We start from the raw sequence: 56,592 nt of genomic DNA on the forward strand, positions 1-56,592 counted from the left end.
GATTGGCTTTGACACCTCCTCTCCTACTCGCGTCCGCGCCTGCACCCCTTCAGCAACACGCACCCCAAACGCAACATCCGCACCTATCCGTGCAACCTCTTACTCAGGCCTTGCCCTACGGCGCCCTATCGGGGCATACCGTCCCGCTGTGACCGACGTCGGAGTTCACTCCCAGGACCCCGGCACCGATCCGAAGGAGGGGTGAACAGTGACGGATTTGATGACGGCACCCGCGCCGATCGCATCCGATTGGGATTGGCAGTTCGCCGGTCTGTGCCGTGGACTCAATCCCGAGGTTTTCTTCCACCCGGAAGGTGAGCGGGGCTCCGCGCGACGGCTGCGCGATCTGGCCGCCAAGGAAGTCTGCGCCCAATGTCCCGTGCTCCAGTTGTGTCGTGACCATGCGCTCGCGGCCCGAGAGCCGTATGGCGTGTGGGGCGGCATGAGTGAGGACGAGCGTCTCGCCTTCTATGAGGAGCATGGCCTGTCGGTCCGCCGGGCCAGCTGATCCCGGGCGGGGTCAGCGCCGCGCGGCCGACGCTCGTTGGCGGGCGGCCCACTCACGCCGGAGCGCTTCGCGCCAGCGCGGCACCGGTTGGCCGGCCTCCGCGAGTAGCCGACGGGCCCGGACCCGGGATCGGAAGATCCCGAGGATGCCCAGGGCATAGCACGGCAGCTGGATCGCCATCGCGACCCGGAACTGATCGAGCGTGTATGCCGAACCTGTCGACTGCACGTCGAGCAGCACCCCGATCAGCAGCGTCGCGATGATGCACGCGCTGAAGCCACCGATATTGACCGCGCTGTTGGCTACCCCGAGCCGGTGGCGCGGGTTGAAGGTCCGCGCGAAGTCGAAGCCGATCGCCGAGCCAGGCCCGCCAAGGGCAAGACCTGCGCAGAGGACGGTCAACAGCCATAGCGGCGCCGGGCCGGGCCAGCACAGGACGGCGATCCACGGCACCACGCCGGCGGCGACCATGGCGAGCACGAGATTGCTGCGGCGTAAGGGATGGCGCTGGACGAGCAGGCCCAGCACCGGGCCGGCGATCGCCCCGACGATGGCCAGCAAAGTGATGAGTGCGCTGGCCTGGGCCGGGCTGCGGCCTTCGCCCTGCGTCAGATAGGGAAAGCCCCACATCAGGCCGAAGACCATCGGGGCGAAGCTGGTCGTCCAGTGCGTCCACAGGCCGAGCCGGGTGCCGGGGTGGCGAAAGGCGGCGCCGAGATTGCTGCGCAGCGTGCGCAGGCCCGGCCTAGCCTGGGCCTTCTCGAAGCCCGGGGGCACATCGCGCAGGAGCAAGGCGGCAGCGAGCGAGGCGGCGAGGGTCAGGACGGCGACGGCGAGGAAGGCCGGCGCCCACCCGCGGGCACCGAGCAGCCAGACGAAGGGGATCGCGCTGGCGATCTGACCGGCCTGGCCACTGAGCCCGACGAGCTGAGTGACGATCGGGACCCGACCGGGCGGGAACCAGTTGGGCAGCAGCCGGATGACGCTGGCGAAGATGAACGCGTCGCCGGCGCCGAGCACGGCTCGGGCGGGGATGGCGACGGAGACCGACTCCGTCAGGGCCATGACCACCTGCGCCACGCCCATGACGGCCAAACCGGTGGTGATCATCCGGCGCGGCCCGAAGCGATCCAGCATCAACCCGCCCGGGATCTGCATCGCGGTGTAGACAATCAACTGGACGACGACGAAGGTCGCAATGATGCTCGCCCGAGCACCGAAGTGATCGACGGCCTGGATGCCCGCGACACCGAGGGTGGTGCGGCCCAGGACGGCAACGGCATACGCCCCCACGCCGAGAGCGAAGATGAACCAGGCGAGGCGCCCGCCCGGCGGCACGCGTGTGGTGGGGACGGACATCGCCCGTCATCCTCCCACGCCCGCGCCGCCGGGCGCGACGGATCAGAAGTCGATCCGCCAGGTGCCGCGACCGTGGGTGCCGATGACGACAGCCTGCGCACCCGGGACGGGCCGGACACTGTTGGCCGAGGAGTTCGGCAGGCCGGGTGCCCGGCGCCACATGGTCGGCGCGGACGTGGTGGCGAGGAAGACGCCGACGTCGGTGCCGAGCACCAGGTTGCCGCCGACGATGGCCAGGGCATCACCGCGCGCGTCCGGCAGGTTGCCGGAGATATTGCGCCAGGTGCGGCCACCACTGGTCGACTCGAAGACCACGCCCTCGCCGCCACCGGGGATCCACCGACGCGAGTAGCCGTTGTAGACGGCATAGACATGGGCCGGGTTCGCCGGGTCGACAGTCAAACCAGCGACGAAACGGTTGGGCAGGACCGGCGAGGTGATCCGATGCCAGCTACCGCCGTAGTTCGTGTCGATGCCGGTGGCGAAGGTCGGGCTGGGGCTGGCGATCCCGTCGATCCAGCCGGCATAGATGGTCGCGCCATTGGCGGCGAGGGCCGTGCCCATCCGTGACAGGCCGGCGCCATCGGTGCCGAAGGTGTGCACCGGCTTCCAGTCGCAGGTCGTGCCAGAGCAGGTGGTCGCCCATCCCTTCGTGGTGCGCCAGACCTTCGTGCCCGCGGCCACCCACGTGTTGGTGTTCTTCACATCGGCCTGGAAGGGCGCGATGAAACGTGCACCCGGGTCGCAGTTGGCCCCCCTGTAGCCGCCGCAGACCGGGGAGATCGTCGTGAAGCTGTGGCCGCCGTCGGTCGTGGAATACATCAGCAGGCCGACGTACTCACCGACCGCACGATTGGCATTGGCCGGGTCGACGAGGACATAGCCACCGTCGCCACCGGCCGGCTCGATGGGGGTGCCTCCTGGCTTGATCAGCGAGGTGCCGTTGTCCTGCAGCCCGCCCCAGTAGGCCGTCCCCGGCCCCATCTTGCCCGCGGCGGCGTCGTAGTACTGCAGGGTGCGCAAGGTGGCGTTGAGGCTGGTCCAGGAACCGGATCCGACCTTGGACGTCGGGCGGGAGAAGACGCCGCCATCGTTACCGATGACGACCTTCCCGCCCGCGATGGCGACGGCGTGTTGGTCGGGGTGGGTGGTCTTCGGGCAGGCGTCACCGCAGGCCAAACCGTAGTTCCAGTAGGGGCTGATCGTGGTGAACGTGGCTCCGCCGTCCCGGCTCTCGTAGACCTCCTCGAGCCCGACGTAGATGTGCTTGGCATCGGCGGGATCGACGGTGAGGAACTGGTTGTACCAAGCCTGGATGCCCGGGTGGTAGCCCTCGAAGGTCAGCGCCGAGCCGGTTTTCATCAGCGAGTCGGCATCGGCGATCTTGCGCCAGGGACCGGCGGGGTTTCCGGTCGCGGAGACATAGACCCCCTGCAGCACCGAGTCCTCGCCGGCGAGCAAAGCCTCGGGCGACTGGACAACGGCATACAGGCGATCGCCCTTCGTCGAATAGGCGAAGGTCGTGCGCCCGATGTCCTCCGCGTCGATGGCGCCCCCGGGGGTGATTCTGGCGAAGCTACCCCTGGCACCGCCCGTGCGGGAGAGATAGAAGCCGTTGTAGGACGACCCATTGCGCCAGCCGAGAACGGCCAGCACCTGCTTGCCCCCGCTCCCTGGCCGCACGACCACATCGGTGATGAAGGAGGTCGCGTAGGGCGAACCGGTGGGGTTCGGGTCGGGCTTGAGGATCAGTTGCCAGGCGCCCGCGGCACTCGTGCTCGAATGCCGGTAGAGGCCCTGACTGGTGGCCGCGTAGACGGTCCCCATGCCGTCGTCCACGATCCGGAAAACTTGGTGGTTCATCAACTCCGAGCCCCCGACCCGGCTGAGACTCGAGCCCCCACTGGTCGAGCGGTAGATCCCCACGCCGAGGTAGGAGTCGGAGTTCGTGTTGGCCTCACCGGTGCCGACCCACAGGGCCTTGTCCGTGGTGATCGTCAGCGTGCCGATCGAGAGCGTCGGCTTGTGATCCCAGATCGAGACCCAGTGGCGGCCGCCGTCGGTGGAGCGCCAGACGCCGCCGTCGGCCGCGCCGGCATACATGGTCGATCCGGAGACGGCCAGCGAGGTCGTCCGGCCGGCGACGCTCTGGAAGCCCGAGCCGAGGTTGGACCAAACCGGGTCGGTATAGCCGGCCGGCTCGGGGTTCATGCCGGTCGTGGTGAGCTCGGTCGACCGGGCACGAGCCTGCGGCATCCATTGTGCCGCAGCGCGAGCCGCGATGAGTGCAGCCGCGGACACCGTGTCGGCGGGCAGGCTGCGCTGCTGCGCATACTGCTCGGCCATGTCTGCGACCTCGAGGGCGTCCTCGCCGTCGCCTTCTTCCCGCTGCGCGGGGTTGGGCAGTTGATGGGTCTGCAATTGTGCCCAATGGGGCGTGGGTGCCGGGGTGCTCGCGGTGGCGGCAGTGACGCCCGCCAGAGTGAGGGCCAAGGCAACAGCGGAAATGCGGTGCACTGCGGTCATGCGCGTTCGCCTCCGTCAAGGTCGGCCGGACCATCCGCTCGACCGCCATCCGCCAACCTCCCACCGCTCGGATCGCGCGTAAAGACCCCTGTGCCCCGGCGTGCGCCGAACGGTCAGCGTGCGTCCGGCAAGTCCGCCTGGTGCTCCTGCGCCCGTGCCCGTGCCTGCGCCGCGAGGACAGCGTCGCGGCGTTCGTCGCGGTCGAGCCAGGTGCAGATGCAGATCTCATTGCCCTCGGGGTCGGCGAGCACCCAGAAGGAGGGCGCATATTCGGTGCTCAGCAGGCGGCCACCCGTGGCCAGGCCGGCGTCGATGCGCGTCTGCGCCTGCTCGTGCGGCACGGTGATGTCGAAATGAATCCGATTGCGTTGCGGCCGTGGATGATCCATCGCTTGGAACCACACCGACGGCCCGTGGTCTCGCGGGTCGACCAAGTCGCCGTCAGGGCCGTCGACATAGTCCAGGACGGCGCGCCAGAAGGGCTTGATGCGGTCTTCGTCGAGAGTGTCGAGGGCCAGTTCGAGCCGCTGGACGTGCGGCCCGGGTCCCTGGCCGCCGGGGTGGTAGCCGTGCTCGCGTAGTCGGGCGGTAATCGCCTGAGCCGCGTCGACCTCCGGCTGCTCCACCCAGCCGGTCGCCGGGTCCTGGATCCGCAGCCGTATGCCGTCCGGCCGGATATCGATGCCGAGCCCAGCATCGCCGGGAGCGGCCGGGCCCGCGATCGTCGCGATGCCGATCGCCTCGCTGATCCCCTGTGCCGGCACCCAGGTCTCGAAGCCGCCGAGGATGAACTGCCAGCCGGCCTCGACCACCGCCTCGCTGGCCGCGCGTCGTGCCATCTTGCGTCGCTCAGTCATTACTCGAACTTAACCCGTGGCGATGGCCGCATCCGTGCGAGCGAGCGAACAGAACGCGAACAGCCCGGCCGACGCCGACGGCCCCCGACGCAGGGTGCGTCGGGGGCCGTCGAGATTCGCCGCGCGGCACGTGCCGGCGGCGAAGATGGTCGGATCAGTGGCCGTGGCCGTGCCCGTGACCGGCCGCGGGAGCGGGCTCCTCTTCCTTCTTCTCGACCACCAGGGTGTCGGTGGTCAGGACCATCGAGGCGATCGACGCGGCATTGCGCAGCGCCGAGCGGGTGACCTTGACCGGGTCGAGCACGCCGGCGGCGACCAGGTCGACATACGCGCCGGTCGCGGCGTTGAGGCCCTGACCGATCGGCAGGTCGGCAACCTTGGAGACGGCGACATAGCCCTCCAGGCCGGCGTTCTCGGCGATCCAGCGCAGCGGCTCGGCCGCGGCCTTGCGCACGATGTTGGCGCCGGTGAGCTCGTCACCGGTCAGGCCGAGGTCGTCGAGCGCCGGAAGCGCGTGGACGAGGGCGGTGCCGCCACCGGCGACGATGCCCTCCTCGATCGCCGCACGGGTGGCAGAGATCGCGTCCTCGATGCGGTGCTTCTTCTCCTTCAGCTCCACCTCGGTGTGCGCGCCGACCTTGATCACACAGACGCCACCGGCGAGCTTGGCGAGGCGCTCCTGGAGCTTCTCGCGGTCCCAGTCGGAGTCGGTCTTCTCGATTTCGGCCTTGATCGTGTTTATCCGGCCGGTGACCTCGTCGGGCGAACCGGCGCCGTCGACGACCGTGGTGTTGTCCTTGGTCACCACGATGCGACGGGCCTGACCGAGCAGGTCGAGACCGGTCTGGTCGAGCTTGAGGCCGACCTCCTCGGAGATGACCTGACCGCCGGTGAGAATCGCGAGGTCCTGCAGCATCGCCTTGCGACGGTCACCGAAGCCGGGGGCCTTGACGGCGACCGCGTTGAAGGTGCCGCGCAGCTTGTTGACGACCAGGGTGGAGAGCGCTTCGCCGTCGACGTCCTCGGCGATGATGGCCAGCGGCTTGCCGGTCTTCATGACCTTCTCCAGCACGGGGAGCAGGTCGGCGATGGTGGAGATCTTGCCCTGGTTGATCAGGATGTAGGCGTCTTCGAGGACGGCCTCCATGCGCTCGGGGTCGCTGATCATGTAGGGGCTGATGTAGCCCTTGTCGAATTGCATACCCTCGGTGAACTCCAGGACGGTCTCGGCGGTCGAGGACTCCTCGACGGTGATGACACCGTCCTTGCCGACCTTGTCGAAGGCGTCGGCGATGATCCCGCCGATGGTGGCGTCCTGCGCCGAGAGCGCGGCGACGGACGCGATTTCGTCCTTGCCGCCGACCTCGCGGGCGTTGTCGAGCAGGCGGGTGTTCAGCGCCTCGACGGCGGCGTCGATGCCCCGCTTGAGGCTGCTCGGCGCGGCACCGGCCGCGACATTGCGCAGGCCTTCCTTGACCATCGCCTGGGCGAGAACGGTCGCGGTTGTGGTGCCATCACCGGCGACGTCATTGGTCTTGGTGGCCACCTCCTTGGCGAGCTGGGCGCCGAGGTTCTCAAAGGGGTCTTCGAGCTCGACCTCGCGCGCGATGGTCACGCCATCATTGGTGATGGTCGGCGCGCCCCACTTCTTGTCGATGACGACATTGCGGCCCTTGGGGCCGAGGGTGACCTTGACGGCATTGGCGAGCGCGTCGACGCCGCGCTCGAGGGAGTGCCGGGCGGAGTCGTTGAACTCCAGTTGCTTGGCCATGACTGTCCTTCGTCGGTATGCCGATGACTCACCCGGGCGGGCGGCTCGGCGGTGTTGGTTGCTAGGGGATGCGCGACGCGCCCCGGCCGGGCCTCACCTAGGCGAGGGCGGCGCGGGGCGCGGTCACGGCATACGGGAATGCTGTGGGCTGGGGTCAGCCGACGACGGCGAGGACGTCGCGCGCGGAGAGGATGAGGTACTCCTCGCCGCCGTGCTTGATCTCGGTGCCGCCGTACTTGCTGTAGATGACCCGGTCGCCGACCTTGACATCCAGCGGGATGCGCTCGTCGCCGTCCTCGTTCCAGCGGCCCGGACCGACGGCCAGGACCTCGCCCTCCTGGGGCTTCTCCTTGGCCGTGTCCGGGATGACCAGGCCGGACGCCGTCGTCTGCTCAGCCTCAAGGGACTTGATGACGATGCGGTCTTCGAGCGGCTTGATGGAAACCGACACGATGACTCCTTCACTATTCGACTACGAATGAATCGGAAACAAGAGGTCGTGCGCCTGATGCAACTCGCCGTCGCGGGGGTCGAGCTGCGGTGCACGATTGGCACTCACACGGGGAGAGTGCCAACAGCCAATCTATGCCGCGATTAGCACTCGGTCAACTCGAGTGCCAGTTGACTTTTTGGGTTCATCTCCTCAGCGCTCGGCGGGTCAGCTCCTTCGTCGCCTGCTTCTCTCGGCGTTCATCTCCTCAGCGCTCGGCGGGTCGGCTCCTTCGTCGCCGCCCCGTCTCGCTCGATCGTCGACAAACGCGGTCGTAGGTGGTCACCCCTGCGCTCTCACCTCAGCTCGCGTTCGTCTCCCCAGCGCTCGGCGACAGACGGGGTCGTAGGTGGCCGCCTGGCCGCGCCCGCGCAGGCTGCGCGAGTCAGCGCAGGCGCATGGTCTGCGTGGTTTCGGTGGAGCCGGGGCGCAAGGGGCTGGTAACGCCGGTGCGCTCGAAGCCGAAGCGCTCGTAGACGGCGATCACCTCCGGATTGGCCACATTGACGTCGAGCACGACGATGCGGCCGGCTGCCGACGCATCGTCGAGGAGGACGTGCAGGATCGCCGTCGCGTGGCCCCGCCCGCGCGCGGCCGGGTCGGTCCAGACCGCAACGACGTGCAGGTGATCCCCCTCGTCATAGGTCCCGCCGACCGCGACGGTGTCGCCATCGGGCGCCGTCGCGACTGCGGCACCGCGGCTACGGACTCGCCAGTCCTCCTCGGCGAAAGCGACCTCCCGCTCGTAGGTCGATCCGAACGCGGTGGGCGCCTCGCGCAGGGCACGCAGGCGGATGTCGCGAAAGAGCGCCCAGTCATCCGCGGTCAACCGTCGCACGCTCATGACCGCGAGGCTGTCAGGTGGGAGGGTCGCGGAGCAACCGGATTCGCCGGTGCCTCCACCTCCCGGCGGGGGCAGTGTTGGATGGGCGGGTGGATGTCGCCTCCGTGCGCTGGCTCGGCTCCCCCGCCGGGCGGGCCGTGCTTCGCGACCTCGGCCCGTATGACGAGTCGGCGGCTGTGGGTGTATCGGCGCGTTTGCGTGCCGGCGGATTGGCTCCCGATCTGGTAGCGGCGGCCCTGACCCAGCAGCGATTGCGGACGCGGGCCCGGGAGAAGTTCGGGGAATTGGCCGACGGGATGCTGTTCACGGCGGACGGCCTGGAGCAGGCCACGCGCTTCGAAATCGCCGCCGGGCACGCCGAACGCTTCGCTCAGGCGTCGATTGCCACTGCACATGACTTAGGTTGCGGCATCGGCTCGGACGCGATGGCGCTGGCCGCCCTCGATGTGACCGTCGCGGCGATCGACGCGGATCCGGTGACAGCCGCCGTGGCGGATGCCAATCTGCGCCCGTGGCCGGATTCGCGGGCCCGGGTCGGGTTGGCCGAAGACTGGGTCGCCCCGCCAGGTGCAGGGCGCGACCGCGTTGGCGCCTGGCTGGACCCGGCGCGCCGAGTGGGCGGAGTCGCCGATGCGGCCGGCCGGACGCGGCGGGTCTTCCGGCTCGATGACATCGCGCCGAGTTGGACGACGGTCTTGTCGATCGCGCAGGCCGTGCCGGCAACCGGGGTCAAACTCTCGCCCTCCTTCCCCCACGACCAACTGCCGCGCGGCGCCGAGGCGCAATGGGTCTCGCGGGCCGGTGAGTTGCTGGAGTGCACGGTGTGGTTCGGCCCGCTGGCGCGCACCCGCGGTCGGACCGCGCGCGTGCTGCGGCCCGGGCAGGCGCCGATCGAGGTCACTGAAGACACCGCGACGGCGGACGTCCCGTGCGTGGGTGGGGTAAACGAGGTGCACCCCTGGCTCTACGAGACCGACCGGGCTCTGGTCCAGGCGGACTTGGTCGGCGCGGTGACCGCGGCAACGGACGGGCGCGAACTGGAACCGGGGCTCGGCTATGTGACGGCGGACACGGCATACGGGCTGGGGTATGCGCGCCGGTATGCGGTGCGGGATGTGCTGCCGCTCAACGTCAAGGCGCTCCGCGCCTGGCTACGGGCGCGCCAGATCAGCGGGGTGACGATCAAGAAGCGCGGCGTGCGCCTGGATGAGGCGGGCCTGATGCGGCAGTTGAAGGTCCGCCCGGGCGCCGATGCGACCCTCCTGCTGACTCGCGTGGCCGGACACAACGCGGTGCTGGTGCTGGACCAGGACTGATGCGAGTCATCGATGAGTGATATTGCGGTCAGGGCCGCGATATCACTCCTCAATAGCCGGTGACACGAAGCACCGGGCACCCGGGCGTGCGACAGGCCCGCGACGGCCAGCGAGCGTCCTGGGCTTGGGCCGTGGCCACCACCTCCGCGGCGATCGAGCAGGGCGAACGCGTGACTTCGAGCCAGCCGTAGCGCAGGTGGCTTCGGCGCCGCCCGGCCAGGGCGTTGATCTTCTGGCGATCGGTCAATGCCGTTGCGGCAGTGTGGAAGAGGAGTCCGTCGAGTTCGACGCAGAGGTTGGCGTCATCCCAATCGAGGTCGAAACGGCGTCCCTGACCGCGCACGACTAGCGGGGTCTGACGGGTCGGCGCAGGGATGCCGTGCGGGCGCTCGACATCGCGAAACCACCGCAACTCCAGTGCGCTCTCGCAACCGTCGGCCTCGTCCGCGAGCACGGCCTCGAGCAGATCCCGCTTGCCGTGCCTCGGCCACGTGGCGAGCTCGGCTCGAAGCCGACGCATCGTCGTGCGGCGCTGCTGTAGGGCACGGCCGATGAGCGCGAGGGTGACGTCATCCGGCTCCTCGTCAGCCAGCCCGATCACGGTTGACTCGATGGTGGTGCGGGGCGGCCAAATCTCGCTCCGCACCGTGAGCCGGCGCGAGGTGACGACGTGGAGACCCGCCGGGACGGCAATACGGCGCCCAAGGGGCACCACGATGCCGATGACGTCGGGCTCGACATCGCTCAGTCCGTCCACCAAGGCCGCGGACCATCCCATCAGGCCGGCGGACATCGAGTGGCCGCCGTCCCCCAGCCGGGTCGACGGACGACTGGTGGCCAGAACTGCGGCGCCGGCCCGCGTCGCCCAGTCGATCGGACCGGAATGGGTGACAAAGATGCCGTGGTGGATCCGCTGCCAGCGACCGCTGTCCACCTTCCACCGCACCGCCTGCTCGCCATAGGCCGCCCGCGCCTGGACGAGGGTGAGCAGCGGCAGGGCGCCGAGCGGCGGGAAGGTGAACCCGCGCGCTCGGGGATGGTGCGGCATACGGCCAGGCTGCCCGCAGACGCCGGATCCGTCGACCGGGACTCGGGCGGGCTGTGGACAACTCGCGGCGCTGTTCGGTTATCGATGAGTGATATCGCGGCCCTGACCGCGATATCACTCATCAATAGCGTCAGCTCACGGCGTTGAGCGCGTCGCGCCACGCGATCCACGGCTCGGCGACGGACAGGTCGTAGTCCGGCCCACCGATGCCGAGCGTGAAGAGCCGGGCACCGAGGTCATGCAACGGCCGGCCTTCGACCTCGGGAGCGTCGGGCAGCCGGCCTTCGCGCCCGCGCCCGCCGACCCCCACGGAGATCTCGATGTCGGCTAGGTCCCGGCCCCCGCTCGCGCAATGCCCGCGCAGGACGTCGATCTTGTGCGCCAGATCGTCGCCCTGGACGAACGTATGCCAGATGTCGGCGTGGCGCGCAACGAACTTCAGCGTCTTCTTCTCGCCGCCGCCGCCGATGAGCACCGGGATCTTGCGCGTGGGCGCTGGATTGAGCTGCTCCCAACGGGCCTCAATGACCGGCAGCGCCTCGCCGAGGTCGTCCAGCCGGCTGCCGGCGGTGCCGAACAGATAGCCGTATTCGGTGTAGTCGCGCTCCGCCCACCCGGACCCGATCCCGAGGATCAGCCGCCCGTCGCTGATGTGGTCGACGGTGCGAGCCATGTCGGCGAGCAGGTTCGGGTTGCGATAGCTATTGCAGGTGACCAGGGCACCTATCTCGACGCGGCTGGTCTGCTCCGCCCAGGCCGCGAGCATCGTCCAGCACTCGAAGTGCTTGCCGTCCTCGTCGCCGTAGAGCGGATAGAAGTGATCCCAGTTGAACAGGACGTCGACGCCCATCTCCTCGGCGCGGATAACGGCCTTGCGGATCTGGGCATAGTCGGCCTGCTGGGGGTGCAGTTGGACACCGATGCGGATGGGTCGGTCGCTCATCCGCCTACCGTATGCCGTGGGCTGCCGCCGCCCTGCTCACTCCCCAACGCGCGGCCGACCCAGATCCGCGACGGACCGTCAACGGCGACGATCCGACGAATCTTGCGGGCACCTTAGATGTCGAGCCATTCGCGCCAGCCCCCGTTGAGAACGAGCCAGGCGATCAGGCCGTAGCCAGCCTGTCCGGGATGCCCCGGGATAGTCGCGGCAGCCAGATCCGAGTCCCACTGGTCGTGGCCGAGCAGCGGGCGATAGCAGTCGACGAACGGGATGCCGCGGCGAGCGCAAACGTCGGCCTGGGCGTCGACAAGCACCTCGATGCCGGCGTTGTCCTGCGCATTCGTCCCCGGCGGCGGGCTGACGACGAAGGCCGGGATGCTGCCGCTCTGGGCCTCATCGAGGATCGTCGCGAGGTTGAGGCGGTGCCGGGCGACACTCACGCCGGTGGCGAGGTCGTTTGCGCCGACGCAGAGCACGAGCCGCCGCTCGCCGCGCCCGTCGAAACGCGCCGGGGCCTCGGCACGGAAGCGGTCGAGCACATCGCCCGACGTCGCCCCGCGCACCCCGAGGTTGTAGGCCGTGAGGTCCACATCCGGCGACTGGCTGCGCGCGACCACCCGGGTGACCCAGCCCTGGCCCTTGGGGTCGCCCACCCCGGCTACCAGGGAGGCGCCGAGAAAGACCAGACCGACGTCGCGACGGGTGGAAGTGCTGGGTTCGCTCACGCGCCAACCTTAAAGCGCCCGTCCTCCCCCTGCCGAACCGGCGTCTGGGGTGCGGAGCGTCCTCAGCGTTCAAGCCCGACGCCACAAACCCCTCATTTGCCTGGGAATTCTTCCCCTGCCAACAAGGCAGTTCTGGCCTCGGGCGGGAAAGCTGTCGCCTCGTCCGGGGTCAGGAGTGGCGGGTGGGGCCGAGGTCGCCGTCGGGTTGGGCGCCCGGGGTCGCGACAGCGGCGGCACCGGCCCGGGCTGCGGCGGCCATCGCGCTCGCGCGATCGGCGCCGGCGGCCAGGGCGGCGGCGAGCGCCCCGACGAAGGCGTCGCCCGCGCCCGTCGTGTCGACGACCTCGTCGCCGGGCACCGCTGCCGCCGGCACGTGCTCGCCGTCCCACACCGCACCGCTGGGGCCGAGAGTCACCAGCAGAGACCCGCCCGTCCCGAGATCGGCATCGGCGAGACGAAGCGCCTCGTGCTCATTGGCAACCACCGGATCCGCGACCGCCAAGGCGGGCGGGTCCAGGACCGCAAAGGGCGCGACATTCAGGACCACCCGCGCTCCGCGGTCCGCCGCCCATTCCGCAACCGCAGCCACCACGTGGTGGGGAATCTCCAACTGCAGAACGACGACGTCGCCCGGCCCGACGCCAGGCACCGCTTGCGCGTCCGTCAACGCCACTTCGGCATTCGCCCCAGCCACGGTGACGATGGTGTTCTCGCGCGCCGCGTCCAATGTGACGTATGCCGTGCCCGTGGGCTCGCCGCCGACGACGCGCACCGCACTGACATTGATGCCCAACTGCGCCAAGCGATTCCGGTAGGCGACACCATAGGGATCGTCGCCGACACAGCCGACCATGACAACGTCCGCGCCCGCCCTGGCAGCCGCCACGGCTTGGTTCGCCCCCTTGCCGCCGGCCATCAGATCGAGCCGCAAGGCGCTGATCGTCTCCCCCGGTTTGGGGAAGTCGTCGACATGCGCGACGTGATCGACATTGATCGAGCCCACAACGATGACCCGGCCCATCACGCACCCACCGCTGCGGCACCGACGGCCGGAGTTGTGCGCGCACCAGCCCGCAAGGTGTCCAGCCACAGTCGGGCATAGCGCGGCCCGTCGATGCCCAGGCCGACGTCCACGACGACATCCGACTGCCCGTGCGGGTCGTGCGTCAGGTCGCCCGACCAGTCCCGGTGGTCGACAACGGTCCGGCCGCGCGTGTAGCGCCCGGCCAACTCCACGCGCACCGGCAAGGTCCGCGTCTGCAAACCGTCGGGGTCGGCCACTGCGCACACCGCACCGGCGTCACCGATGGTCGCCGCGTCGGCGTCGAAGCGCTCGCATTGGAACGCGATCAACCGGCCTCCCAATCCGGCTGCTCCAGTGGGGTCCGCCGCGACCAATTCGGCGGCGTCGAGCGCCGAGACCTGGGGCTCGTAGAAGACATCCAGCCCGTACATGGTCAGCGGAATGCCCAGGTCCGCGGTCGCGTCGAAGACGATCGCCGCGGCCTCCGGGTCGTGGAAGATGTTGAACTCGGCGGACGCCGTTGCGTTGCCGATGGCAGCCGATCCACCCATGAACACGATGCGCTCGATCCCTTCTGCCGCAAGGGGATAGGTCCGCAGCAGCAGCGCGATATTGGTCAACGGAGCCAGCGGGATGACCGTGACCCGCTCCCCCGCGGCGGCCGCGTCGCGCAGGGTGTCGCGCAGCAACTCCACTGCGTGGCCCGGGATCGGCGCGCGCGTGGACGGGGCCCAGTCGAGATCGCCCATCCCGTCCTCGCCGTGCACGTGCCGCGCGTCGACCGGGTCCTCCAGCAGCGGCCGGTCCGCCCCTGCCGCCACTGGCACGTCGGGCCGGCCGGCCGCGTCGAGGACGGTGAGCGTGTTGCGGACGACATCGGCGAGCGGCGCATTGCCGCCGACACATGTGACCGCCCGCAGATCAAGGCCCGGGTGCAGGGCCGCGAGCAGCAGGGCGCAGGCATCGTCGACTCCGGTATCGACGTCGAGAACCACCGGGACAGCCGTCATGGGGCGCAGCCTATTGCGCCCCAACCCCGCGCCGTGTTGGGGCGTCTACGCTCACGAAGGGATTCGGTCAGAAAGGTTGAGCGGAATGCGACGAGTCACGAGCGGGCGAGCGGGCGGCATACGGACCGGGAACGGACGTGGTTGCCGCCGGCGGGTCGCCGGGCTGGTCGCGGGCGGCGGCGCCACAGCCGCTCTGCTCGCCTCCGGCGCCCCGGCGTATGCCGTTCCCGTCGCCTCCGCGAGCACGTCACCGACGTCGAATCTCACGCTCTCCCAACGCTCCTGCGTCAGCGACCTGGTTGCGTCCATGACCGTGAACCAGCGGGTCGGCCAACTGATCTGGGTCGGTCTGGACGCGTCGGCGGCTCCGTCCGGCGTCGACTCGACCGTGCGGTCCTACGCGCTCGGCGGCGTGGTGCTGCTCGGCGGCTTCCACAGCGGGCGGACCTCGGTGGCCGCGACGACCCATCACCTCTCCGGGCTGGCCGACCCACGCGTGGGACTCTTGGTCTCGGCGGACCAGGAGGGGGGCTATGTCCAGCAATTGCAGGGCTACGGCTTCACCGACCTGCCGACGGCCTTCACCCAGGGCAAGAAGTGGGCGCCCAGCACTCTGGTGACGCAGACCACGACGGTGGCCAAGCAGATGCGCGTCGCCGGGGTCAACGTCAACCTCGCGCCGGTCGCAGACACGGTGAGCAAGTCCTTCATGCCGTACAACCGGCCGATCGGCTACTACTTCCGCAACTACGACTACTCGGCCGACCGCGTCGCCACCGACGTCAGCACCGTCGTCGCCTCCATGCACGCTGGTGGGGTCGCCGCCACCGTCAAGCACTTCCCCGGCCTCGGACGCGTCACGGGCAACACCGACACGTCGGCGACCGGGATCACCGACGACGTGACAGCCGCGACGTCGGGCTATCTCATTCCGTTCAAGGCCGGCATCGCGGCCGGCGCCGATTTCGTGATGATGAGTTCGGCCTGGTATCCCAAGATCGACTCGACCCGACAGGCGGTTTTTTCGCAGGCGACGATCAGCGGTCTGCTGCGCGGATCCATCGGCTACCAGGGCGTCGTCGTCACCGACGACATGGGCAATGCCGTTGCGGTGCAGTCGACTCCGGTGGGCAGTCGCGCCACGCGCTTCATCACCGCGGGCGGCGACATCATCCTCACCGGCAACCCGGCGACGGTGGGCCCGATGATTTCGGCCATCCTGGCGGCCCGCCAAAAGAGCCCGTCCTTCGCCGCCAAGGTCGATGCCTCGGTGGCTCGCGTCCTGGCCCTGAAGACCGGGCGCGGTCTGACCACCTGCTCGTGAGAGCGGGGTCAGCCCGCGCGCAGGTCGTCCGATCAGACGCGCAGGCGCGTCGCGGTGATCGACCGGCAGACGGGGCCGGTCAGGCGCGGAAGGCGACCCACCGCGACTGCATACGGGCGATCTGGCCGCTGGTGAACTGGGTCATGCACGCGTCATCGGTGTAGTCCATGAAGTTGGTGATCGGGTCCTTCCCCGCCTGCCGGGCGCACGAGTCGCGCCCGGTCGGGCAGCCAAAGGCCGCGGACTTCTCGGCCGGCGTGTCGTCGACATAGTCGCCCTTGCCGGTGCACCCGCCCTGGAAGGTGTGGTAGAGCCCAAACCAGTGCCCGGCCTCATGGGTGGCCGTGTCGCCGAGGTTGTAGGGCGCCGCGGTGCCGCCGGGCAGGGACTGATCGAGCAGGACGACGCCGTCCATCACGTCATAGGTCGACTTGGGGAAGGTTGCCCAGCCGAGCAAGCCGCCGCCGAGGTTGGCGCTGTAGAGGTTGAGGTCGGCCTTGGTGCCCTTGCGCAGCGCCGTCTTCATGTTGCGCTCGGCGGTGGTGCCCGAGGTCAGCCCGTTGTACCAGGTCGCGTTGTTGGTGTAGTCCGTCGCGACCAGCGTGAAGGAGAAGCCGGTGGCGGCATAGGCGGCGTTGAGGACCGAGATCTGGTTGGCGATCATCGACGAGCTGAGATTGCCCGTGGCGCCGTCGGTGATGACGTGCATGTAGACCTTGACGGTGACCGGGGTGAAGGCCGCGCGGCCCCCCTTGGTGGCCAGGGCGGCGGCGAGCCGCGACTCCATGGCGGCGGCCCGGGCGGCCGTGATCTCGTTCGCGTCCTTGCGGTTGCCGCCCTGAGCGGCCCGGCCGATGTTCACGCTGTCCCTATGCGCGACACAGGCGCTGGGCGTGTCGGTGGCCCCCAGCGGGCGAGCCTGCGCGGGTGCGCTCACGGCCAGGGCGGCCAGGGTTGCCATCGCGGTGGCGGCGGCGAGTCGACGTGCACTCATCACTGGTCTCCGTTCGGGAGGTCTGGCGGGCCGTCCGACGTGGCGGCAGCGCGCGGGTCGCGCGGCCTCGGTGTCGCGCGCAGTCAAGAATGGCGCACTTCCGCCCACTTCTCTACCGATCGGTAACGACGGAATGCCGCCGATTCACGAGCAGGTTGTCAGCCCCCGTGCGGTCTTCAACGTGAGCACTCGTGTCACGGCCGCGGCCACCTGATCGGCGAAGACGGGGTCGGCGGCGGCCTGCGCCAGCACCACCTTGGACATGATTGGTATGTCGCTCGGCCGAGCCGTCAGGACGATGTCACCGCCCGCGGCGATGAAGCCGGTGGCGCGATTGCCGATGGGGACGGCCGCCACCGCGGCGGCCGCACCGACGTCATCGGTGATGACCACGCCGGCATACCCCAAGCGATCGCGAAGCAGACCGGTGACGATCGCGGGCGCGAAAAGCGCCTGTCCCTCAGCGATCTTCGGGTAGTTCGCCGAGCTGACCATCACGAAGTCGGCACCCGCCGCTATGCCGGCCGCGAAAGGCGCGAGATCGGGATCGGTGACGGTGGCGACGTTGTCGGTGATGCCCGTGCTCGCGGTGTCGGTGTTGCCGGCGATGCGCCCGATGCCCGGGAAATGCTTGACGGTCGCGGCGACTCCCCCGGCATGCATGCCGTCGATGAAGGCGGTCACCGATTGCGTGACCAACTCGGGGGTGGCGCCGTATTCGCGGTGATAGCGGCCGATCGGGCCATTGGCCGTGCCGATGTCGGCGGGCACGGTGTCCGCGACCGGAGCGAGGTTGACATTGACGCCGGCGGCGCGCAATTCCTCCGCCCAGCCGGTGGCCGAGGTGGTCAGCGCGGCCGAGCCGAGGCCGGACTGCTGTTCGGCGGACGGGATCACGGAGAATCCGGCGCCCTTGAGTTGCTGGACCTGCCCGCCCTCCTGGTCCGCGGCGACGAAGAGTGCCGGGCCGCTGGCATACGAAGCGACCTGGGAGGCAACCGATTTGACGGTTGCGGCACCGGACCAGCCGCCGAGGAAAATCACCCCACCCGCGCCATAGGTCGCGACCGCAGTCTTGACGCCGGGTGCGCCCGACGCGGGTTCCAGACCGACCATGAGCAACTGGCCGACCCGCGCGCGATTGCTCATCCCGGCGGCGAGTTTGGCTATGCACGCCGCCCTGGCGTCGACGGTCGCCGACGGCGGGGTGGAGGTGCTCGGCGTATCCGTGGCGGCTGTCGTCGCCGACGCGCTCGGCGTCGCGCCGGTGCGCGCCTCCTGGGCGGGCGAGGTGCAGGCCGCGAGCGCCACGGCGGCCGCGACGATGACCGTATGCCGTGCCCTCACGCCCGCACCTCGGTCACCGGCATCGAGGAATCCGCCGGGAGGGAGAGTTGGGAAGGTTCGCGCCCGCGCATCACGAACTGCGCGCCGAGTGCGGCCACCATTGCGCCGTTGTCGGTGCACAGCCCGGGACGCGGCACCCGCAACCGGATGCCCGCGGCATCCGCGCGCTCCTGGGCCAGGGCGCGCAGGCGGGAGTTCGCCGCCACGCCGCCGCCGATCTGCATGTCCTGGACGCCGTGCTCGACGCAGGCGCGAATCGCCTTGCGGGTCAGGACATCGACGACGGCTTCCTGGAAGGACGCCGCGACCTCGGCGACGGGGACGGTGCGTCCGGCGCGGCGTTCGGTCTCGACCCAGCGGGCGACCGCGGTCTTGAGGCCGGAGAAGGAGAAGTCGAAGCGGTGCCTTTCGAGATCGCGCCCGGTCGTCAGACCGCGGGGGAAGTCGATGGTGATCTCACCATCGCGGGCGGCCCGATCGATGTGTGGTCCGCCGGGGAAGGGCAGGCCGAGCACGCGGGCGACCTTGTCGAAGGCCTCGCCCGCGGCATCGTCGATTGTCGCCCCGAGCGGTTGCACATCGCCGGTGACGTCGGGGACCAACAACAACGAGGAGTGCCCACCCGACACGAGCATCGCGAGCACCGGCTCCGGCAGCGGCCCGTGCTCGACGATGTCGACGGCAACATGCGCGGCGAGGTGGTTGACGCCATAGATCGGCTTGCCGAGCGCCAGGGCGAGAGCCTTGGCGGAGGCCACCCCGACCATCAGGGCGCCGGCAAGGCCCGGGCCCGCGGTGACGGCGATCGCGTCGAGGTCGTCGAGGCGGACACCCGCGCCCGCACAGGCCCGCTCGATGGTCGGCACCATCGCTTCGAGGTGGGCCCGGCTGGCAACCTCGGGGACGACTCCACCGAATCGGGCGTGCTCATCGACACTGCTCGCGATGGCGTCGACGAGGAGAGTCTCACCCCGGACGATGCCGACGCCGGTCTCGTCGCAGGAGGTCTCGATGCCGAGCACCAGTGGTTCGTCGCTCATCGGTCCTCCTTGTCCGTGGTCACCGAATCACTTTGGGGGAAAAGGAGTTTGCGCATCACCAAGGCATCGACGTCGCCGGGCTGGTAGTAGCGCCGACGGGTCTGGATCGTCTCGAAGCCGGCGCCGCGATAGAGCCCGATGGCGGCGATGTTGTCGGCTCGGACCTCCAGGAGGACAGCGTCGGCGCCCTCGCGGACGGCCCGGCCGATCAACTCCCCCAACAGGATGCGCCCGATGCCCCGGCCACCGACCCTGGGCGAGACGCCGATGGTCATGACGTCCGCGGTGTCACCACCGTGATCGATCCCCGCATAGCCGACCACCGAATCAGCCACGCGCGCAACGACATACTCCCGCCGAGGGCGTGCGGCGAGTTCGGCCCACCAGGTCGCGAGCGACCACCCGTCAGCCGGGAAGAGCAGGCGTTCGAGTGCGTCGACGTCGTCGAGGTCGGTCCAGGACATCGGCCGCACGTCCACAGCGGCCTCGGCGATCACGACGTGCCGCCATCGGCGAGTGCGGACTTCGGAGTGCCCGGCTCGTGCGCGTCGGGGCGGCGCAGATAGAGCGGAGTGGGCGGGATCGGGTCGCCCGCCAGCAGGTGACGGATCGCCACCGCACCCAGGGTCGCCGCCGAGACGTCAAGCGGGAGAGCGGCATTCGGGAGCAGCTCGGGGTAGAGAACTGCGCCTCGCCCGATGGCCGGCAGCGCGCGGACCTCGGCTGGCAGTTCCGCGGGCCGGCCGACGGACGGCTCGCTGCGACGGACGGCGAAGCCGGCGGACACGGCATACCGGGCCCAGTAGACCTCCGTGCGCCGCGCGTCCGTGGCAACGACGACATCGGCGGGCTCGGGGTGGGCATCGGCATACGCCTGGGCGAGCGCATCGAGCGAGCAGACGCCGTGCACGGGGATGCCCAGGGCATAGCCCACGGTCACCGCGGTCACGATGCCCACGCGCAGGCCAGTGAACGGCCCGGGGCCGATGCCGACGGCGATGTGCGTCAGGTCGCGCGCCTCGATCCGACTGCGCTGCAGGACATCGGCGACGGCGGGCGCCAAGGCTTCGGTATGCCGGCGTGCGTCGATCACGGCCACTTCGGCGAGGGTCGTGCTCTGGTCGCACACGGCGGCGGTGATCGCGGACGTCGCGGTGTCGATGGCAAGGAGGCGCACGATCACCCGCCGATCTCATCGCCGGCGCAGTCCGCGACCAGCGCCGTGAGCGCCTGCCGCAGGGCTGGCGACGTCCAGCGGTCCCCGACGCTCCTCAGCCTCAGGGTGCGGACCTCGGTGTCCGGGTCGGCGCTCAGGTGGAGCGCGAGGTGGCTGTCGGCGAGGTCCTCGGCCAGGCCCTCCCCCCACTCCACGACCGTCACGCAATCGGCGATGTCGGCGTCGAGGTCGAGATCGTCGAGTTCCACGGTGGAGCCGAGGCGATAGGCATCGACGTGGACGAGCGCGGGTCCCTCGCCGAGTGCCGGGTGGAGACGCGCGATGACGAAGGTCGGTGAGGTCACCGCGCCCCGGACGTTCAGGCCCGCGCCGATGCCCTGAGTGAGGGTGGTCTTGCCGGCCCCGAGATCGCCGGTGAGGATGATCAGGTCGCCAGCGCGCAGGAGCACCGCGAGGGCCCGGCCGAGGCCGGTGACGTCCTCGGGGCGGGGCAGGGTGACGGTGCCGGTGGTCATCGCGCCGCTGCCCTGGCCCGGGACGCACGGGGGGTCCTGCTGCCGCGAGCCTTGGCCACCGCACGGCGCCGAGCGATATCGGTGACCTTGCGTTTGCGTTGACCCGTGACGGCCGGATGGTCGACCAGCGCCCGATCGATCAGCGCGAGCAGGTTGGCGTTGACGAGTGCCGGGTGCTCGAGCATGACCAGGTGACCGGCATCGGTGATGACGACGTGCTCGCATCCCGGGAGCGCGTCGACGATCGCCTGACTGTGCTCGGGCGGGGTGAGCCGGTCCTCCTCCCCATTGATCACCAGGGTGTCGATGCCGGCGAAGGCGGCCAGGGCGGCCTGCTTGTCGTGGCTCTCCAGCGTCGGCAGGAAGGCGGCAACGACGGTGAGGTCGGTGCCGAGCAGCATGTCCGCGGCATACCGGACAGTCTCCTGCGAGACCGGCGAGCCGAAGGAGAAGCGATCGACAAGCGCCGACTCGAGGTCTCGGCCGAGGATCCGGGCACGCCGCCAAACTCCCTGCCGGGCAGCAATATTCGCGAGCACACCGGGACCGTTGCGAAGGACGGCAGCACCGAGATGCCGGCCGAAACCGGTGGTGATCAGCCCGTCGCCGCCGGCCGTCGTGGCCAGGAAAGCCGCCGCGATCACGCGCTCGTGGATCACCATCGGGTGCTGATCGGCCAGCGCCATCACGGTCATCCCGCCCATCGAATGTCCCACGAGCATGAGCGGGGAGGTCGGGGTGGTGGCGGCGATGACGGCGTGCAGGTCTCGGCCGAGTTGATCGATGGTGTCGTTCGCGATGTCCCCGTGGGCGGACTGTCCGTGCCCGCGCTGGTCGTAACACACCACGCGGTAGCCGGCCTCGACCAGGGCACGGCGTTGGTGGATCCAGCAGCCCAGGGCCAGACAGTAGCCGTGGGCGAAGACCACCGTCGGCCCGGTCTCGCTGCCCACCGGCTCGTCGACCTCGACGTGCAGGCTCAGCCCGTCATCCGTAGTCACGGCGAGGATCGCGTCGGGGATCCAGTCAAAGGGGTGCGCGGCGCCGACCTCGGCGCCGTCGATCCCGTCGAGGCGCTGGCGCTGCAACGTGGCGCGGCGAGCCATCGCCCCGCCCGCGCTGACCGCCCCGGCCGCAACAGCGAGCCCTAGGCCCGCGGCTGTCAGGCCGCGGCTTCGGCTCATCGGCCCTCTCCGACATAGACACGAGGCAGCCGCGAGCTGACACGGGTGACGATCTCGTAGCTGATCGTGCCGGTGGCCGTGGCCCAATCCTGCGCCGTGGGCTCGCCGTCCTCGCCACGGCCGAAGAGCACGACCGGGTCGCCCGGTGCCACGTCGGCGTCGGGACCGAGGTCGAGAACGACCTGGTCCATGCAGACGCGGCCGGCGATCGTCTGCCGCACACCGCGGTGCAGCATCGGTCCGGCATTGGAGGCGTTGCGCGGCAGGCCGTCGGCATAGCCGAGCGGGACCAGCGCGAGCCGGGTCGCCCGGTCGGTGACGTAGGTATGGCCGTAGCTGACGCCCTGGCCGGCGGGCACGTCCTTGACGAGCGCGACATGCGAGATCAGGCGCATCGCCTCCCGCAGCCCGTAGTCGGCGGGCGTGCCGAGGTCGGGGATCGGCGAGAGCCCGTAGACCGCCAGACCGGGGCGGACCATGTCATAGGCGGCCGACGGATTGGTCAGTGTGGCAGCGGAATTCGCCAGGTGACGCACCTGCGGACGGATGCCGGTGCGCTCGAGTTCGGCGACGGCGGCTTCGAAGGTCTGCTGCTGGGAGCGGACGGTCGGGTGGTCGGGAGCATCGGCATACGCGAAGTGGGAGAAGACGCCGACGACCGCCACGGCGCCCTCGGCCGCGGCGCGGGCGGTGGCGGCGACAAGGGCGGTCCAGTCGCTGCCATACGCCCCATTGCGCGCGAGCCCGGTGTCGACCTTGAGGTGGATGCGCGCGGTCTTGCCCTGCCGGGTGGTGGCCCGGAGCAGCTCGTCGAGCGCGGCGACCGAGGAGATGCCGAGGTCGATGTCGGCCAGCACGGCCGAGCCGAGGTCGGCGCCGGGGACATAGAGCCACGTGAGCATCGGGGCGGTGGCGCCCGCGGCGCGGACGGCGACAGCCTCGGAGAGCTGCGCAACGCCGAGCCAGTCCGCCCCGCCGGCGAGGGCGGCCCGCGCGGACGGGACGGCACCGTGCCCGTAGCCGTCGGCCTTGACCACGGCCATCAGGGCCGCGTCGCCGGCACGCTCCTTCAAGGAGGCGACATTGGCCCGGATGGCACCGAGGTCGATCTCGGCGTAGCCGGACGCACCCGGCAGCGGGTCGGGTGCGGATTCGGGGTCTGAGGAGAGAGCCATAAGGCGACCCAGTCTAGTTTCCCGGGGCACTCCCAAGGACGAGTCCGGGCGCGGTGCGGGGCAGAATGGCCGGTGGACGCGACCACTCGGGAGTTCGTCAAGGGCCTGCTGGGGGCGGCGGTGGCCAATGCGCGGTCGTCGACGGGCGGTGATATCTCCGACACCGTGCTGGCGACGCTCGCCGACGGCCGCCCTGTGGTGGTCAAAAGCGTGCCCGGAGCGGGGTCAGCCGCTCGCGCCGGGGTGGCGCGAGCGCCTGCCGATTCACCAACTCTTCCCGCTGCTCGTGCACACCGTGATGTTCGGCGGCTCCTATGGCCGGCCGGCCGCGGCGGGGGTCGCTGGGCTCGCGTGAGCGTCAGTCGTGGCGGACGAGGTCCGTGGCGCGCAGGTTGCGCTCGACGGCCAGGGTCATCCGGACGGCCATGGCACGGGCGGTCGCGGCCTTGGTGGAGCGACCGGTGACGGCGACGATCATGTCGCCGACGCGGACGGCGCCGGTCACGGCGTACTTCGTGCCGACCTTGCCGGAGGTGGAGAGCCAGTAGCGCTGCGGGTTCTTGCCCGTCCAGGTCAGCCGGGTCTGCGGGTTATACCAGTTGCACTTGAGCTTGTCGGCAACGAAGCGGTTGAAGGCCTGTTTGCCATCGGACCAGCCCGAGATGTTGATGTCGGCGTCGTTCTTGTAGAGCGACTCGGCGTCGGTGGTGTAGTCCTCGACGAACATCCAGGTGCGGCCCGCGATGGTCTCCATGCCGGTCCGACCGGGCTCCTGGCACCAATGCTCGCCGGTGGGCGCGATCCACGGGTAGTTGCCGAAGTCGGCGAAGAGCGTGACATTCCCGGCCAGCTGCTTGCCCTTCGGCGCGATATCCGGGATGTCCCAGGCAGGTTCGGGCCAATCCGAGGCAGACGCCGATGTCGGCGCGGAGGTCGACGTACGACCGGCGGTCGTCGGGGCGGCGATACCTGGACTGGCGGCGAGCCCGGTCACCGCGCCGGCGGCCAGAGCGGCGATGACAACACGACGGGCAAATGGGTTGTGCGACATGACGTTCCCCTTGCGTTGGTGGGCGGGTTGCGACGGTGCAGCCCTCATCACTCCAGACGCATCGACCCCGGCAGTGGTTGTGCCGGGATCGAAATCTTCTTGATGCGATCTGCGTGTGACCCACCGCCGAAGGGCTGCGGCCCCGGTCGTCGCGAGGCTCAGTGTCGTTGGGTGCCGGAGGCCATCGCCTCGAGCCGGGCGATGCGCTCGGCCATCGGGGGGTGCGTGGCGAAGAAGCGGGAGACGTCCTGCGCCCGGAAGGGGTTCGCGATCATCATGTGCGAGTTGTTGACCAACTGCGGGGTCGGCGCCAGCGGGGCGCGGCGCGTGCCGGTCTCGAGCTTTTGCAGGGCGGACGCGAGCGCGAGGGGGTCACCGGTCAGCTTCGCGCCGTCCTCGTCCGCGTCATACTCGCGGGTGCGGCTGATCGCCATCTGGATCACCATCGCGGCGAAGGGCGCGAGCAGCGACATCCCGATCAGCGCGAGCGGGTTGGGGCGGTCCTCGTCATTGCCGCCGCCGAAAAAGAGCGCCATCTGCGCGACCGAGGTGATCACGCCGGCGAGGGCGCCCGCGATCGAACCGGTGAGGATGTCGCGGTTGTAGACGTGCATCAACTCGTGGCCGAGGACACCACGCAACTCGCGCTCGTCGAGCAAGCCGAGGATGCCTTCGGTGCAGCAGACGGCGGCGTGGTTGGGGTTGCGCCCGGTGGCGAAGGCGTTGGGCGCCTGGGTGGGGCTGACATACAGCGCGGGCATGGGTTTGCCTGCGGCCGTGGAGAGTTCGCGCACGATGCGATACATCGCGGGCGCCTGGGCCTCGCTCACCGGGTAGGCGCGCATGGCGCGGATGGCGAGCTTGTCGGAGTTCCAGTAGGAGTAGAAGGTGGTCGCCAGGCCGATGAGGGCGAAGATGTAGATGTACCTGCCGTCGCCGATGATCGAGCCCAAGCCGAGAAGCAGGACCCAGATGAGGCCGAAGAGCCCGGCGGTCTTCAGCCCGTTGAAGTGGTTGTGCATGCCCCGTCCAACGCCGTTTCGGTCACTTTTCGTTCCCGAAACGTACCGCCTTCCGCACAGGAGCGGAGCGTGACGAGGCCGCGGTGGACGATTGCCCGCACGGCGGCCGGATTGCACCCGAGGGCCTCGGCGATCGCCGAGTCCAGCTGATCGGCGACATAGCGCAGCACGAGCACGATGCGCTGGCGTTCGGGCAACTGCGCAAGGGCCCGCACGAGCAGGTCGCGATTGACGACCTGCTCGTGCCCGGGCCCGCCGACAGTGATCCGGTCGCTGGTGACCAGGTCGTGCGAGACGACATCCCGCGAGCCGCGCTTGCGCTTGCCCGACAGGAAGTGGTTGACCATGATCCGGCGGACATAAGCATCGACATTGTCGGCCCGCTGGACACTCGGCCATTTGGCGATCAGGCGCTCCATCGTGTCCTGGACGAGGTCCTCGGCATCGGCTCGTTGCCCGGTCAGCGCGGTGGCAATGCCATCAGCCGCGGGAGCGTCCCGTCGATATACGCCGTGGCCTCGGGCAGCCAGGCGGGTTGGCGACGCCCGATCACTTCGGCATCTCGTTGGACCCCGGCCAACGGAGTGCGCTCCTCAACCGGGGCGTTGGTGGGATTGTTGCAACCGAGCGGGCCGAGGGCAGGCGGGGTGCCGGCGCCGGTCAGGGGTACGCCGGCATATGTCGCTCCCCAGGGCAACTGCGCCTGTGCCGTAAAGACGTCGCCGAAGCTGTCGCTCCCTTCCCGTGCCGACTGCGCTGCCGCTGGCTGGGCACCGATCGCGGACGCCGCGTTGGGGGCCTGGTCGCTCGCGCCGAGCACGGCGCCAGTCGCCGGCGGAAAGGCCAAGCCGGCCAGGCGCTGCGCGGCAGCCTCCGCCAGACCGGTCGCGATGGTCCGCGCCTGCGCGGCGGTGGAATCGACGGCGCTGCCGGTGACGATGACATCGCCGACCCGCACGGCAGCCAACGCAAGGTGCCGTATGTCGGTGGGATCGCTCAGCCTCGGCTGACTCCGCTCCTTGATCCAACCCGGCCCCGCCGAGGTCGTCCAGGCCTGCGCCGGGTCATCCCACCGGGCGCACCACAACCGGTTCGCCGCATAATCGTCGAAGGCCGCCGCGCCAGTGCCCGTCGTGAATCCCGCAGCGGCCAGCGTGGCACCGCCGGAGGCACCATGACGGAAATCCCCCGTGCGTCCGGCGACCGGGAGCCGTCGCTCCACGCCATCGGTGTCGCCCAGGAAGCACCCCCCGGTCATACCGTCGAGGTTCGCGTCCGAGCGGTCACCCTGCACATAGGTCTTTGCGCCGGCATTGACTCCGGCCGGCAGGTCGATCGTGGACGGGTCGGGGAGGTCATAGGCGAAAACACCCGTGGCGTTGATCGATCTCGACAAGTCCTTCGCTGCGCGCGTCGTCGTGGCCGTCGAGCTGGGAGCCGTCGCACCCTGGTTCGAGGCGGGCGCGGCCGTCGATGGCGCCTGGCGTGCGATCAGGTTGCCTGGCCCGACAACGAAAGCGACCCCCGCCACCGTCAGCACCGCGGCACCCGCAGCTCCAGCCCGGGCGGCGGTGGCCCGCCGACGCCGAGGCACTCCGCCGGAGATGGCCGCGTCCCGCACACGCGTCAGGCCCGACTCCTCCAACGCCGTCGGGGTGAAGGCGGAACGCAGGTCCTATGTGGTTTCCGAGTCCGTGGTCATGCCCGGCATCCTTTCTGCTTCGCGAACGCCCCTCGCGTCCAATCACCCCCTAGACGCGCCGACTCGGCTTCTTGTGACGGCCTACCCCACCCCATTGGGTGAGGCGGACGGTCAGCGCATCGCGAGGGTAAAGAGCAGGCCGGGGGCGACGCTGAGGACCGCCAGCAGAGATGTGCTCAGGGCGAGCGCGACCAGCAGGCCTGGGTCGAGGCGCACCCCGTCACGCTCGGCGCTCGACGTCTCACCGGAGAACCTGGGCTCGGTGTCCACCGCCGAAGCAGCGCGAGCAGAAGAGGCACCGACGCTCCCGGCCGGGCGCAGGGCGATCAGCAGCCAGCGCAGGTAGACGGCGATACCCAGCACCACATTCGCAATCGCGGCGGCGACAAGCCACCAGTGCTGCCCCCCGACCACCGGGCGTAGTGCCACGACCTTGGCCAGCACGCCGATGAAGCCCGGCGGCAGGCCGGCCAAGCACACCAGTGCGAGGCCCAGCACTCCTGCCAGCCACGGCCGGGAGCGGGCCAGGCCTGCGTAATCGGCCAGTCGCCGCCCCCCCGCACCCTCATTCGCCGGTGACAAGACCGCCACAACGGCGAAGAGGGCCAGGGTGGCCACGGCATACATCCCGAGGTAGCCGACCGCCGCACCGACGCCCTCGGCGCTCAGCGTTGCCACAGGCAGCACCAGCCAGCCGCCCTGCGCGATCGTCGACCAGGCCAGCAGACGCACCGGATCGTCGCAGCGCAGCGCCACGAGATTCCCCAGCGTCATCGACGCCACCGCAATGATCCCGAGCACCACGAGGATCGATCCTGAGCGCGTCGCATCCTCTCGAGCCAGGACGATCGCCGGCTGGAGCAGCACGACCAGACCCGACAGGGCGGCCACCTTGGAGGTGGTCGCTAGGAGCGCGGCGATCGGCTCATCGCACGTCACGAAGGCCCCCGGCGTCCACGCGTGGAAAGGCACCGCGGACAGCTTGAAACCCAACCCCGCGATCAGGAACAAGGTCGCTAACAGCTGCGCCCGATGCGTCGGCGTGTCCTGCCACGCCCACTCGACGCTCGTCGCCGAGAAGGTCGGATCGCCGGTGGCCAGAATCCACAGGCCCAGCCCGACCGCCAGCAGCGCAAAGGAGGTCAGCGACACCATCAGCAGCGACAGCGCGCCGCCGTCGGCGCCGGGCGCGCGGGACAAGGCAATGAGGGCGATGGCCGGGAGGGTCGCCAACTCGATCGCGATCAGCCACGTCGGCAGGTCCCGGGTGACAGGCACCAACGCCGCCCCGGCCGTGGCGGTCAGCACAAGCGCCACCGTCACCGCCGGCCCGCCGCGCTGACCCCGATCGACATGCACCGTCCCGGGCCCGAGCATCAACAACACCAGCAGGGAGGACGTCAGCGCGACAAGCTGCAGGGTCACCCCCCACGACGTAGCCTCGTAGAAGCAGCGCGCCGACGGCCCCGGCAGGCACAGGGTCCGCGTCGGCTCGGCGCCGCGGGACACGGCATACGGCAAGGCGCCGATGGCGCACCCGAGCGCCACCAACCCCACGGGCAGATGCACTCCCCGCGCCCGCGGCGCGAGCGCATCGAGCACCAACACCAGCAGCGCACCGCAGGCCGGCGCGAGCACCGGAGCCAGCACCCACCAGTCAAGCGTCACCAGGGTCGCGGTCATGGGGTCACCGCTCGGATCGCCAGGGCCGGAACGACGAGCGCCGGCCAGAGGCCCAGCACGATGGTGGCCGCCACGAGCGCGAGGCACACGCTGCGCTCCGCCCACGTCCAGTCGCCGGCCCGGTCCCGGGGCTCCTCATCGCCGGCCCACACGATCCGCGCGACGCGGAGGGCGTATGCCGCAGCGAGCGCCGCGCCCGTTGCCGCGGCGATCGCGCACACCCGCAACAGCGTCACCGGCGCGGTCGCCGGCACCCAGGCGAACCAACCCCCAGCCAGATCGCCCGGCGCGACGACGTTCGCCGGCAGGCCGGTCGCCCCGCGCCAGGACGCCACGATGGTGAGGAACTCGCCCCAGAAGGTCGCCAGGCCGGGCAGGCCCAAGCTCGCCGCCAGTCCGACGATGAGGGCGAACCCGAGTCCCGGCCAGACCTCCCGGACGGCCGGGCGCACGACCGCCAAGTCGGTGCTGCCCCACCGCTGCTTCAATCCACCGACGACGAAGAACAAGAGGGCCGCGACCACGCCGTGCGCCACATTCGTCAGCAACGCGGCCTGAACCCCCAGCGCGGTGTTGGTCCCCAAGGCCAGGGCGACAAAGCCCATGTGGGCGATCGACGAATAGGCGATCAGCCGTTTCAGGTCGCGCTCGACGAGGCAGACCAGGCCGCCCCAGATGGTGCCGGCCGCACCGACCACCGCGAGCGCCGGCGCCACCCGGGTAAAGCCATCGGGCGAGAGCGCGACCGGGAGGCGGATCAGGCCATAGGTGCCCATTTTCAGCAGCACAGCCGCGAGCAGGACCGACCCACCGGTCGGCGCGATGGTGTGGGCCGGCGGCAACCAGGTGTGCACGGGCAGCAGCGGCACCTTGACGCCGAGCCCGAGCACCAGCAGGATCGCCGCCGACAACTGCGCCGGAGGGGAGACGCCCACGGCGATGACCCCCGCCATGCTCGATGTGCCGGCCGCGAAGGTCAGCGTCAGGATCCCGGCGAGCATCGCGCTCGACCCCAGCGCCGTGTAGAGCAGGAACCGGCCGGCCGCGTCGGACCGAGCCGCCGGGCTGTGATCGTCACCGAATCGCCCGATGAGCAGCCACATCGGGATCAGCACGATCTCGAAGGCTACGAAGAAGACGATCAGGTCACGCGCCCAGAAGGTCGCGAGCGCGCCGAGTTCGACCAGCAGGACCAGGCCGTAATAGAGCGCCGGCGGTCCACCAGTCGGCAGATGACGGCGACCGTGAACGACCACCAGCACGGTGATCCCAGCCGCCAGCACCAGCAGCGGCGCGCTGATCGAGTCGGACCCGAGCGCCAGGTGCACGCCCAGTGCCTCGATCCACGGGCGGTCCACGCTGGCCGAGGTCGCGACCGCTGCACAAGTGGCCCCCAGGCTGCCGAGCGCCGCCACGAGCGCAACCCCGAAAGCCACGCCCGCCCCCACCCGGCGGCCCGCGACCACTAACCCACTCCCGGCCAGCGCCGGCAACAGCAAAGCGATGAGAATCAGGCCCATAACGCCACCCCGGCGACTGCTAGCAGCCCAAGCAACACCCACACCAGATTGGTCGCGACGCGCTCGCGGCGATGCGCGCGCCCGGCTAGCGCAGCGAGCACGGGCGTCCCCGAGCCGGCCCCCCGGACATACAGGTCGACGATCTCCCGGTCGACGAAGGCGACCGCTCGCGCCAGCGCGAGCACTGGCTTCGCCACCAGCGTGACGTATGCCGTGTCCGCTCCGAATCCCTTGTCCGCCATGGCCATCAGTCGCGTGGGCGGCTTGGCATCGTCGGGCCGCAGATACCAGCCGACGAGGACGCCAACGAGGATCAACCCGATCGAGAGCACCAGTAGCCACAAGTGCAGGGTCGCTCCCGGCAGGACACCGGTGACGAAGAGCAGGCTCGCCCCGATGGTTGCCGCGGCGAGCACGCCGAGGACCAGCTGCGCGAGCGCCGATGCCTCCCGCGGCGCCGCGGGGTGCGCATCGAGTCGCCGGGGAGCCGCCACGACCTCGTAGGCCCGCGTGGCATAGGCCGCGGTCATCGCCACCGTCGCGAGCAGAGCCGCGGACACGAGCGCCTGGCGCGCGCCCGGCCGCGAGCCGCCCTCGACCCACGCAGCGACGGCGATGACGTGCTCTTTGGAGAAGCCGCCCACGGTCAGGGGGACGCCGGCCAGCGAGAGCAGGCCCATTCCCCACGCCGCCTGCGCGAGTGGGCGCAGCGCACCGGTGCCCGTCAACGCGCGCGCCGCGGTCGAGCCCCCGAGCACGGCCAGCCAGCCGACGGTCAGGAAGAGCAGAGCCTTGAAGATCGCGTGGCTGACCAAGTGCCCGGTCGCCGCGCCGGTGGCGTCCTGCCCGTCGGGGCCCGCCGCGAGCGGGGCGAGCATGACCGCGATCTGGCTCACGGTCGACCAGGCGAGCAGCCGCTTGAGGTCACTCTGGAAGAAGGCGGTGAAGGCGGCATACGTCATGGTGGCGGCGACGACAACGGCGAGCAGCCACTGCGCCGCGGGTGCACGAATGAGGAGCGGCACGAGCTGGCTGAGCACCCACGTCCCGGCGGCGACCATGGTCGCTGCGTGGATGAGCGCGGACGCGGGCGTTGGGCCCTCCATCGCGTCGATGAGCCAGTCCTGGAAGGGCAACTGGGCGGCCTTGCCCATCACCCCGATGACGAGCGCGCACATCGCGAAGGTCAGCAGCCACCCGGCGTTCGCTCGGTCGATGACCGCGCCGATCTCACTGGTCCCAGTCGATGCGATGAGGGCGGCGATCCCGGTGACGAAGGCGATATCGGCGAAGCGGGTGACCAGGAATGCCTTGTAGGCCGCCCGCCGCGCGCTCGCCTTGCGGCTCCAGTGCCCGATCAGCAGATAGGAGCACCACCCCATGACCTCCCACCCGATCAGGGTCAGGATCAGGTCGCGCGAGATGACCAGCAGCAGCATCGCGCCCGCGAACAGCCCGACGGTCGCAGCGAAGACGGGGTAGCGATCGTCGTCCTCGAGATACCAGGCAGCGAAGACCTGCACCGCGAGCACCACCGCGAGGACGGTCAGCGCCACGACGGCCGCGATCCCCCGGCCGATGACCAGCGCCGGCAGATTCAGGGCGCCGGACGGGCCCACGTGCCCGAGCGTGCCGCCGCTCTTGACGAAGACGGGGAGCGCGTATGCCCCGCCCGCTCCCGACAGCGCGACCAGCCCGAGCACCAGCGCGCCGACCGACGCCGCGCAGGCGGTCACGGCCGCGAGGCCGCGACCCACCCAGCCGGCCGCGAGCGTCAGCGGGGCACCGGCGACCAAGGTCGCGAGCGCCAGGGCGTAGAGCTGCGCGCTGGTCATGGCGCCGGCCTTGTCGGCGCGCCGGCAGAAGCGGCGTCCAATGACGGACCGGCCGGCACGGCACCAGGCGACGCGCCCGGCGCGGCCCGCGTTGCCTCGGTCGCCGGCTGGCCCTCGCTGCCGAGGGCATCGGTGACGTCGATCCGTCCGCGGGCGCGGAAGACGGCGAGGATGACCGCCAACGCAACGACCACCTCGGCCGCCGCGATGGTGATGACGAAGAGCGTCAACACATTGCCGGCCGCCCAGGTGTCGCGGCCGGATGCCCCGGCGGTGATGAGCAGCAGCCCGGCGCCGCCGAGCATCAACTCGATCCCGATCAGGACGAGCACGGCGTTGCGTCGGGCGAGCACGCCGTAGCTGCCGATGCCGATGAGGGCGGCGGCAACGGCATACGGCAGGGCGAGGTGGATCATCGGCGCGCCCTCCGGCCGACGGCGGCGACGGCGAACGCGGCGATCAGCGCGACCAGCAACAGCAGCGAGAGGGCCTCGAAGGGCCAGACCCAGGTCGCGAAGAGCTGCCCGGAGATCGCGGCGGTGTCGACGGGCGTGCGCTCGACGGCGTCATCCCCGGCGAGCGGGACGAGGACGGCGAGCAGCAAAGCGGTGACGCCGCCGGCGATCACGGCCGCGAGCACCCGGTGCAGCATCGAGGTCGCGTGGTCGGGGCTCGGGCCGATCGGGGCGCGGGTGAGCATGAGCGCGAAGATCACCAGCACGACGACCGCGCCGACATAGACGAGGATCTGCACGAGCGCGACGAGTTCGGCACCGAGGACGAGGTAGCAGCCTGCGAGGCCGCCGAGGGCCAGCACCAGCCACAGGGCCGCGTGGACAAGGTGCCGGGTGGTCACCGCCAGCAGGCCGGCGGCGATCGTCACCGCCCCGACCGCCGTGAAGGCGATGTCGAGACTGGTCACGCGCCACTCCTTGCGCGCACCGGACGCACCGGTCCGCGTTGGCTCGCGACCTCGGCGGGTTCGGCGGCCGCTGGGTCGAGCGCCGGGGGCGGCGGGACGGTCTCGACCCACGCGCCGAGCCGCTCTTTCTCGTGCAATAGGTCGCGGATGTCGAGCTCGGAGTATTCGAACTGCGGGCTCCAGAAGAGCGCATCGAAGGGGCAGACCTCCACGCAGATCCCGCAGTACATGCACAGCGAATAGTCGATGGCGAAGCGGTCGAGGACATTGCGCTGGCGCTCCCGCCCCCCGGGCGTGGCCGCCGGCACGGTCTCCTTGTGCGCGTCGATATAGATGCACCAGTCGGGGCATTCCCGTGCGCAGAGCATGCACGAGGTGCAGTTCTCGGCGAGCAGCGCGATCACCCCCCGGCTGCGCGGCGGCAACTCCGGCCGCACGTCGGGGTATTCGGCCGTGTGCGTATGCCGTGTCAGGGTGCGCGCGGTCGTCGCCAACCCCTTCACCAGCCCGGGCACGACGCCCTTCCGCTCGCTCACGGGCTCCAACCTAGCCCGGTCGGGACCGTCGAGCCGGAGCAGACCCGCCCGTGGCGCGCGGCTATTGGAGGTAGACCACGCCGACGGCGGTCAGGGCCAGTTGCAGGAGGGCCAGCGGGATCAGGCCGAGCCAGGCGAAGCGCTGCAATTGGTCCTCGCGCAGGCGCGGCCAGGAGACGCGCAACCAGATCATCACGATCGCGATGGCGAAGCCCTTGAGCAGGGTCCACAGCCAGCCGAGGGTGTCATCCAGCGGACCGCGCCACCCCCCCAGATAGAAGGTGGCGAAGAGCAGCGACATCACCACGATGCCCGCATATTCGCTGAGCAGGAAGAGCGCGAAGCGCAGGCCGGTGTATTCGGTGTAGGGGCCGAAGACGATCTCGCTGTCCGCGATGGGCATGTCGAAGGGGGGACGTTGCAACTCCGCGACCGCCGCTGCGAGGAAGACGAGTGCGCCCGGGAGTTGCCACAACAGCCAGATCGGCGTCCACGCCTCGACGATCCCGCCGAGCGACAAGGTGCCCGCCGCGAGCGCCACCGATGCCACGGCCAGGACCATCGGGAGTTCATAGGAGAGCAGCTGGGCGGCGGAGCGCATCGCCCCGATCAACGCGTACTTGTTGGCGCTCGCCCAGCCGGCCATCAACGTCCCGAGCACGCCGATCGACGTCGCAGCCATCACGTAGATCACGCCCGCGGGCACCTCGGCGATCGCGAAGCCGGGGTGGATCGGGATCGCCGCGAGGGCCAGCAGGTAGGGGACGAGGGCGACGCCGGGGGCGAGCTTGAAGACCCGTTTGTCGGCGGCCGCTGGAACGATGTCTTCTTTCTGGACGAACTTCACGCCGTCCGCGACTAACTGCGCCCACCCGTGATAGGCGCCCGCATACATCGGCCCGAGCCGGCCCTGCATGTGCGCCATCACCTTGTGCTCGGTCTGGCCGACGAGCAGCGGCAGCAGCAAGAGCGCGGCCAGGGCGGCGGCCGCGCGGAGCACGATCTCCAGCACGCTCACCGCGGGCCCCACTCCGGATCGGGCACGCCGGGCGGCTGCATCTTGCGTCGGCCGGGCCCGCCGCCATGCGGCTGCCCGGGCTCCTTGGCGCCCGGCCAGTCCTTGCTGACCCGCGCGGCGAGCACGAAATCCTTGCGCAGCGGCGTGCCCTCGAAGCCGTCCGGCAACAGCAGGGGACGCAGCCCCAGTCCGCTGCCGTCGTCGAAGCCGGTGACGTCGATGCCGAACATCTCGTGCGTTTCACGCTCATGCCACGCGCAGCCGGCGAAGACAGCGGTCAGGCTCGGCAACGGCCTACCTGCGGGGAGGCGCGTGGTCAGCAACAGCCCACGCAGGGCGCCCGGACGCCGAATGTCGAAGAGATGGCAGACGATGTCGAAGCCCGCCGGCTCCGCGTCAGTCTGATCGACCGCGGTCAGCCAGTCGAAGTAGGCATACCCCTCGGCCCGCGCCGCCGTCGCAGCGGCCACCCACTCCTCGGGGTCCACCACGCGCCGTTCGTCCGCCACGCCGGTCAGCCTAGCGAGGGGCTCCGCCTCACGACGGGACCCCGCGAAGCACCGCAGCGCGTCTGGGTCGTGCGCGCTGCCCCGACGACGCGTGCGGAGGTGTTACAACGCCACGGCGACGGCCGGAGGCAGCGAGTCCAGCCCGGCCTGGGCGACCGCGGTCGCGGCATACCCGTCCCACGCGCCCGCCCCGGTCGGTATGCCGTTCGCCATCGTGTCCACCCGGGCCGGCGCCTCCCGGTCGTATGCCGTGGCGAACCGCCCCCGGTAGTCCTCGCTGAGCAGCCCGCAATAGCCCCCGGTGCGCCCGACGGAGGTTGTCATCAGCCCGGTCCCGGGCCGGCCCGCGATCGCGGTGCCGCGCTCGCAGACCACCTCGCACCGGACCTCGTAGCCGACCTGGGAGTTGATGAAGTCCTCATTGGTCACCACGCCCCCGCCGACCATGGTCAGCACGGCGATCTGCGGGTCGATCAGCCCGGGCGGCGCATACGCGCGGGCATGCGGCGCGATCACGTGGATCGTCGCGACTTCCACGCCGCTCGCGTCACGGCCGCCACGTTAGCCGATACCGCGCGTACCGCGCATTGCGTGACCATGCACCTGGTGCCGGGTTCTTTCGACAGGCTGGATTGCCGAGCCCCCGGTGATCTCGACATGCCGGATTTGTGCTCTCGACGGGTGCCCAGCCCGCGGCGAGCGGTCCGCGGTCCGCGGCCAAGCTGCATACCATCGGTGCATGGCAAGCACGAAGACCCCACTCGATCGCGTCGTGATCCGATTCGCGGGCGACTCCGGCGACGGTATGCAGTTGACCGGCGACCGCTTCACCGCCGAGACCGCGGCGCTAGGGAACGACCTGTCCACGCTGCCGAACTTCCCCGCTGAGATCCGCGCTCCGCAGGGCACGCTCCCAGGCGTCTCGAGCTTCCAAGTGCACTTTGCCGACCATGACGTGCTCACCCCCGGCGATGCGCCCGATGTCCTTGTCGCGATGAACCCCGCCGCGCTTAAGGCCAATCTGCGCGATCTGCCGCGCGGCGCAACCATCATCGCCGACGCCGACGAGTTCTCCACGCGCAATCTGGCCAAGGTCGGCTATGCCACCAACCCCTTGGAGGACGGCTCGCTGGAGTCCTGGCACCTGCACAAGGTCCCGCTGACCAGCATCACCGTCGAGGCCCTCACCAGCTTCAGCGCCCTGACCCGCAAGGAGAAGGAGCGCGCGAAGAATATGTTCGCGCTCGGCCTGCTGTCCTGGATGTACTCGCGCCCCACATCCGGCACCCGCGCCTTCTTGACCAGCAAGTTCGGAGCCAAGCCCGACCTGCTCGCGGCCAATCTCGCCGCCCTCGACGCCGGCTGGAATTACGGTGAGACCACCGAGGATTTCGTCTCCTCTTATGAAGTCGCACCGGCCCCGATGGCCGCCGGCACCTACCGCAATGTCACCGGAAACACCGCGCTCGCCTACGGCCTGGTCGCCGCCGCCCATCGCGCCGGCCTGCAGATCGTCCTCGGGTCCTACCCGATCACCCCGGCCTCGGACATCTTGCACACCCTCGCCGGGCTCAAGCGCTATGGCGTGCTCACCCTCCAGGCCGAGGACGAGATCGCCGGCATCGGCATCGCCCTCGGTGCGAGTTTCGGAGGCAAGCTCGGCGTCACTTCCACCTCCGGACCGGGTCTGGCCTTGAAGTCCGAGACGATCGGTCTTGCGGTCTCGCTCGAACTGCCGCTCGTCGTCATCGACGTCCAGCGCGGCGGACCGTCGACCGGCCTGCCCACCAAGACCGAGCAGGCCGACCTGCTGCAGGCGATGTACGGCCGCAATGGCGAGGCGCCCGTCGCGGTCATCGCCCCCGCCTCCCCCGCCGACTGTTTCGACGTCGCCGTGGAGGCCGTGCGGATCGCGACGACCTACCGCACCCCGGTGATCATGCTCTCGGACGGTTATCTGGCCAACGGCAGTGAGCCCTGGCGGTTGCCGGAGATGGCCGACCTGCCCGACCTGCACGTCAAGTTCGCGGACGCACCGAATGCCACCGACGCCAAGGGCGTGCCGACCTTTCACCCGTTTGTCCGCGATCCCGACACCCTCGCTCGGCCCTGGGCCCCGCCCGGAGTTGCGGGCCTGGAGCACCGCATCGGCGGCATCGAGAAGGCCGACATCACCGGCGACATCTCCTACGACCCCGACAACCACGAGCGGATGACGCGGCTGCGGCAGAACAAGATCGACGGGATCGCGGTCCCGGACCTGGTGGTCGACGACCCCAGTGGCGAGGCCGAGATCCTCGTCCTGGGATGGGGCTCGACCTATGGCCCGATCGCCGCCGCCGCCCGGTCCGCGCGTCGCTCCGGCCTGAACGTCGCCACGGCACACCTGCGCCACCTCAACCCGATGCCCGGCAATATCGGTGACATCGTGCGTGCCTACCGCACCGTGCTGATCCCGGAGATGAACTCCGGACAGCTGGCCATGCTCATCCGGGCCCGCTATCTCGTTGACGCACAGTCGTATTCGCGGGTGCGCGGCCTGCCCTTCACCACGACGGAGCTGGTCGACGCCATCACGGCGGCAACGCGGCCGGCCTGACCCTGCGGCAGACGTGACAGGTCGGTGACAGACCGGCCGACGACGGTGGTGCCTCCACCGAAAAGAGGTACCACTGATGTTCCGTTCGCCTTCCCTGACCATCTCACCCCTGCGGGTCCGCCCGGTCCGCGACGACGACAGCGATCGCGTGGCGGCCGTCTACGACGCCTTGTCGCCACGGTCGCGGGAGTTGCGTTTCCACTCGCCCTTGCCCAGGATTCCGAGCTCGTATGTCGCGCAGCTCGCCCGCGTCGATCCCGGCCGGCGCGACGGGATGCTCGTCTTTGCCGGCGGCCGCCCTGTCGGTCACGGCCAGTGGGTCAGGGATCCGGCGGATCCAACGCGCGCCGAGCTCGCGCTCGCCGTTGCCGACGAGTGGCACGGGCGCGGCGCGGGGCTGGCGTTGGTCGCCCACTTGGCGCGCACGGCGCGGGTAGGCGGCGTCACCCACTTCACGGCCTACGTCATGGGTGAGAACCGGCTCGTGCGCGCCTTGCTGGCTCGATTCGGGGCGCGGGCGGTAAACCGGGAGGAGTTCGAGATCCCCATCGCCCGCCTCGCCGCCGCGGTCGTCGAGTTGGCCGTCCTCGTCGCGGACGAGGACGGGAATCCGCGAGGCGCTGTCGCCTGAGGGTGACTCATGCTTTCATGGACGCGATGGACTACCGGGTGCTCGGCCAGGTTCAGGTGGCAGGCGACGGCGCCCCCCTGCGCGGTCGCCGGCCGCGCGATGTCCTTGCGTTCCTGCTCGCGCGGCGCTCCCGCCCGCTCGCGCCAGACGTCATCCTCGACGCGGTCTGGGACAACGAGGCGTACACGCTCGATGTGTCGGTCGTCCATACCGTGATCGCCCGCCTGCGCCGCGTGCTCGGGGCCGACGCAATTCGACGGCACGACAACGGCTATCAACTCGACCCGCAGGCGCACGTCGACGCGGACGAGTTCACCCGCCTGTTGAGCGCGGCGCGGACCCTGGTCCCGGATCGGCAGGGCGAGATCGTCGCCCTGCTGCGGCGCGCCCTGTCGCTCTGGACGGGCCCGGAAGCCTATAGCGGAGTGAGCGATTCGCTGGTTGCGACCGAGCGGCCCCGGCTGCACGAGTTGCGCGACTCCGCGATCGAGCAGCTCGCCGAGCGCCTCCTGCTCGGTGGGTCCCCCGATGACCTCGCCGACGTGGTGGATCTGACTGCGCAGTTGTGCCGGCGCGAACCCCTGCGCGAGCACGCCCACGAGATCCTGATGGCCGGCCTCTATCGGACCGGCCGGCAAGCGGACGCCTTAGCTGCCTACGAGAAGTTGCGGCGCGGCCTGCGCACGGAGTTGGGGATCGACCCGCAACCCGCGACCGCCCAGCTGTATGCCCGCATTCTTGCCCAGGAGGACATTGCGCCCGCTGCTCGAGTGCGCCCAATTGCTGCGGGCAGTGCCCGGGTCAGCCACCCCGCCCGCCCGCGCACCGAGTTCGTCGGGCGCGCCGTCGAACTGGCCCGGCTGCGCGAGCTGTATGACGGCGCGCGGCCGCTGATCTCGGTCATCGGTCCCGGCGGCGTCGGCAAGAGCCGGCTGCTCGCCGAGTTCGCCACCGATCTGCCTGCCGAGAGCACCGTCTATGTCGAGTTGCCCTGCGTCGGTGCCACGACGCCGGCGGAGATCGCCGAGGCGATCGCGCGGGCCCGAGGCTTGACGTTGGCGGCCGGCGATCCGGTTCCCGCCCTGGCTGCAGCGCTGCGCAGCTCGAGCGTCACGCTGCTGATCGACGAGGCGGAGTGGGCCGTCGAGGCCATCGCAAGCGTTGTCGATCAGGTGACCGCGCAGGCGCCGCGCGTGCGGGTCGTCCTCACCTCACGGGTGCCACTCGGACTAACGGGCGAGAGCCGGGTGGGGGTAGCCCCGCTGGCGACTCCGAGCGTCGGCATGGGCGCCGCGGACGTCGAGGCGTCGGATGCCGTGCAACTGCTGATCGCCCGGCTCCGGGACCAGGCTCCCGAGCTGACCTTGGACCGGGCCGATCTGGACCGGATCGCCGAGATCGCCCGCCGCGTGGACGGTCTGCCCTTGGCTCTTGAACTTGTTGCGGGGCAAGCGAGTTCAAGCTCGGTCCCGGACCTCTTGGCCCTTGTCGACGCACCGCTGGACATCGAGGCCGCAGAGCAGGACCGCGAGCCACGGCAGCGTTCCTTGCGCGAGACCCTCACGTGGAGCATCGAGCGCCTGCATCCGGATGCGCAGATCGTCCTTGCCCGGCTCGGCGTCTTCGCGGGCAGCTTCGACATGGCGACGGCCACGGCGGTCGTCGGGAGCGTGGGGAACGCGGACGTGCCCGCGCTGATCCGGTCGCTCATCCGCGAGGCCCACGTCCAGATCGACCGCCGAGATGGGCGCTTGCGGATGCGGCTATTGCGGACCGTGCAGTGCCTGGCCTTCGAGCTCCTGACGGATTCCGGTGATCTGGATCAGGTCCGCCGGCGGCATCGGGAGTGGTTCGCGGGGCGCTGGCGCGACCAGCCGCTCAGTGACGCGCTCATCGCGGACGTTGTCGCGTCATACGCCGATTATGTCGCGGCGCTGCAGGATGCGTTGACGACGCAGCATGCCTCGACGTGTGGCGATGTGGCGATCACGCTGGCGCGCTATTGGTTCTTCGTCGAGACCGGGGCCGCGGGGCTGCGGTGGGTGCAGGCCGCGCTGGCGAGCAATCTGCTGACGCACCGTCAGCGCGCAATCCTGCGGATGATGGCCGTTGCGCTGCAACCCCAGGACAGCGATGGCCAGAACCGGACTGCGGCCCTGGACGCGCTCATCGAGCCGCTGGCGGATGACGCGGACTGGCTCGGCCGGCTGCATATTCTGCGCTCGGTCGGGCCGTATGTCCATGGTGATTTCGAGCAGGCGCTGGCCTGCGCTCAACAGGCCGTGGCCCTGGCCCGCGATCGGGCGCAGCATCATCTGCCCGAGGCCCTGGGTGCGTGCGCGGTGATGCTCGCCGCACTTGGCCGCGCGCAGGAGGCGACGCGGGCGTGCGGCGAGGCCTGGCAGCTGATCGCGGCCGGTCCGTCGGCGACCGACCTGACGCAGGTGGTGCCGAAGATCGGCCTGGCGTTGGTGGACTCGGGCCAGCCCCGACAGGCCCTCGACATCCTCACGGCAACCCTCGAGACGGTCGAACGGGAGCTCGGCTTGGCACCGCAGACGCTGTTCACGATCAACGCCGGGTGGGCCGCTCTGGGGTGTGGCGAGGACGAGCGCGCACTGCATTGGTTCGCGCATGGGATCGACCAGCTCATCGCCGGAGGCGACCTCGTCGTGGTCGGCGAGTTGCTCTCCGGCGCGGGCGCGGCTCTTGCGGGCCTCGGCTCGGTCGACGCCGAGGCGGTTCTGGCAGCGGGTGCCGCGCACCTGGAGGCGGCCGGAGCGGTGCTGACCCCCTGGCAGGACGGCCAGGTCCGCGAGCGCCGGCGGGTCGCCAAGATCGACTCCGCCGAGCCCGGTCCGGCGGCCGCCGTGCTTGCGGGCACGCTCGATCTCGGGCGCCTTGCGGCGCTGGTCACGAGCGCGGCCCGCTGATCAGCCGGCCGCGTCTAGCCGGCCTCGGAAGTCCTCCCTGCCGCGCAGTAGGTGGGGTGATCACCCCACCTACTGCGCGGCAGGAGGTCAACTCAGCCCTTCGCGGCCTTGACCGGCCCGAGGTTGGCGTAGTCGATCATCAGCGTGCCGCGTTTGCCGCGCTCGACATAGAACCCGGCGCCGACCGATCCGAAGCTGGACAAGTCGTCCTTGGTCTCGAAGACCGGGGTGTTGTTGACATAGAACGCGAAATAGTGCTCCAGCGCAATGACATTGACGGTGCGATAACCGCCGCCCGTGCCGACCTCCTTGACCGAAGTCCATGGCATCAGCTGCTCCTGGTTGCCTCTGGCGTCGACCGCGACGACGAGGACCTTGCCGTTGTTGGAGTAGCAGAAGTAGTAACCAGGCGCCCACAGATCTTTGACCACCCGGCTCGGGTTGGCGCGCACGATCAGGCAATTCGGGGCGCTGCCATCGCTATTGCCGACGCGATTCATCCGGACCTCGAACTCGAAGTCGTCAAAGGTCCCGACGTGCTTGACCGAGCTGAACCGGCCCGGGGCGCCCATGGCCTGCAGATTGCCATTGCGCACCGACCACGCGCCGACGACATTGCGCCAGCCGGCATCCGGGCCGTTGAAGGCGGACCGGAAGTAGGGCGAGCTGCGGTGGCCGCCGCCGCGGTGATTCTCGTGCAGCGACGTCCCGATCCCGCCGCCGATGTCGGTGGGCATGGGCGTCTGGTCGGCATGGGCCGATGCGCCCGCTCCCCCGGCCAGTAGCGATGCGCTCAGCGCGAGCGCGGTGATGATGCCTTTCGGCATGGTCGTTCTCCCCTCGAGATGGTGTCCGGCGGACGGTTGTCCGCGCTGGTCACACTCTTCGGGGCCGGCCTGTCACCGATCTGTCACCACGTGACCGGCCTGTCCCAGACGAAGCGCAAGCCCCGCTCAAGGGCTCACCCCCGTCGAGTGGCCGGTTCAGCCACGTCCGCGAGATCAGGGGGCGGGCGGAGCGGGAGGTGGGGCGACCAAGGGGCGGGTCAACTCGGCGGGGGTCGCGAGGCGATGACCGGCATACCGGCGGGGCACCGTCTCGCTCACCTTCTCGGCGGCGATCTTCTCCTGCAGTTTCAGGATGCCGTGCAGCAGTGCCTCGGGGCGCGGCGGGCAGCCCGGGACATAGACGTCGACCGGGATGATCGTGTCGACGCCCTTGGTCACCGAGTAGGAGTCCCAGTAGGGGCCGCCGGAGTTCGAGCACGCACCGAAGGAGATGACGTACTTCGGCTCGGGCATCTGGTCATACAGACGCCGGACGGCGGGGGCCATCTTGTCGGTGACCGTGCCCGAGACGATCATCAGGTCGGCCTGCCGAGGCCCCGGAGCGAGCGGGATGACACCCAGGCGCATAAAATCGTGCCGGCCCATCGAGGCGGCGATGAACTCGATCGCGCAGCACGCCAGGCCGAAGTTGAACACCCACAGCGAATAGCGCCGCCCCCAGTTCAAGACGATTCGCATCGGCTTGGGCGCATAGGCCGCGACCGGCCCCACGCGGGGGGTAGGCAGATCGACCGGCATGGTGCCCACCCTAGTCACGGCGCCGACCGTGGGCCGACCGGGCCCGCTGTCACCGTCAGGTCAGCCGCTCACGTCCAGGTCAGCAGGCCGCGTCGGACCGCGTGGGCTAGGCCGATCAGGATGATGCCGATGAAGACGCCGATCTCCACCAGGGACGCCGGCCCGAGATGGGTGCGCGCCACCAGCGCCCACGGGAAGAGATAGACGGCGTCCACCGCAAAGATCACATAAAGGAAGGCATAGGCGAGATAGCGCACCTGGGTTTGCGCCCAGTCCCGGCCGACCGGGTCGACGCCCGACTCATAGGTGCGCACCTTCATCGGGGTGGCCGCGCGCGGCGCCATCAGCCAGCGCGCCACCATGGCGGCGACGAAGAGGAGCACGCCGGCCCCGAGAACGGCGGCAACAACGGCATACGAGCCCACGACGTGGAAGCTTAGCCTCGCCTATGGCGCAAGCGTCCTACGATGGCACGGCGTGTGCGCACGCACCCGCCCGCACCCCTATTACAGAATCGCTAGGCATGGCTTCATCACTCGGCACCACAACGCACCTCGGCGGCGACATCACCGATCTCGGTATGCCGCGTCCGCACGGCCTCGACGGCATCCCGCGGCTCGCGGGCGACGCCGCGCTGACCAAGAAGGACTTCGCCTCCGATCAGGAAGTGCGCTGGTGCCCCGGCTGCGGGGACTACATCATCCTCAACACCGTGCAGTCCTTCCTGCCCGAGCTGGGGTTGCGCAAGGAGAACATCGTCTTCGTCTCGGGGATCGGCTGCTCCTCGCGCTTCCCCTACTACCTCGACACCTATGGGATGCACTCGATCCACGGCCGGGCGCCGGCGATTGCCACCGGGCTCGCCACCGCGCGCCCGGACCTGTCGGTCTGGGTAGTCACGGGTGACGGCGATGCCCTGTCCATCGGCGGCAATCACCTGATCCACGCGCTGCGGCGCAACGTCAACCTGACGATCCTGCTGTTCAACAACCGGATCTATGGGCTGACCAAGGGCCAGTACTCCCCCACCTCCGAGCAGGGCAAGATCACCAAGTCGACCCCGGCCGGGTCCGCGGACACGCCCTTCAACCCGGTCTCGCTCGCGCTCGGCGCCGAAGCGAGCTTCGTGGCCCGGAGCCTGGACAACGACCGCGCGCACCTGTCGACGATCCTGCGCGCGGCGGCCGCGCACCGCGGGACGGCGCTGGTGGAGATCTACCAGAACTGCCCGATCTTCAACGATGGAGCCTTCGATGCGATCAAGGACCGCGACCAGCAGCAGGCGCGGCTGATCCACTTGGAGCACGGTGCACCGGTCACGGTCGGTGCCGAGGGCAGCAGGCAGGTCCTCGTCCGCGGGGAGGACGGCCGACTCGGATTCGTCCCCGAGGCCGAGGTGCCGGCCGATTCGCCGGCCATCGTCGTCCACGACGCGCACGACCCCGACCCGGCGCAGCAGTTCGCGATCAGCCGGCTCGACGACGCGAGCATGGCGCACGTGCCGATGGGCATCATCCGCCAGGTCGAGCGGCCGACCTATGACGACCTGGTCCGCGGTCAGATCGACGCGGCCGTCGCCACGGCGGGCGCGCCTGCCGGCGATGGCGACGTCGCGGCCCTGCTTGCCGGCAAGGACACCTGGACCGTGGAGTGAGTCCGGGGGCGGGCGCCGCGGACGGCAGCCCCGACGCGACCGCCGCGGATCATGTGCGGCGGGGCACGGCATACGGGCTCCTCGCCTATGGCATCTGGGGACTCTTTCCGCTCTATTTCCACGCGCTGAAGCCCGCCGGGGCCTGGGAAATCCTTGCCCACCGGATCGTCTGGACGATGCTGCTGTGCCTGGTCGTTCTCGCCGTGCGACGCGACTGGGCCTGGGCCAGGCAGGTGCTGCGCAACCGCTCGCTCGCGCTCGGTCTGACCGCGGCGGCCCTCCTCATCGCCGCGAACTGGGTCATCTATGTGCTCGCCGTGCTGGAGGGGCGCACCTACGAGGCGGCGTTGGGCTACTTCCTCAATCCGATCCTCACCGTCGGGCTCGGGGTCGTCGTCCTGGGGGAACGACTGCGCCGGCTCCAGTGGCTGGCGGTCGGTATCGGGGCGCTCGCCGCGGCCTATCTCGCCATCGCCGGGGGGAGTTTCCCGTGGGTGGCCCTGTCGCTAGCGACCTCCTTCGGGCTCTACGGCCTGCTGAAGAAGCGGGTCGGTGTCAGTCTGGAGCCGTGGCATTCGCTCTTCGCCGAGACCGCCGTCCTGACCCCGATCGCGATCGTCATCCTGATCGTCGTCGCGCGCTCGGGTGAGAGCACGTATGGCGCGGGGACCGGGCATACGGCCCTCCTGACGTTGTCGGGCGTCGTCACCGCGATCCCGCTGCTGCTTTTCGCGGCGGCCGCCCAACGGGTGCCGCTGGTGACGATCGGGCTGATTCAGTTCATGACGCCGGTGATGCAGTTGCTGGTGGGCGTCTGGCTGCTGCACGAGCACGTGACACCCAAGCTTTGGGTGGGCTTCGGGATCGTCTGGCTCGCGCTGGTGGTTCTGACGACCGATTCGCTGCGGACCGGGCGACGGGCCCGCGCGATCGCCGCCGCCGACCCGTGGGAAGCCTGATTTCTCAGGAAGGGCTTGCGAGGATGTCCCTGTGAGTGCTGCGCGCGCCAATCTGACGAAGTTCGCCTGGCTGTCCATCGCGGCGGCCGTGGTCACCATCGCCTTGAAGTTCGGCGCCTATCTGCTGACGGGCTCGGTGGGCCTGCTTTCGGACGCCGCGGAGTCGATCGTCAATCTGGTGGCGGCTTTCGTGGCCCTGTTGGCGCTGCATGTGGCCGCGCAACCGGCGGATGACGATCACCACTTCGGGCATTCGAAGGCGGAGTATTTCTCGGCGGTCGTCGAGGGACTGATGATCTTTGTTGCGGCGACCTTCATCCTCTACACCTCCGTCCAACGCTTCCTCGACCCGCAGCCGCTGGAGAATGTCGGCATCGGCCTGGCGATCTCGGTGGGTGCCTCTGTGGTCAACGGGCTGGTCGCGCTGGTGTTGTTGCGCAATGGACGACGGCACAACTCGATCACTCTGGTGGCCGACGGCAAGCACCTGATGACGGATGTGTGGACCTCGGTCGGCGTCGTCCTGGGTGTACTGCTGGTCGCACTCACCAACTGGGAGCGCCTCGACCCGATCATCGCTTTCGCGGTGGGCTGCAACATCATCTGGACCGGCTGGCACCTGATCCGCGAATCCGTCGACGGGCTGATGGACAAGGCGATCGACAGCGAACGCGCGGCCGCGATTACCGAGGTCTTGGCGCGGCATACGGGCCCCGAGATCGCCTATCACGGGCTGCGGACGCGCGAGGCCGGGCACAAGGTCTTCGGATCGCTGCACGTGACGGTGCCCGGCGACTGGACGGTGCAGGCCGGGCATGACCTGACCGAAGAGATCGAGACCGACCTGCGCGCGACGATCCCCGACCTGGACATGTCGGTGCACTTGGAGCCGCGCGAGGATCCGCGCTCCTATGAGGCGGGCGTCGAGCGACCGGCGGGGCTCTTCCCGCAGGAGTGACCGACGGCTAGAGCGTGACGGGGGTGAAGCCGCGTTGCTGGATGCCGTCGATGATGGCCGGGAGGGCGGCGACGGTGCGGGACCGGTCGATGCTCTGCGGGTTCGGGCCGTCGAGGTGGCCGCCGTCGTGCATCAAGACGATCGCCCCGGACTCCAGGTCACCGAGCAAGGACCTGGCGCCGGCGGCCGGACCCTCTTTCAGCCGCGATTCCAGGCAGAGCGTCCAGTAGTAGCAGCGCAGCCCGGCCGCGGCCGTGCTCGCCACGACGGCCGGGCTTGTCCAGCCGCGAGGTGGGCGGAAGCGGTCCCCGGGCGTGGCTCCGAGCGTGACCAGGGTGCGCTGGGTGGTCGTCAGTTGCGCGTCGATGGCGGGGCGGGCGAGCGCATCGAGCCAGAGGTGATCGTGGGTGTGGTTGCCGATCGTGTGCCCCCCGGCGCGGATCGCGTCGACCAGATCGGGGTAGCGCTCGGCGTTGCGGCCAATCAGGAAGAAGGTCGCGTGCATACCGGCCGCGGCCAGCGCCGTAAGGACAGCCGGGGTGTAGGCCGGGTCCGGTCCGTCGTCGAAGGTGAGCGCGATCCGGCGCGGCCCTTCGACGGCAAAGACGGCGTCCGGGTCGACCCGGCGCCGATCGTCGGTCGTGTCCGTATGCGCCGGCACCCGGCGTTGGCGCGCGGACGCCGTCTCGCCCACTGCGGCAGTGAGCAGGCAGGCCCCACCCCCGACTAGCAGCCCGCGCCGCGTCGGCGTCACCGAATCCCCCTGCCCCCACAACCACGCCGGCTGCGGCCGCGTCAGCATACTGCGTATGCCGTTCGCGTGCCGGTGGCGTTGATCACGATTGCGCCACGGCACGGGGGCTCGGCGCGAGCCGGGATGTCCGCCGTCCATGGCGTTACCGGCCCGTAAACTAGGTGGGTGCACCCGTGGGATCAGGCGACAGCCGGCCGGAGCGCGCCCCTGGCAGTCGTCGACCTCGATGCCTTCGAGGCCAATCACGACGATCTGGTGCGGCGGGCCGGCAGCAAACCGATCCGGGTGGCAAGCAAATCGGTGCGCGTGCGCTCGCTGGTGACGGCGGCGCTGACGCGTTCGCGCGCGGGCGTGGGTCCCGGCTTCCACGGCCATCATGGCGTATGCCGTTCGCGAGGCCCTGTGGCTCGCTGACCACGGCGCGCGCGATCTCTTCGTCGCCTACCCGAGCGTGGACGAGGCGGCGATCGCGCGGCTGGCCGGCGACGGGGCGGGGGGTGCGGCATACGTCGATGTGGTGACGCTGGCGATCGACAGCGTCGAGCAGGTGGCGCTGATCCGGCGGGCCTGCCCAGGTCTCCCCATCCGCGTCGCGATCGACGTGGATGCGTCGCTGCGTCTCGGGCCGGTGCATCTGGGCGTGCGGCGCTCTCCGGTCCGGACGCGGGAGCAGGCCGTGCTCGTCGCACGTGCCGCCCAAAGCGCCGGCCTAGCCTCGTCGGGCTGATGTTCTATGACGCCCAGATCGCCGGGCTGCCGGACTCCTCGCCGGCCGTGCGGCTGATGAAGCGGCGCTCGGCGGATGACCTGCGGGCACGGCGTGGGGGCATCGTCAGCGCGGTGCGGGACCTGGCCGATCTGGAGTTCGTCAACGGTGGTGGCACAGGCTCCCTGGAGGTCACCGGATCCGATCCGGTCGTGACCGAACTCGCGGCGGGGTCGGGACTCTTGGGACCGACGCTCTTCGACGGCTATAACGCCTTCACGCCCACCCCGGTGGCCGCCTTCGCGCTGCCGGTGGTGCGTCGACCGGCCCGGGATGTCGTCACCCTGTTCAGCGGCGGGTATCTGGCCTCCAGACCGCCGGGGTGGAGCAGAGTGCCGAGCGTGCACTCCCCGGCCGGGCTGCAGCTGGTCAAGACCGAGGGCACCGGTGAGGTGCAGACGCCGGTGCGCGGGCGGGCCGCCCGCGACCTCGAGCTCGGCGATGGCGTCTGGTTGCGCCACGCCAAGGCCGGCGAGTTGTGCGAACGCTTCGATGAGGTTCACCTGGTCCGCGCCCGAGAGCTCGTCGACATCGTCCCCACCTATCGCGGCGAAGGGCAGAACTTCGGATGAACCGGTCCGAGACCCGTCCGGGGCACTGGCGCAACTGGGCCGGCAACCAGAGCGCCGCCCCCATCGAAATCGCCACACCAGCCCGCGTGGACGAGCTCGCGAACGTGATCGGGCGGGCTGCGGTCGCCGGCCGGCGGGTCAAAGCGGTGGGGTCGGGGCATTCCTTCAGCGGGATTGCTGTGGCCGACGACCTTCAGATCCACCTCGAGCGGCTGCAGGGCATCACGTCGGTGGACCGGGAGACCGGTCGCGTGCGGGTGCTCGCAGGCACGCGGCTGGCCGATCTCAATCCGCTCCTCTGGACGCTGGGACTGGCCATGCCCAATCTCGGGGATATCGACGCGCAGACGATCGCCGGTGCCATCGCGACGGGCACGCACGGGACGGGGGCGGGGCTGCCGGGGCTCGCGGCGGCCGTCCGAGCGATTCGGATCGTCACCGCGGACGGCCGTGATCGCTGGTGCTCGCCGGGCGTGGAACCCGACCTCTTCGCCGCGGCCCGCGTCGGGCTCGGCGCCCTGGGGGTTATCGCCGAGTACGAGATCGCGTGCCTGCCCGCCTACCTGCTGCGCGCCCGCGAGGAGCCCGCACGCCTCGGCGACGCCCTCGACGGCCTGGACGCCCGGCTCGAGGCGCACCGGCATCTGGAGTTCTACTGGTTCCCCCACACCGACCGCGTCCAGATCAAGGTCAATGACCGTGCGCCGGAGGCGGACTTTGCGCCCCTGCCGCGCTGGCGGGAGCGCGTGGACGACGACCTGTTAACCAATGTGCTTTTCGAGCGAATCAACCGGCTCGCCGCCGCGCGGCCGACGCTGACGCCGCGCATCAACCAGATCAGCGCCCGTGCCCTCTCGGCCCGGGAGTATGTCGACCGCTCCTATCGCGTCTTCTGCACCCGCCGCTCCGTGCGCTTTGTGGAGAGCGAGTATGCCGTTCCCCGCGCCGCACTGGTCCCTGTCCTGACCGAAATGCGCCGCTGGATCGACCGCTCGGGCGCCACACTCCCCTTCCCGGTCGAAGTGCGCTTCGCCGCCGCAGACGACATCTGGCTTTCCACGGGGTATGACCGCGGCAACGCCTATATCGCGATCCACCAGTATCACCGGCTCGACCACCGCCCCTATTTCGCGGCCTTCGAGGCGATCGTCGCCGAGCACGCCGGCCGGCCGCACTAGGGCAAGCTGCATACGCTCGATGCCCCCGCGCTTGCGTGCGCTCTACCCGCGCTTCGACGACTTCCGTGCCGTGCGGGAGGCGGTCGACCCCGGCCGGACCTTCACCAACACCTATCTCGAGCTGGTCCTCGGTCTCGGAGCCTGAGTGCGGATGCGGCGGGCAGGGTGCTACTGGTTGCGCTGGACGACGCGCAAGGCCAGGTGGGCCAGGGCGGCTTTGACCTCGCCATCGGGCAGTGGGTCGAGCACCGCCTGGGCGGCCAGCGCCATCTCCAAGGTCTCGGCTTGCGCCCGGTCCATGGCCGGGTGGCCGCGCAGGAGGTCCAGCGCCTCGGCGACGTGGTCGTCGCTTGGGTCGAGCTGGCGTAGTAGTTCCTGCAGGCGCGCGTCTGCCGGGTCGGTGGAAGCCAGCGCATAAATGATCGGCAGGGTGCGCTTGCCCTCGCGGATGTCGGTCCCGGGCGCCTTGCCGAGCACGTCGGCCTCGGAGGAGATGTCGATCAGGTCGTCGGCCAACTGGAAGGCAATGCCGATTCGCTCGCCATACTCGATGAGGACATCGATGACCTCGCGCGAGCATCCGGACAGCAGCGCGCCGTAGCGAGCGGCCGTGGCGATCAGCACCCCGGTCTTGTCGGCGAGCACGCCCAGGTAGTAGCCGTGCGGGTCTTCACTCGGGGGACAGGGGCGGTCGTCGCGGATCTGACCCGAGCACAGGCGGATGAAGGTCTGACTCTGGATCTTCACCGCCTCCGGCCCGAGGTCGGCGATGATGTCCGACGCGGTGCCGAAGAGCAGATCACCGACGAGGATCGCCGTCGAGTTGTCGTACTTCGCGTTCGCGGACGGCACCCCGCGCCGGGTATAAGCCTCGTCCATCACATCGTCGTGGTAGAGCGAGGCCAGATGCGTCAACTCGACGCCGGCCGCCGCCGCCACGATGTCTGGGCCGATCCCGGAGCCGAGCTCGGCGGCTAGCAAGGTGAGCAGCGGTCGGAAGCGCTTGCCGCCGGCACCGAGCAGGTGGGCGTTGGCCTCGGCGATGAAGGGATCCGCATGGTCGACCCGGGCCTCCAGCAGCGCCTCGACGTCGGCGAGGCCGGCATCTAGGCGAGACTGGAGCTCGGGCGAGATGCCCGGCAGGGTCGGGGCGGGGGCGGGGGTCACCATACGATCAGCGCAGGAACTGGCTCGCGGTGTTGGCGAGGTCGAGGACGGGGCCGGGCACCACGCCCAAGCCGATCGTCGCGATGACCGCAGCGGCCAAGGCCACCGTGGACAGGATGGACGGCGTCCGAGCCACCACCTCGTCGTCACCGTCGGTGAAGTACATCAGCAAGATGATGCGGATATAGACGTATGCCGTGATCGCCGAGCACAGGACGCCGATGATCACCAGGATGATCAGCGCCCGCCCGCCGTGCGCGATCGCGGGCGCGAAGGCCGCGAACTTGCTGGTGAAGCCCGAGGTCAACGGGATGCCTGCGAACGAGAGCAGAAGCAGCGCCATGATAGCGGCGATGACCGGGTGCTTCTTGCCCAGCCCGGCCCACTGGCCGATCTGGGAGGCCTCGGCGTCACCGCGGCGAACGAGCGCGACGATCCCGAAAGCCGCCAGCGTCGCCAGGCCGTAGGCGAGGACGTAGAACATCACGCCCGCGACCGCCGTCTTGTCGAAGGCCAGCACACCGACCAGGATGAAGCCAGCGTGCGCGATCGAGGAATAGGCGAGCAAGCGCTTGATGTCGGTCTGGGTGACTGAGAGGATCGAGCCGATGACCATGGTCAACGCGGCGACCGCCGCGATGGCCAGGCGCCAGTCCCAGCGGTTGGCGTCGATCCCGACATAGACGACACGCAGCATCGCGCCGAACGCGGCGAGCTTGGTGCAGGCGGCCATGAAGCCGGTTATCGGCGTTGGCGCGCCCTGATAGACGTCCGGGGTCCACATGTGGAAGGGCGCCGCACCGACTTTGAAGAGCAGGCCGACCAGCACGAAGAGCACGCCGGGCAGGAGCAGTCCGTTGACCTCTGCCGGTGCCTTGGTGATCGCATCGGAGATCTGGCCGAACTTGATGCTGCCGGAGTAGCCGTAGAGCAGCGCGGACCCGAAAAGAAAGAAGGCACTGGCGAAGGACCCGAGGAGGAAGTACTTCAGCGCCGCCTCCTGCGAGAGCAGCCGGCGGCGACGGGCCAAGCCGGTCAGCAGGTAGAGCGGCAGCGAAAGCACCTCGAGCGCGATGAACATCACCAGCAGGTCGCCCGCGGAGGTGAAGGACATCATGCCGCCGATCGAGAACAGCGCGAGCGGGAAGACCTCGCTGGTCCCCCAACCCGCCCTCGACGCGGCGCGCTCGAGCGGCGAGCCGGGCACGGCAGCACCCATCGGGGTGAAGGCGTCCGCGCCCGCGGAGGAGAACTTCTCCGCCATCAACAACACCGAGATGAGCGACAAAATAAGGATCGAGCCCTGCATGAAGAGCGCGGGGCCGTCGATGATGATGCCGCCACCCAATGTGGCGCCCTGCTGGTCCACCGACTTCAGCACCAGGGTCGCAAAGGCGAGCACCAGCGTGCCGATGGCGAGAGCCACCTGCACGCTGTGCCGCACGGTGCGCGGGGCGAAGGCTTCGAGCACGGTGCCGACGAGTCCGCCAGCGAAGACGACGATGATCGGCGCGATCGCCCACCAGTCGACCGAGGGTGCGGTGTAGCCGCCCATCACTTCTCACTCCCAGTGATCGCGGTGGCCGGAACGACTGGTGCGGGGTCGCTCACTCCCACCTCGGTGAGCACCCGCTGCACTGCCGGGTTGATCAGGTCGAGCGCGGGCTTCGGATAGAAGCCGAGGAAGAGCAGGCTGAGAATCAGCGGGGCCACGACGAACTTTTCGCGCCAGCCCATATCGGCCGCCGCCGCGCCCTCGGCAGCCGGACCGGTCATCATCCGCTTGTACATCCACAGGATGTAGATCGCCGCGAGGACCACGATCGGGGTGACGACGATCGCGACGCCCTTGTAGCGCTGGAAGGTGCCGTTGAGGACGAGGAACTCACCGATGAACGGGCCCATGCCCGGCAGTGCCAAGGAGGCCATACCCGCCACGAGGAAGGTCCCCGCGATGAGCGGCGTGACCTTCTGCCATCCGCCGAAGTCGGAGATTTTTCCACTCCGCCGGCGAGCGATCAGCATGCCCGCGATCAGGAAGAGTGCCGCCGTCGAGAAGCCGTGGTTGAGCATGTAGATGCCGGCACCGGCATTCGAGACCGTGGTCAGCGCGAAGATGCCCATGATCATCAGGCCGAAGTGGCTGATCGAGGTGTAGGAGATCAGGCGCATCAGATCGTTCTGCGCGATCGCGCACATAGCTCCGTAGTAGATGGAGACGACCGCCAAGGCGATGACGACCGGCGTGGCCCACTCGCTGGCATCCGGGAAGAGCTGCAGGCAGAACCGGATCATGCCGTAGGTGCCGATCTTGTCCAGCACGCTGACCAGCAAGGTCGTCGTCGCCGGGGTCGCCGTTGCCGCCACATCGGGTAACCACGTGTGCACCGGCCACATGGGCGCCTTGACCGCGAAGGCGAAGAAGAAGCCGATGAAGAGCCACTTCTGCGTCGTTGGGTCGATCGGCAGGCCGACGAGGTTTTGGATCAGGAAGCCCTGATCACCGCGGGGACCCTGGAAGTAGAGCCCGATGACGGCCACGAGCATAACCAGGCCGCCGGCGAGCGAGAAGAGGATGAACTTCAGCGCGGCCGCCTGCCGGCCGGCACCGCCGTACGACCCGATGAGGAAGTAGAGCGGGATGAGCATGGCCTCGAAGAAGACGTAGAAGAGGAAAACGTCGCTCGCCGCGAAGACACCGACCATGAAGGTCAGCAGCAACAGCAGCAGCGCAAAGTAGTTCTTCTCCCGGGTGCCCCCTTCGGGAACGTCATTCCAAGCAGCCAGGATGCAAACCGGTGCGAGGATCGTCGCCATCACGATCAGCGAGAGCGCGATGCCGTCCACTCCGAGCGCGTAGGACGCGCCGAAGGAGGAGATCCACGTGTGCACCTCGGTCAGTTGATAGGCCGAGAAGTCATTGGCGTCGAAGTTGAGGACCGCGCCGACGCCGACGGCCAGCGTGGCCAGCGAGAAGACAAGGGCGAGTTCCTTGGCGCGCGCGGCCAGTGCCGACGGCAGCGCGGCGATCAGCGCCGCGCCGACGAGCGGCACGAGCAGCATCACGCTCAGCCAGGGGAAGTTGTCCATCAGTTCATCACCCACAGTGCACCGAGGATCGCGACGACGCCGGTGAGCATCGTCAGGGCATAGGACCGAGCAAAACCGTTCTGCGCGACCCGCAACGCCTTGGCCGCGCCGCCGGTGAACCGGGCCAGGCCGGTCACGCCGCCGTCGACCAATTCGTTGTCTGTCCAGATGACCGACCGGACGAGTTTGATGCCCGGCCACATGAAGATGGCTTCGTTGAGGTCATCCTGGTAGAGGTCCTTGCGCGCCGCCCTGGTCAAGGCGTTGCCTGCCGGAGCGACCTCGGGGACATCGTCGCGGCCATAACGCAACCAGGCCAGCGCCAGGCCGGCGAGGACGAGCAGGAGGGTCAAAGCCATCAGAACGGGCACCGCGATCACCGGTTCACCGTGATCGTGATGGCCGGTCAAGGGCTCGAGCCAGTCGGTGAAGATGTTGGTCGGGCCGAGCACCAGACCGATCGCCGCGGAACCGACCGCGAGGATCATCATCGGGATGGTCATCGACAGCGGGGACTCGTGCGGGTGCTGACCGTCGGTCCAGCGGGCCTTGCCCTGGAAGGTCATGAAGAACAGGCGCGACATATAGAAGGCCGTCACGCCGGCACCGAGCAGGGCCGCGCCGCCGAAGACCCAGGGCCGCCAGCCCTCGCCGATGAAGGCCGCCTCGATGATCTTGTCCTTTGACCAGAAGCCGGAGAAGGGCGGGACACCGAGGATCGCCAGCCAGCCGAGACCGAAGGTGATCCAGGTGATCTTCATATAGGGGGCCAGGTGGCCAAAGCGCCGCATATCGACTTGGTTGTCCATGCCGTGCATGACCGAGCCGGCACCGAGGAACATCCCGGCCTTGAAGAAGCCATGGGTGATCAGGTGGAAGATCGCGAAGGCGTAGCCGACCGGGCCGAGACCGGCCGCGAGCATCATGTAGCCGATCTGGCTCATCGTCGATGCCGCGAGAGCCTTCTTGATGTCGTCCTTGGCGCACCCGACGATCGCTCCGTAGAGCAAGGTGATCGCGCCGACGATGACGACCGCGAGCTGAGCGTTCGGGGCGCCCTCGAAGATCGCGTGGCTGCGCACGACGAGGTAGACACCCGCCGTGACCATGGTCGCCGCGTGAATCAGCGCCGAGACGGGCGTCGGACCGGCCATCGCATCACCCAGCCAGCTCTGCAGGGGGAACTGCGCGGACTTGCCACAGGCCCCCATCAGCAGCAGCAAGCCGATCGCGGTCAGCGTCGCCGTGTTCGCCTTGCCCACACCCGCGTTGACGGTCGCAAAGTCGACGCCGCCGAAGGTCGCGAACATCAAGAAGATGGCCAGCGCGAGCCCGATGTCACCGACCCGGTTGACGAAGAAGGCCTTGTTGCCGGCGGTGGCGTAGGCGGGGTTGTGGAACCAGAACCCGATCAGCAGGTAGGACGCCAGACCGACGCCTTCCCAGCCGACGAAGAGCAGCAAGTAGGAGTCCGCGAGCACCAGCAGCAGCATCGAGGCCACGAAGAGGTTCAGGTAGCCGAAGAAGCGCCGCTTGTTGGGGTCGTGGGCCATATAGCCCATCGAGTAGACGTGGATCAACGAGCCGACGAAGGTGATCAACATGACGAAGCTGATCGAGAGCGTGTCGACCTGGAGCCCGGTGTTGAGCTGGAAGCTGCCCGCCGGGATCCAGTTGTAGAGCGTCTGTCGGGTCAGGCGATCCTCGGGATCGGCCTCCACGAGTTGCATCAAGGCGGCGACGCCGAGGCCGAAACTGGCCCAGGACAGGCCGGTCGCCAGCGCGGGACCGAAGCTGTTGGTCGCCCGGCCGCCGAAGAGCAGGAGCGCAGCCCCGGCCAGCGGTAGGGCGATCAACAGCCAGGCCGGCAGGCTGACCGCGTCAGATGCCGTGGCTTCGAGCGCCAACTGAGAGATGAGGGAGGTCACGGTGTGTTAGCTCCTTGTCAATACTTCAACAGGTTGGCGTCGTCGACCGAGGCCGAGCGGCGGGCACGGAAGATCGCCATGATGATGGCCAGACCGACCACGACCTCGGCGGCGGCGACGGCCATCACGAATAGGGCGATGGTCTGGCCGTCGATCGACTGGTGCATGCGGCCGAAGGTCACGAACACCAGGTTCGCTGCGTTGAGCATCATCTCGATGCCCATGAAGACGAGGATGGCGTTGCGCCGCGTCAACACGGTGGCACCGCCGATGACGAACAAGACGATGGCGAAGTAGATGTAGTTCATCAGGCTCATCGCGTCCGACCCTCCTCGATCTCCTTGGCGAGCTCGGCTTCCGCGTCGGTGAACCGTTGCGGGCTGATGACTTGGCCGCGCTCTTGCAGGGTGCGGCTGACGGACAGCTCCGTCGGCCGGCCGTCGGGCAGCAGGGCGGGGGTGTCGACGGCGTTGTGCCGGGCAAAGACACCCGGAGCCGGGAGGCCGGCGACATACTCCCCGCGCTGGAAGCGACGCTTGGCCCATTCGCGCTGGTCCGGTTTGGCGCCGAGCCGCTCGCGGTGCGCCAAGACCATGGCACCCATGGCCGAGACCACCAGCAGCGCACCGACGAGTTCGAAGGCCCAAATGTAGTCGGTGAAGATCGCGTGGGCCAAGGAGGAGACATTGCCCGGTGAGGTGTTGATCTGGTCAAGATTCGGCGTGCCCGCGATGGTGACCTTGCCGATCACACCGGCGAGCAGGAACCCGAGACCGAGGGTGACCACCAGGGCCGCCCAACGCTGACCCTTGATCGTCTCGATCAGGGAGTCGGAGGAATCG

General features: G+C 69.6%; 54 protein-coding genes and 1 pseudogene (1 of these 55 only partly in view). 13 read left to right on the forward strand and 42 right to left on the reverse strand.

Annotation, left to right across the window (positions count from 1 at the left end; translation table 11 throughout):
* Window positions 1-220: 220 nt before the first annotated feature.
* The gene (locus ABD209_RS11080; protein ID WP_324387354.1) at window positions 221-508 is read left to right on the forward strand and encodes a WhiB family transcriptional regulator; all 288 of its coding nucleotides are present in this window, start codon (window positions 221-223) and stop codon (window positions 506-508) included.
* Window positions 509-520: 12 nt separating this feature from the next.
* Here ABD209_RS11080 and ABD209_RS11085 read toward each other — a convergent pair whose 3' ends face one another.
* The 6 genes from ABD209_RS11085 to ABD209_RS11110 form a co-directional block, all read right to left on the reverse strand.
* Window positions 521-1,867, reverse strand: coding sequence for an MFS transporter (locus ABD209_RS11085; protein WP_344066096.1), 1,347 nt, complete (start codon window positions 1,865-1,867; stop codon window positions 521-523).
* 42 nt (window positions 1,868-1,909) lie between these two features.
* Window positions 1,910-4,393: a WD40/YVTN/BNR-like repeat-containing protein gene (locus ABD209_RS11090; RefSeq protein ID WP_344066099.1), complete on the reverse strand. Its 2,484-nt coding sequence runs from the start codon at window positions 4,391-4,393 to the stop codon at window positions 1,910-1,912.
* Window positions 4,394-4,506: 113 nt separating this feature from the next.
* Complete coding sequence (locus tag ABD209_RS11095) at window positions 4,507-5,250, reverse strand: VOC family protein (RefSeq protein ID WP_344066101.1); 744 nt, start codon at window positions 5,248-5,250, stop codon at window positions 4,507-4,509.
* A gap of 154 nt (window positions 5,251-5,404) precedes the next feature.
* Window positions 5,405-7,021: a chaperonin GroEL gene (groL, locus tag ABD209_RS11100; RefSeq protein WP_344066103.1), complete on the reverse strand. Its 1,617-nt coding sequence runs from the start codon at window positions 7,019-7,021 to the stop codon at window positions 5,405-5,407.
* A 154-nt stretch (window positions 7,022-7,175) separates the two neighbouring features.
* Window positions 7,176-7,472, reverse strand: a complete 297-nt coding sequence (gene groES / locus ABD209_RS11105) for a co-chaperone GroES (protein ID WP_344066109.1) — start codon at window positions 7,470-7,472, stop codon at window positions 7,176-7,178.
* 424 nt (window positions 7,473-7,896) lie between these two features.
* Window positions 7,897-8,355, reverse strand: a complete 459-nt coding sequence (locus tag ABD209_RS11110; protein ID WP_344066112.1) for a GNAT family N-acetyltransferase — start codon at window positions 8,353-8,355, stop codon at window positions 7,897-7,899.
* Window positions 8,356-8,444: 89 nt separating this feature from the next.
* Here ABD209_RS11110 and ABD209_RS11115 point away from each other — a divergent pair, with 89 nt between their 5' ends.
* Window positions 8,445-9,671 (forward strand): class I SAM-dependent methyltransferase, encoded by a 1,227-nt coding sequence (locus ABD209_RS11115; RefSeq protein ID WP_344066115.1) that lies wholly within the window; start codon window positions 8,445-8,447, stop codon window positions 9,669-9,671.
* Window positions 9,672-9,720: 49 nt separating this feature from the next.
* On the opposite strand, the gene ABD209_RS11120 is transcribed toward ABD209_RS11115, so the two are convergent.
* The 5 genes from ABD209_RS11120 to ABD209_RS11140 all read right to left on the reverse strand — a co-directional run bounded on the left by ABD209_RS11120 (window position 9,721) and on the right by ABD209_RS11140 (window position 14,421).
* Window positions 9,721-10,719 (reverse strand): hypothetical protein, encoded by a 999-nt coding sequence (locus tag ABD209_RS11120; protein ID WP_344066118.1) that lies wholly within the window; start codon window positions 10,717-10,719, stop codon window positions 9,721-9,723.
* Window positions 10,720-10,849: 130 nt separating this feature from the next.
* Window positions 10,850-11,662: an LLM class F420-dependent oxidoreductase gene (locus tag ABD209_RS11125; protein ID WP_344066120.1), complete on the reverse strand. Its 813-nt coding sequence runs from the start codon at window positions 11,660-11,662 to the stop codon at window positions 10,850-10,852.
* A 113-nt stretch (window positions 11,663-11,775) separates the two neighbouring features.
* On the reverse strand, window positions 11,776-12,387 hold the full coding sequence (locus tag ABD209_RS11130; protein WP_324388011.1) for a GDSL-type esterase/lipase family protein: 612 nt from the start codon (window positions 12,385-12,387) through the stop codon (window positions 11,776-11,778).
* A 169-nt stretch (window positions 12,388-12,556) separates the two neighbouring features.
* A complete protein-coding gene (locus ABD209_RS11135; RefSeq protein ID WP_344066124.1) occupies window positions 12,557-13,408 on the reverse strand; it encodes a PfkB family carbohydrate kinase in 852 nt (283 codons plus the stop codon).
* Window positions 13,408-14,421, reverse strand: coding sequence for a nucleoside hydrolase (locus tag ABD209_RS11140; RefSeq protein ID WP_344066127.1), 1,014 nt, complete (start codon window positions 14,419-14,421; stop codon window positions 13,408-13,410). The genes ABD209_RS11135 and ABD209_RS11140 overlap by 1 nt, the downstream gene beginning before the upstream one ends.
* An 85-nt stretch (window positions 14,422-14,506) precedes the next feature.
* Between ABD209_RS11140 and ABD209_RS11145 the strand changes: the two genes are divergently transcribed.
* Window positions 14,507-15,745 (forward strand): glycoside hydrolase family 3 N-terminal domain-containing protein, encoded by a 1,239-nt coding sequence (locus ABD209_RS11145; RefSeq protein ID WP_344066130.1) that lies wholly within the window; start codon window positions 14,507-14,509, stop codon window positions 15,743-15,745.
* A gap of 79 nt (window positions 15,746-15,824) precedes the next feature.
* On the opposite strand, the gene ABD209_RS11150 is transcribed toward ABD209_RS11145, so the two are convergent.
* The 21 genes from ABD209_RS11150 to ABD209_RS11250 all read right to left on the reverse strand — a co-directional run bounded on the left by ABD209_RS11150 (window position 15,825) and on the right by ABD209_RS11250 (window position 35,512).
* Window positions 15,825-16,739, reverse strand: coding sequence for a zinc metalloprotease (locus ABD209_RS11150; protein WP_344066133.1), 915 nt, complete (start codon window positions 16,737-16,739; stop codon window positions 15,825-15,827).
* Between the two features lie 144 nt (window positions 16,740-16,883).
* Window positions 16,884-18,086 carry a glycoside hydrolase family 3 N-terminal domain-containing protein gene (locus ABD209_RS11155; protein WP_344066136.1) on the reverse strand — a complete coding sequence of 401 codons (1,203 nt, stop codon included), beginning with the start codon at window positions 18,084-18,086 and terminating at the stop codon, window positions 16,884-16,886.
* A complete protein-coding gene (tsaD, locus tag ABD209_RS11160) occupies window positions 18,083-19,126 on the reverse strand; it encodes a tRNA (adenosine(37)-N6)-threonylcarbamoyltransferase complex transferase subunit TsaD (RefSeq protein ID WP_344066139.1) in 1,044 nt (347 codons plus the stop codon). The genes ABD209_RS11155 and tsaD overlap by 4 nt, the downstream gene beginning before the upstream one ends.
* Window positions 19,123-19,623 carry a ribosomal protein S18-alanine N-acetyltransferase gene (gene rimI, locus ABD209_RS11165; protein WP_344066142.1) on the reverse strand — a complete coding sequence of 167 codons (501 nt, stop codon included), beginning with the start codon at window positions 19,621-19,623 and terminating at the stop codon, window positions 19,123-19,125. Before rimI ends, tsaD begins: the two co-directional genes overlap by 4 nt.
* On the reverse strand, window positions 19,620-20,309 hold the full coding sequence (tsaB, locus tag ABD209_RS11170) for a tRNA (adenosine(37)-N6)-threonylcarbamoyltransferase complex dimerization subunit type 1 TsaB (RefSeq protein WP_344066145.1): 690 nt from the start codon (window positions 20,307-20,309) through the stop codon (window positions 19,620-19,622). Before tsaB ends, rimI begins: the two co-directional genes overlap by 4 nt.
* Window positions 20,306-20,818, reverse strand: a complete 513-nt coding sequence (gene tsaE / locus ABD209_RS11175; protein WP_324387435.1) for a tRNA (adenosine(37)-N6)-threonylcarbamoyltransferase complex ATPase subunit type 1 TsaE — start codon at window positions 20,816-20,818, stop codon at window positions 20,306-20,308. Before tsaE ends, tsaB begins: the two co-directional genes overlap by 4 nt.
* Complete coding sequence (locus tag ABD209_RS11180) at window positions 20,815-22,002, reverse strand: alpha/beta fold hydrolase (protein WP_344066149.1); 1,188 nt, start codon at window positions 22,000-22,002, stop codon at window positions 20,815-20,817. Before ABD209_RS11180 ends, tsaE begins: the two co-directional genes overlap by 4 nt.
* Window positions 21,999-23,177: an alanine racemase gene (gene alr / locus ABD209_RS11185; protein WP_344066152.1), complete on the reverse strand. Its 1,179-nt coding sequence runs from the start codon at window positions 23,175-23,177 to the stop codon at window positions 21,999-22,001. Before alr ends, ABD209_RS11180 begins: the two co-directional genes overlap by 4 nt.
* 358 nt (window positions 23,178-23,535) lie before the next feature.
* Window positions 23,536-24,228 (reverse strand): hypothetical protein, encoded by a 693-nt coding sequence (locus tag ABD209_RS11190; protein WP_344066155.1) that lies wholly within the window; start codon window positions 24,226-24,228, stop codon window positions 23,536-23,538.
* Between the two features lie 158 nt (window positions 24,229-24,386).
* Complete coding sequence (htpX, locus tag ABD209_RS11195) at window positions 24,387-25,250, reverse strand: zinc metalloprotease HtpX (RefSeq protein ID WP_344066158.1); 864 nt, start codon at window positions 25,248-25,250, stop codon at window positions 24,387-24,389.
* On the reverse strand, window positions 25,226-25,780 hold the full coding sequence (locus ABD209_RS11200) for an RNA polymerase sigma factor (RefSeq protein ID WP_344066281.1): 555 nt from the start codon (window positions 25,778-25,780) through the stop codon (window positions 25,226-25,228). Before ABD209_RS11200 ends, htpX begins: the two co-directional genes overlap by 25 nt.
* The gene (locus tag ABD209_RS11205) at window positions 25,711-26,871 is read right to left on the reverse strand and encodes a hypothetical protein (RefSeq protein ID WP_344066161.1); all 1,161 of its coding nucleotides are present in this window, start codon (window positions 26,869-26,871) and stop codon (window positions 25,711-25,713) included. The genes ABD209_RS11200 and ABD209_RS11205 overlap by 70 nt, the downstream gene beginning before the upstream one ends.
* A 192-nt stretch (window positions 26,872-27,063) precedes the next feature.
* Window positions 27,064-28,635: an NADH-quinone oxidoreductase subunit N gene (locus ABD209_RS11210; RefSeq protein WP_344066165.1), complete on the reverse strand. Its 1,572-nt coding sequence runs from the start codon at window positions 28,633-28,635 to the stop codon at window positions 27,064-27,066.
* Window positions 28,632-30,155 carry a complex I subunit 4 family protein gene (locus ABD209_RS11215; RefSeq protein ID WP_344066168.1) on the reverse strand — a complete coding sequence of 508 codons (1,524 nt, stop codon included), beginning with the start codon at window positions 30,153-30,155 and terminating at the stop codon, window positions 28,632-28,634. The genes ABD209_RS11210 and ABD209_RS11215 overlap by 4 nt, the downstream gene beginning before the upstream one ends.
* Window positions 30,146-31,990: an NADH-quinone oxidoreductase subunit 5 family protein gene (locus ABD209_RS11220; protein ID WP_344066171.1), complete on the reverse strand. Its 1,845-nt coding sequence runs from the start codon at window positions 31,988-31,990 to the stop codon at window positions 30,146-30,148. The genes ABD209_RS11215 and ABD209_RS11220 overlap by 10 nt, the downstream gene beginning before the upstream one ends.
* Window positions 31,987-32,406 (reverse strand): NADH-quinone oxidoreductase subunit NuoK, encoded by a 420-nt coding sequence (gene nuoK / locus ABD209_RS11225; RefSeq protein ID WP_344066174.1) that lies wholly within the window; start codon window positions 32,404-32,406, stop codon window positions 31,987-31,989. The genes ABD209_RS11220 and nuoK (ABD209_RS11225) overlap by 4 nt, the downstream gene beginning before the upstream one ends.
* The gene (locus tag ABD209_RS11230) at window positions 32,403-32,912 is read right to left on the reverse strand and encodes an NADH-quinone oxidoreductase subunit J family protein (protein WP_344066177.1); all 510 of its coding nucleotides are present in this window, start codon (window positions 32,910-32,912) and stop codon (window positions 32,403-32,405) included. Before ABD209_RS11230 ends, nuoK (ABD209_RS11225) begins: the two co-directional genes overlap by 4 nt.
* The gene (locus tag ABD209_RS11235; protein ID WP_324387983.1) at window positions 32,909-33,448 is read right to left on the reverse strand and encodes a 4Fe-4S binding protein; all 540 of its coding nucleotides are present in this window, start codon (window positions 33,446-33,448) and stop codon (window positions 32,909-32,911) included. The genes ABD209_RS11230 and ABD209_RS11235 overlap by 4 nt, the downstream gene beginning before the upstream one ends.
* 61 nt (window positions 33,449-33,509) lie before the next feature.
* A complete protein-coding gene (nuoH, locus tag ABD209_RS11240; protein WP_324387984.1) occupies window positions 33,510-34,466 on the reverse strand; it encodes an NADH-quinone oxidoreductase subunit NuoH in 957 nt (318 codons plus the stop codon).
* Window positions 34,463-34,975, reverse strand: a complete 513-nt coding sequence (locus ABD209_RS11245; protein WP_344066181.1) for an NADH-quinone oxidoreductase subunit C — start codon at window positions 34,973-34,975, stop codon at window positions 34,463-34,465. Before ABD209_RS11245 ends, nuoH begins: the two co-directional genes overlap by 4 nt.
* 102 nt (window positions 34,976-35,077) lie before the next feature.
* On the reverse strand, window positions 35,078-35,512 hold the full coding sequence (locus ABD209_RS11250; RefSeq protein ID WP_344066184.1) for a hypothetical protein: 435 nt from the start codon (window positions 35,510-35,512) through the stop codon (window positions 35,078-35,080).
* 202 nt (window positions 35,513-35,714) lie between these two features.
* Here ABD209_RS11250 and ABD209_RS11255 point away from each other — a divergent pair, with 202 nt between their 5' ends.
* From ABD209_RS11255 to ABD209_RS11265, 3 genes are all read left to right on the forward strand, one after another.
* A complete protein-coding gene (locus ABD209_RS11255; RefSeq protein WP_344066187.1) occupies window positions 35,715-37,574 on the forward strand; it encodes a 2-oxoacid:acceptor oxidoreductase subunit alpha in 1,860 nt (619 codons plus the stop codon).
* Between the two features lie 76 nt (window positions 37,575-37,650).
* Window positions 37,651-38,205 carry a GNAT family N-acetyltransferase gene (locus tag ABD209_RS11260; RefSeq protein WP_344066190.1) on the forward strand — a complete coding sequence of 185 codons (555 nt, stop codon included), beginning with the start codon at window positions 37,651-37,653 and terminating at the stop codon, window positions 38,203-38,205.
* Window positions 38,206-38,222: 17 nt separating this feature from the next.
* Complete coding sequence (locus ABD209_RS11265) at window positions 38,223-41,138, forward strand: ATP-binding protein (RefSeq protein WP_344066193.1); 2,916 nt, start codon at window positions 38,223-38,225, stop codon at window positions 41,136-41,138.
* Between the two features lie 92 nt (window positions 41,139-41,230).
* On the opposite strand, the gene ABD209_RS11270 is transcribed toward ABD209_RS11265, so the two are convergent.
* From ABD209_RS11270 to ABD209_RS11280, 3 genes are all read right to left on the reverse strand, one after another.
* The gene (locus ABD209_RS11270) at window positions 41,231-41,965 is read right to left on the reverse strand and encodes a hypothetical protein (protein WP_324387832.1); all 735 of its coding nucleotides are present in this window, start codon (window positions 41,963-41,965) and stop codon (window positions 41,231-41,233) included.
* Window positions 41,966-42,139: 174 nt separating this feature from the next.
* The gene (locus ABD209_RS11275; RefSeq protein ID WP_324387833.1) at window positions 42,140-42,724 is read right to left on the reverse strand and encodes an NADH-quinone oxidoreductase subunit B; all 585 of its coding nucleotides are present in this window, start codon (window positions 42,722-42,724) and stop codon (window positions 42,140-42,142) included.
* A 68-nt stretch (window positions 42,725-42,792) separates the two neighbouring features.
* Window positions 42,793-43,149: an NADH-quinone oxidoreductase subunit A gene (locus tag ABD209_RS11280; protein ID WP_324387834.1), complete on the reverse strand. Its 357-nt coding sequence runs from the start codon at window positions 43,147-43,149 to the stop codon at window positions 42,793-42,795.
* A 98-nt stretch (window positions 43,150-43,247) separates the two neighbouring features.
* Between ABD209_RS11280 and ABD209_RS11285 the strand changes: the two genes are divergently transcribed.
* Genes ABD209_RS11285 through ABD209_RS11295 form a run of 3 tightly spaced genes read left to right on the forward strand, consistent with a single transcriptional unit; the run spans window position 43,248 to window position 46,295 of the window.
* Complete coding sequence (locus ABD209_RS11285; protein WP_425564659.1) at window positions 43,248-44,378, forward strand: 2-oxoacid:ferredoxin oxidoreductase subunit beta; 1,131 nt, start codon at window positions 43,248-43,250, stop codon at window positions 44,376-44,378.
* Complete coding sequence (gene rarD / locus ABD209_RS11290; protein ID WP_344066197.1) at window positions 44,375-45,337, forward strand: EamA family transporter RarD; 963 nt, start codon at window positions 44,375-44,377, stop codon at window positions 45,335-45,337. The genes ABD209_RS11285 and rarD overlap by 4 nt, the downstream gene beginning before the upstream one ends.
* Window positions 45,338-45,368: 31 nt before the next feature.
* The gene (locus tag ABD209_RS11295) at window positions 45,369-46,295 is read left to right on the forward strand and encodes a cation diffusion facilitator family transporter (RefSeq protein ID WP_344066200.1); all 927 of its coding nucleotides are present in this window, start codon (window positions 45,369-45,371) and stop codon (window positions 46,293-46,295) included.
* A gap of 7 nt (window positions 46,296-46,302) precedes the next feature.
* Here ABD209_RS11295 and ABD209_RS11300 read toward each other — a convergent pair whose 3' ends face one another.
* Window positions 46,303-47,097, reverse strand: coding sequence for a polysaccharide deacetylase family protein (locus ABD209_RS11300; protein ID WP_344066203.1), 795 nt, complete (start codon window positions 47,095-47,097; stop codon window positions 46,303-46,305).
* Window positions 47,098-47,214: 117 nt separating this feature from the next.
* On the opposite strand from ABD209_RS11300, the gene ABD209_RS11305 reads away from it, so the two are divergent.
* From ABD209_RS11305 to ABD209_RS11320, 4 genes and pseudogenes are all read left to right on the forward strand, one after another.
* Window positions 47,215-47,463: a hypothetical protein gene (locus ABD209_RS11305; RefSeq protein ID WP_344066207.1), complete on the forward strand. Its 249-nt coding sequence runs from the start codon at window positions 47,215-47,217 to the stop codon at window positions 47,461-47,463.
* Window positions 47,426-47,776 carry a type III PLP-dependent enzyme domain-containing protein gene (locus ABD209_RS11310; RefSeq protein WP_344066210.1) on the forward strand — a complete coding sequence of 117 codons (351 nt, stop codon included), beginning with the start codon at window positions 47,426-47,428 and terminating at the stop codon, window positions 47,774-47,776. Before ABD209_RS11305 ends, ABD209_RS11310 begins: the two co-directional genes overlap by 38 nt.
* Complete coding sequence (locus ABD209_RS11315; protein WP_344066212.1) at window positions 47,776-48,387, forward strand: type III PLP-dependent enzyme domain-containing protein; 612 nt, start codon at window positions 47,776-47,778, stop codon at window positions 48,385-48,387. The genes ABD209_RS11310 and ABD209_RS11315 overlap by 1 nt, the downstream gene beginning before the upstream one ends.
* Window positions 48,384-49,710 (forward strand): annotated as a pseudogene (locus ABD209_RS11320) (D-arabinono-1,4-lactone oxidase). The gene ABD209_RS11315 and the pseudogene ABD209_RS11320 overlap by 4 nt, the downstream one beginning before the upstream one ends.
* Before the next feature lie 23 nt (window positions 49,711-49,733).
* Here ABD209_RS11320 and ABD209_RS11330 read toward each other — a convergent pair.
* The 6 genes in view from ABD209_RS11330 to ABD209_RS11355 are tightly spaced (at most 17 nt apart) and all read right to left on the reverse strand, a layout consistent with a single transcriptional unit that may run on beyond the window.
* Complete coding sequence (locus tag ABD209_RS11330) at window positions 49,734-50,735, reverse strand: polyprenyl synthetase family protein (protein WP_344066220.1); 1,002 nt, start codon at window positions 50,733-50,735, stop codon at window positions 49,734-49,736.
* Between the two features lie 4 nt (window positions 50,736-50,739).
* The gene (gene nuoN, locus ABD209_RS11335; RefSeq protein ID WP_344066223.1) at window positions 50,740-52,287 is read right to left on the reverse strand and encodes an NADH-quinone oxidoreductase subunit NuoN; all 1,548 of its coding nucleotides are present in this window, start codon (window positions 52,285-52,287) and stop codon (window positions 50,740-50,742) included.
* Window positions 52,287-53,822, reverse strand: a complete 1,536-nt coding sequence (locus ABD209_RS11340; protein WP_344066288.1) for an NADH-quinone oxidoreductase subunit M — start codon at window positions 53,820-53,822, stop codon at window positions 52,287-52,289. The genes nuoN and ABD209_RS11340 overlap by 1 nt, the downstream gene beginning before the upstream one ends.
* Entirely contained in the window at window positions 53,822-55,750 is a 1,929-nt protein-coding gene (nuoL, locus tag ABD209_RS11345; RefSeq protein ID WP_344066225.1) for an NADH-quinone oxidoreductase subunit L, read from the reverse strand. The genes ABD209_RS11340 and nuoL overlap by 1 nt, the downstream gene beginning before the upstream one ends.
* A 17-nt stretch (window positions 55,751-55,767) precedes the next feature.
* On the reverse strand, window positions 55,768-56,067 hold the full coding sequence (gene nuoK / locus ABD209_RS11350) for an NADH-quinone oxidoreductase subunit NuoK (RefSeq protein WP_324387073.1): 300 nt from the start codon (window positions 56,065-56,067) through the stop codon (window positions 55,768-55,770).
* A protein-coding gene (locus tag ABD209_RS11355; protein ID WP_344066228.1) for an NADH-quinone oxidoreductase subunit J crosses the window boundary here: on the reverse strand, window positions 56,064-56,592 show its 3' portion. 242 nt of this gene lie beyond the right edge of the window; only the last 529 of its 771 coding nucleotides appear in the window; the start codon falls outside the window, past its right edge; it ends in the stop codon at window positions 56,064-56,066. Before ABD209_RS11355 ends, nuoK (ABD209_RS11350) begins: the two co-directional genes overlap by 4 nt.

The organism is Nostocoides vanveenii (genome assembly GCF_039531165.1).
In the GTDB taxonomy this organism is placed as follows: Bacteria; Actinomycetota; Actinomycetes; order Actinomycetales; family Dermatophilaceae; genus Nostocoides_A; species Nostocoides_A vanveenii.

Coding starts and splice junctions, on each gene's coding strand:
- ABD209_RS11080 (WP_324387354.1), top strand. CDS start 221: ATGACGGCACCCGCGCCGATCGCATCCGATTGGGATTGGCAGTTCGCC.
- ABD209_RS11085 (WP_344066096.1), bottom strand. CDS start 1,867: ATGTCCGTCCCCACCACACGCGTGCCGCCGGGCGGGCGCCTCGCCTGG.
- ABD209_RS11090 (WP_344066099.1), bottom strand. CDS start 4,393: ATGACCGCAGTGCACCGCATTTCCGCTGTTGCCTTGGCCCTCACTCTG.
- ABD209_RS11095 (WP_344066101.1), bottom strand. CDS start 5,250: ATGACTGAGCGACGCAAGATGGCACGACGCGCGGCCAGCGAGGCGGTG.
- groL (WP_344066103.1), bottom strand. CDS start 7,021: ATGGCCAAGCAACTGGAGTTCAACGACTCCGCCCGGCACTCCCTCGAG.
- ABD209_RS11110 (WP_344066112.1), bottom strand. CDS start 8,355: ATGAGCGTGCGACGGTTGACCGCGGATGACTGGGCGCTCTTTCGCGAC.
- ABD209_RS11120 (WP_344066118.1), bottom strand. CDS start 10,719: ATGCCGCACCATCCCCGAGCGCGCGGGTTCACCTTCCCGCCGCTCGGC.
- ABD209_RS11125 (WP_344066120.1), bottom strand. CDS start 11,662: ATGAGCGACCGACCCATCCGCATCGGTGTCCAACTGCACCCCCAGCAG.
- ABD209_RS11135 (WP_344066124.1), bottom strand. CDS start 13,408: ATGGGCCGGGTCATCGTTGTGGGCTCGATCAATGTCGATCACGTCGCG.
- ABD209_RS11140 (WP_344066127.1), bottom strand. CDS start 14,421: ATGACGGCTGTCCCGGTGGTTCTCGACGTCGATACCGGAGTCGACGAT.
- ABD209_RS11145 (WP_344066130.1), top strand. CDS start 14,507: ATGCGACGAGTCACGAGCGGGCGAGCGGGCGGCATACGGACCGGGAAC.
- ABD209_RS11150 (WP_344066133.1), bottom strand. CDS start 16,739: ATGAGTGCACGTCGACTCGCCGCCGCCACCGCGATGGCAACCCTGGCC.
- tsaD (WP_344066139.1), bottom strand. CDS start 19,126: ATGAGCGACGAACCACTGGTGCTCGGCATCGAGACCTCCTGCGACGAG.
- tsaE (WP_324387435.1), bottom strand. CDS start 20,818: ATGACCACCGGCACCGTCACCCTGCCCCGCCCCGAGGACGTCACCGGC.
- ABD209_RS11180 (WP_344066149.1), bottom strand. CDS start 22,002: ATGAGCCGAAGCCGCGGCCTGACAGCCGCGGGCCTAGGGCTCGCTGTT.
- alr (WP_344066152.1), bottom strand. CDS start 23,177: ATGGCTCTCTCCTCAGACCCCGAATCCGCACCCGACCCGCTGCCGGGT.
- ABD209_RS11190 (WP_344066155.1), bottom strand. CDS start 24,228: ATGTCGCACAACCCATTTGCCCGTCGTGTTGTCATCGCCGCTCTGGCC.
- htpX (WP_344066158.1), bottom strand. CDS start 25,250: ATGCACAACCACTTCAACGGGCTGAAGACCGCCGGGCTCTTCGGCCTC.
- ABD209_RS11210 (WP_344066165.1), bottom strand. CDS start 28,635: ATGACCGCGACCCTGGTGACGCTTGACTGGTGGGTGCTGGCTCCGGTG.
- ABD209_RS11215 (WP_344066168.1), bottom strand. CDS start 30,155: ATGGGCCTGATTCTCATCGCTTTGCTGTTGCCGGCGCTGGCCGGGAGT.
- ABD209_RS11220 (WP_344066171.1), bottom strand. CDS start 31,990: ATGACCAGCGCGCAGCTCTACGCCCTGGCGCTCGCGACCTTGGTCGCC.
- nuoK (WP_344066174.1), bottom strand. CDS start 32,406: ATGATCCACCTCGCCCTGCCGTATGCCGTTGCCGCCGCCCTCATCGGC.
- ABD209_RS11255 (WP_344066187.1), top strand. CDS start 35,715: ATGGCAAGCACGAAGACCCCACTCGATCGCGTCGTGATCCGATTCGCG.
- ABD209_RS11260 (WP_344066190.1), top strand. CDS start 37,651: ATGTTCCGTTCGCCTTCCCTGACCATCTCACCCCTGCGGGTCCGCCCG.
- ABD209_RS11265 (WP_344066193.1), top strand. CDS start 38,223: ATGGACGCGATGGACTACCGGGTGCTCGGCCAGGTTCAGGTGGCAGGC.
- ABD209_RS11270 (WP_324387832.1), bottom strand. CDS start 41,965: ATGCCGAAAGGCATCATCACCGCGCTCGCGCTGAGCGCATCGCTACTG.
- ABD209_RS11275 (WP_324387833.1), bottom strand. CDS start 42,724: ATGCCGGTCGATCTGCCTACCCCCCGCGTGGGGCCGGTCGCGGCCTAT.
- ABD209_RS11285 (WP_425564659.1), top strand. CDS start 43,248: ATGGCTTCATCACTCGGCACCACAACGCACCTCGGCGGCGACATCACC.
- ABD209_RS11300 (WP_344066203.1), bottom strand. CDS start 47,097: ATGCTGACGCGGCCGCAGCCGGCGTGGTTGTGGGGGCAGGGGGATTCG.
- ABD209_RS11310 (WP_344066210.1), top strand. CDS start 47,426: ATGGCGTATGCCGTTCGCGAGGCCCTGTGGCTCGCTGACCACGGCGCG.
- ABD209_RS11315 (WP_344066212.1), top strand. CDS start 47,776: ATGTTCTATGACGCCCAGATCGCCGGGCTGCCGGACTCCTCGCCGGCC.
- ABD209_RS11330 (WP_344066220.1), bottom strand. CDS start 50,735: ATGGTGACCCCCGCCCCCGCCCCGACCCTGCCGGGCATCTCGCCCGAG.
- nuoN (WP_344066223.1), bottom strand. CDS start 52,287: ATGGGCGGCTACACCGCACCCTCGGTCGACTGGTGGGCGATCGCGCCG.
- ABD209_RS11340 (WP_344066288.1), bottom strand. CDS start 53,822: ATGGACAACTTCCCCTGGCTGAGCGTGATGCTGCTCGTGCCGCTCGTC.
- nuoK (WP_324387073.1), bottom strand. CDS start 56,067: ATGAGCCTGATGAACTACATCTACTTCGCCATCGTCTTGTTCGTCATC.